The 57,671-nt window shown below is 41.7% G+C and carries 55 protein-coding genes, 1 pseudogene and 1 riboswitch (2 of these 57 only partly in view); of the genes and pseudogenes, 50 read left to right on the top strand and 6 right to left on the bottom strand.

Annotation, left to right across the window (positions count from 1 at the left end; genetic code table 11):
* The 20 genes from N596_RS04980 to greA all read left to right on the top strand — a co-directional run.
* On the top strand, positions 1-291 hold the 3' end of the coding sequence (locus tag N596_RS04980) for a flotillin family protein (protein WP_023027165.1). 1,188 nt of this gene lie to the left of the window's left edge; only the last 291 of its 1,479 coding nucleotides appear in the window; the start codon falls outside the window, past its left edge; it ends in the stop codon at positions 289-291.
* Positions 292-459: 168 nt separating this feature from the next.
* Positions 460-1,884, top strand: coding sequence for an NADP-dependent phosphogluconate dehydrogenase (gene gnd, locus N596_RS04975; RefSeq protein ID WP_006151777.1), 1,425 nt, complete (start codon positions 460-462; stop codon positions 1,882-1,884).
* A 9-nt stretch (positions 1,885-1,893) separates the two neighbouring features.
* Complete coding sequence (locus N596_RS04970; protein WP_023027164.1) at positions 1,894-2,583, top strand: response regulator transcription factor; 690 nt, start codon at positions 1,894-1,896, stop codon at positions 2,581-2,583.
* A 68-nt stretch (positions 2,584-2,651) separates the two neighbouring features.
* Entirely contained in the window at positions 2,652-3,218 is a 567-nt protein-coding gene (locus N596_RS04965; protein WP_023023319.1) for a helix-turn-helix domain-containing protein, read from the top strand.
* Positions 3,149-4,036, top strand: coding sequence for an IS3 family transposase (locus N596_RS04960; RefSeq protein WP_081697786.1), 888 nt, complete (start codon positions 3,149-3,151; stop codon positions 4,034-4,036). The genes N596_RS04965 and N596_RS04960 overlap by 70 nt, the downstream gene beginning before the upstream one ends.
* 292 nt (positions 4,037-4,328) lie before the next feature.
* Complete coding sequence (locus tag N596_RS04955) at positions 4,329-6,518, top strand: PTS transporter subunit IIBC (RefSeq protein WP_042361432.1); 2,190 nt, start codon at positions 4,329-4,331, stop codon at positions 6,516-6,518.
* A 63-nt stretch (positions 6,519-6,581) separates the two neighbouring features.
* On the top strand, positions 6,582-7,397 hold the full coding sequence (locus N596_RS04950) for an endonuclease/exonuclease/phosphatase family protein (protein ID WP_023024137.1): 816 nt from the start codon (positions 6,582-6,584) through the stop codon (positions 7,395-7,397).
* Positions 7,398-7,510: 113 nt separating this feature from the next.
* Positions 7,511-7,984: a transcriptional regulator NrdR gene (gene nrdR, locus N596_RS04945; RefSeq protein WP_006595763.1), complete on the top strand. Its 474-nt coding sequence runs from the start codon at positions 7,511-7,513 to the stop codon at positions 7,982-7,984.
* Positions 7,985-9,157: a replication initiation and membrane attachment family protein gene (locus N596_RS04940; RefSeq protein ID WP_023024135.1), complete on the top strand. Its 1,173-nt coding sequence runs from the start codon at positions 7,985-7,987 to the stop codon at positions 9,155-9,157.
* Positions 9,158-10,057 (top strand): primosomal protein DnaI, encoded by a 900-nt coding sequence (gene dnaI, locus N596_RS04935; RefSeq protein ID WP_023024133.1) that lies wholly within the window; start codon positions 9,158-9,160, stop codon positions 10,055-10,057.
* Entirely contained in the window at positions 10,054-10,770 is a 717-nt protein-coding gene (locus N596_RS04930; protein ID WP_023024131.1) for an NADPH-dependent oxidoreductase, read from the top strand. Before dnaI ends, N596_RS04930 begins: the two co-directional genes overlap by 4 nt.
* Positions 10,771-10,786: 16 nt before the next feature.
* A complete protein-coding gene (der, locus tag N596_RS04925) occupies positions 10,787-12,097 on the top strand; it encodes a ribosome biogenesis GTPase Der (RefSeq protein ID WP_023027162.1) in 1,311 nt (436 codons plus the stop codon).
* A gap of 6 nt (positions 12,098-12,103) precedes the next feature.
* Positions 12,104-12,550 (top strand): hypothetical protein, encoded by a 447-nt coding sequence (locus N596_RS04920; protein ID WP_023024129.1) that lies wholly within the window; start codon positions 12,104-12,106, stop codon positions 12,548-12,550.
* A 310-nt stretch (positions 12,551-12,860) separates the two neighbouring features.
* A complete protein-coding gene (locus N596_RS04915; RefSeq protein ID WP_023027161.1) occupies positions 12,861-15,956 on the top strand; it encodes a pilus expression-regulating Snf2 family helicase in 3,096 nt (1,031 codons plus the stop codon).
* Positions 15,957-16,013: 57 nt separating this feature from the next.
* On the top strand, positions 16,014-16,682 hold the full coding sequence (gene zapJ, locus N596_RS04910) for a divisome accessory protein ZapJ (RefSeq protein WP_023027160.1): 669 nt from the start codon (positions 16,014-16,016) through the stop codon (positions 16,680-16,682).
* A gap of 14 nt (positions 16,683-16,696) precedes the next feature.
* Positions 16,697-18,031 (top strand): UDP-N-acetylmuramate--L-alanine ligase, encoded by a 1,335-nt coding sequence (gene murC, locus N596_RS04905; RefSeq protein ID WP_006595771.1) that lies wholly within the window; start codon positions 16,697-16,699, stop codon positions 18,029-18,031.
* Positions 18,032-18,040: 9 nt separating this feature from the next.
* Positions 18,041-18,469 (top strand): GNAT family N-acetyltransferase, encoded by a 429-nt coding sequence (locus tag N596_RS04900; protein ID WP_023027159.1) that lies wholly within the window; start codon positions 18,041-18,043, stop codon positions 18,467-18,469.
* Positions 18,470-18,481: 12 nt separating this feature from the next.
* Complete coding sequence (locus N596_RS04895) at positions 18,482-18,982, top strand: GNAT family N-acetyltransferase (protein ID WP_023024124.1); 501 nt, start codon at positions 18,482-18,484, stop codon at positions 18,980-18,982.
* 62 nt (positions 18,983-19,044) lie between these two features.
* Positions 19,045-20,646 carry an endolytic transglycosylase MltG gene (gene mltG, locus N596_RS04890; protein ID WP_174705369.1) on the top strand — a complete coding sequence of 534 codons (1,602 nt, stop codon included), beginning with the start codon at positions 19,045-19,047 and terminating at the stop codon, positions 20,644-20,646.
* Between the two features lie 68 nt (positions 20,647-20,714).
* Entirely contained in the window at positions 20,715-21,197 is a 483-nt protein-coding gene (greA, locus tag N596_RS04885) for a transcription elongation factor GreA (RefSeq protein ID WP_023027158.1), read from the top strand.
* A 232-nt stretch (positions 21,198-21,429) separates the two neighbouring features.
* Here the strand turns inward: greA and yidC are convergent, their stop codons facing one another.
* Positions 21,430-22,368 carry a membrane protein insertase YidC gene (gene yidC, locus N596_RS04880; RefSeq protein WP_023027157.1) on the bottom strand — a complete coding sequence of 313 codons (939 nt, stop codon included), beginning with the start codon at positions 22,366-22,368 and terminating at the stop codon, positions 21,430-21,432.
* Positions 22,369-22,446: 78 nt separating this feature from the next.
* Positions 22,447-22,725, bottom strand: coding sequence for an acylphosphatase (locus N596_RS04875; RefSeq protein WP_023024118.1), 279 nt, complete (start codon positions 22,723-22,725; stop codon positions 22,447-22,449).
* Positions 22,726-22,798: 73 nt separating this feature from the next.
* On the opposite strand from N596_RS04875, the gene N596_RS04870 reads away from it, so the two are divergent.
* The 14 genes from N596_RS04870 (at position 22,799) to yidD (ending at position 32,191) form a co-directional block, all read left to right on the top strand.
* Entirely contained in the window at positions 22,799-23,539 is a 741-nt protein-coding gene (locus N596_RS04870) for a TrmH family RNA methyltransferase (RefSeq protein ID WP_023024117.1), read from the top strand.
* A 61-nt stretch (positions 23,540-23,600) separates the two neighbouring features.
* The gene (locus N596_RS04865) at positions 23,601-24,065 is read left to right on the top strand and encodes an HDIG domain-containing metalloprotein (protein WP_042361431.1); all 465 of its coding nucleotides are present in this window, start codon (positions 23,601-23,603) and stop codon (positions 24,063-24,065) included.
* 29 nt (positions 24,066-24,094) lie between these two features.
* A complete protein-coding gene (locus tag N596_RS04860; protein ID WP_023027155.1) occupies positions 24,095-24,781 on the top strand; it encodes a Bax inhibitor-1/YccA family protein in 687 nt (228 codons plus the stop codon).
* Positions 24,782-24,863: 82 nt separating this feature from the next.
* Entirely contained in the window at positions 24,864-26,114 is a 1,251-nt protein-coding gene (locus N596_RS04855) for a diaminopimelate decarboxylase (RefSeq protein ID WP_042361198.1), read from the top strand.
* A 56-nt stretch (positions 26,115-26,170) separates the two neighbouring features.
* On the top strand, positions 26,171-26,413 hold the full coding sequence (locus N596_RS04850) for a YneF family protein (RefSeq protein WP_006595782.1): 243 nt from the start codon (positions 26,171-26,173) through the stop codon (positions 26,411-26,413).
* 79 nt (positions 26,414-26,492) lie between these two features.
* Positions 26,493-27,287 (top strand): glutamate racemase, encoded by a 795-nt coding sequence (gene racE / locus N596_RS04845; protein ID WP_023027153.1) that lies wholly within the window; start codon positions 26,493-26,495, stop codon positions 27,285-27,287.
* Entirely contained in the window at positions 27,284-28,252 is a 969-nt protein-coding gene (locus N596_RS04840) for a nucleoside-triphosphate diphosphatase (protein ID WP_023027152.1), read from the top strand. Before racE ends, N596_RS04840 begins: the two co-directional genes overlap by 4 nt.
* Complete coding sequence (locus N596_RS04835; protein ID WP_023024104.1) at positions 28,237-28,758, top strand: metallophosphoesterase; 522 nt, start codon at positions 28,237-28,239, stop codon at positions 28,756-28,758. Before N596_RS04840 ends, N596_RS04835 begins: the two co-directional genes overlap by 16 nt.
* Positions 28,755-29,216 carry a cyclic-di-AMP-binding protein CbpB gene (gene cbpB, locus N596_RS04830; RefSeq protein WP_023024102.1) on the top strand — a complete coding sequence of 154 codons (462 nt, stop codon included), beginning with the start codon at positions 28,755-28,757 and terminating at the stop codon, positions 29,214-29,216. The genes N596_RS04835 and cbpB overlap by 4 nt, the downstream gene beginning before the upstream one ends.
* Positions 29,213-29,944 (top strand): site-specific tyrosine recombinase XerD, encoded by a 732-nt coding sequence (xerD, locus tag N596_RS04825; RefSeq protein ID WP_023024100.1) that lies wholly within the window; start codon positions 29,213-29,215, stop codon positions 29,942-29,944. The genes cbpB and xerD overlap by 4 nt, the downstream gene beginning before the upstream one ends.
* A complete protein-coding gene (locus N596_RS04820) occupies positions 29,944-30,654 on the top strand; it encodes a segregation/condensation protein A (RefSeq protein ID WP_023027151.1) in 711 nt (236 codons plus the stop codon). Before xerD ends, N596_RS04820 begins: the two co-directional genes overlap by 1 nt.
* Positions 30,647-31,216 (top strand): SMC-Scp complex subunit ScpB, encoded by a 570-nt coding sequence (gene scpB / locus N596_RS04815; protein ID WP_023027150.1) that lies wholly within the window; start codon positions 30,647-30,649, stop codon positions 31,214-31,216. The genes N596_RS04820 and scpB overlap by 8 nt, the downstream gene beginning before the upstream one ends.
* The gene (locus N596_RS04810) at positions 31,206-31,934 is read left to right on the top strand and encodes a pseudouridine synthase (protein ID WP_023024093.1); all 729 of its coding nucleotides are present in this window, start codon (positions 31,206-31,208) and stop codon (positions 31,932-31,934) included. The genes scpB and N596_RS04810 overlap by 11 nt, the downstream gene beginning before the upstream one ends.
* On the top strand, positions 31,934-32,191 hold the full coding sequence (gene yidD, locus N596_RS04805) for a membrane protein insertion efficiency factor YidD (RefSeq protein ID WP_023024092.1): 258 nt from the start codon (positions 31,934-31,936) through the stop codon (positions 32,189-32,191). Before N596_RS04810 ends, yidD begins: the two co-directional genes overlap by 1 nt.
* Before the next feature lie 230 nt (positions 32,192-32,421).
* Here yidD and N596_RS04800 read toward each other — a convergent pair whose 3' ends face one another.
* Both N596_RS04800 and trkA read right to left on the bottom strand, forming a co-directional pair.
* Positions 32,422-33,882 carry a TrkH family potassium uptake protein gene (locus N596_RS04800; protein WP_023027149.1) on the bottom strand — a complete coding sequence of 487 codons (1,461 nt, stop codon included), beginning with the start codon at positions 33,880-33,882 and terminating at the stop codon, positions 32,422-32,424.
* Positions 33,883-33,885: 3 nt separating this feature from the next.
* On the bottom strand, positions 33,886-35,241 hold the full coding sequence (trkA, locus tag N596_RS04795; protein ID WP_023027148.1) for a Trk system potassium transporter TrkA: 1,356 nt from the start codon (positions 35,239-35,241) through the stop codon (positions 33,886-33,888).
* A gap of 300 nt (positions 35,242-35,541) precedes the next feature.
* Here trkA and N596_RS04790 point away from each other — a divergent pair, with 300 nt between their 5' ends.
* The 8 genes and pseudogenes from N596_RS04790 (at position 35,542) to N596_RS04755 (ending at position 41,967) form a co-directional block, all read left to right on the top strand.
* On the top strand, positions 35,542-36,084 hold the full coding sequence (locus N596_RS04790; RefSeq protein WP_023027147.1) for a tRNA (cytidine(34)-2'-O)-methyltransferase: 543 nt from the start codon (positions 35,542-35,544) through the stop codon (positions 36,082-36,084).
* Positions 36,085-36,165: 81 nt separating this feature from the next.
* Positions 36,166-36,400: riboswitch (FMN riboswitch) on the top strand.
* Positions 36,401-36,616: 216 nt separating this feature from the next.
* Positions 36,617-37,174: an ECF transporter S component gene (locus N596_RS04785; RefSeq protein WP_042361430.1), complete on the top strand. Its 558-nt coding sequence runs from the start codon at positions 36,617-36,619 to the stop codon at positions 37,172-37,174.
* Positions 37,164-37,814 carry a phosphatase PAP2 family protein gene (locus N596_RS04780; protein ID WP_023027146.1) on the top strand — a complete coding sequence of 217 codons (651 nt, stop codon included), beginning with the start codon at positions 37,164-37,166 and terminating at the stop codon, positions 37,812-37,814. Before N596_RS04785 ends, N596_RS04780 begins: the two co-directional genes overlap by 11 nt.
* Positions 37,815-37,817: 3 nt before the next feature.
* A complete protein-coding gene (locus tag N596_RS04775) occupies positions 37,818-38,129 on the top strand; it encodes an MGMT family protein (protein WP_023027145.1) in 312 nt (103 codons plus the stop codon).
* Between the two features lie 23 nt (positions 38,130-38,152).
* The gene (gene mnmL, locus N596_RS04770; RefSeq protein ID WP_156023428.1) at positions 38,153-39,094 is read left to right on the top strand and encodes a tRNA modification radical SAM protein MnmL/YtqA; all 942 of its coding nucleotides are present in this window, start codon (positions 38,153-38,155) and stop codon (positions 39,092-39,094) included.
* 1 nt (position 39,095) lies between these two features.
* Complete coding sequence (gene mnmM, locus N596_RS04765; protein WP_023024075.1) at positions 39,096-39,653, top strand: tRNA 5-(aminomethyl)-2-thiouridylate-methyltransferase MnmM; 558 nt, start codon at positions 39,096-39,098, stop codon at positions 39,651-39,653.
* Positions 39,646-39,909: a hypothetical protein gene (locus N596_RS04760; protein ID WP_023024073.1), complete on the top strand. Its 264-nt coding sequence runs from the start codon at positions 39,646-39,648 to the stop codon at positions 39,907-39,909. The genes mnmM and N596_RS04760 overlap by 8 nt, the downstream gene beginning before the upstream one ends.
* A 3-nt stretch (positions 39,910-39,912) precedes the next feature.
* Positions 39,913-41,967: pseudogene (locus N596_RS04755) on the top strand (cation:proton antiporter).
* Between the two features lie 90 nt (positions 41,968-42,057).
* Here the strand turns inward: N596_RS04755 and N596_RS04750 are convergent.
* Entirely contained in the window at positions 42,058-42,861 is an 804-nt protein-coding gene (locus tag N596_RS04750) for an ABC transporter ATP-binding protein (RefSeq protein ID WP_023027143.1), read from the bottom strand.
* Between the two features lie 56 nt (positions 42,862-42,917).
* Here N596_RS04750 and N596_RS04745 point away from each other — a divergent pair, with 56 nt between their 5' ends.
* From N596_RS04745 to N596_RS04710, 8 genes are all read left to right on the top strand, one after another.
* Positions 42,918-44,045 carry an AI-2E family transporter gene (locus tag N596_RS04745; RefSeq protein WP_023027142.1) on the top strand — a complete coding sequence of 376 codons (1,128 nt, stop codon included), beginning with the start codon at positions 42,918-42,920 and terminating at the stop codon, positions 44,043-44,045.
* 307 nt (positions 44,046-44,352) lie between these two features.
* Positions 44,353-45,834: an AcpB/EbpR/MafR family transcriptional regulator gene (locus tag N596_RS04740; protein ID WP_023027141.1), complete on the top strand. Its 1,482-nt coding sequence runs from the start codon at positions 44,353-44,355 to the stop codon at positions 45,832-45,834.
* Between the two features lie 104 nt (positions 45,835-45,938).
* On the top strand, positions 45,939-47,288 hold the full coding sequence (locus N596_RS04735; RefSeq protein ID WP_023027140.1) for a hemolysin family protein: 1,350 nt from the start codon (positions 45,939-45,941) through the stop codon (positions 47,286-47,288).
* 111 nt (positions 47,289-47,399) lie between these two features.
* A complete protein-coding gene (locus N596_RS04730; RefSeq protein WP_023027139.1) occupies positions 47,400-48,623 on the top strand; it encodes a hypothetical protein in 1,224 nt (407 codons plus the stop codon).
* A 271-nt stretch (positions 48,624-48,894) separates the two neighbouring features.
* Positions 48,895-49,935 (top strand): hypothetical protein, encoded by a 1,041-nt coding sequence (locus N596_RS04725; RefSeq protein WP_023027138.1) that lies wholly within the window; start codon positions 48,895-48,897, stop codon positions 49,933-49,935.
* A 426-nt stretch (positions 49,936-50,361) separates the two neighbouring features.
* A complete protein-coding gene (locus N596_RS04720) occupies positions 50,362-51,336 on the top strand; it encodes an ABC transporter substrate-binding protein (protein WP_023027137.1) in 975 nt (324 codons plus the stop codon).
* Positions 51,337-51,346: 10 nt separating this feature from the next.
* Positions 51,347-52,240, top strand: a complete 894-nt coding sequence (locus tag N596_RS04715) for an ABC transporter permease (RefSeq protein WP_023024061.1) — start codon at positions 51,347-51,349, stop codon at positions 52,238-52,240.
* Between the two features lie 13 nt (positions 52,241-52,253).
* Positions 52,254-53,057: an ABC transporter ATP-binding protein gene (locus N596_RS04710; RefSeq protein WP_023027135.1), complete on the top strand. Its 804-nt coding sequence runs from the start codon at positions 52,254-52,256 to the stop codon at positions 53,055-53,057.
* A gap of 210 nt (positions 53,058-53,267) precedes the next feature.
* Here N596_RS04710 and N596_RS09475 read toward each other — a convergent pair whose 3' ends face one another.
* Positions 53,268-57,671, bottom strand: partial view of a glycosyl hydrolase family 95 catalytic domain-containing protein gene (locus tag N596_RS09475; protein ID WP_081698224.1) — the 3' portion only. It continues 483 nt past the right edge of the window; the window shows 4,404 of its 4,887 coding nt (coding positions 484-4,887); its start codon lies beyond the right edge, outside the window; its stop codon occupies positions 53,268-53,270.

Raw genomic sequence — 57,671 nt, 5'->3', positions numbered from 1 at the left:
ATGCAAGAAGCAGCCATTACTGAAATGGTCGTTGATAAGTTGCCTGAAATTGCGCGTGCTGTCGCTGAGCCATTGACCAAGGTGGATAAGATCACCATGTATGGTGAAGGAAACGCCTCTAAGATGGTGGGTGATATCATGCAAAGTATCGATCAAGTCTCTCAAGGAGCTGGATTTGATATCCGTCAATTACTAGCAGGAGCTCTTGGGGTCAATATGACGGTCAACAAACTCAAAGAAGGAGAACAACCGGTCATTGAAGCGGATGAATTAGCTTCAAAAGAAGATTAATGCCATTCATAAGTAAGTGTCTGAGAACTGTTTCTCGGGCACTTTTGTTTTTAAGATCAAATGACTTGTATGATCTTCTCTCTCTTGGAGAAGTGGGAAGCTATTTTCTACTTTCATTTGATGTCAAAAAATGGTAGAATATAGGCAAACTATAAAGAGGAGTGTCACATGACTAAAGCAAACTTTGGTGTTGTTGGTATGGCCGTAATGGGTCGTAACCTTGCCCTTAATATTGAATCTCGTGGATACACAGTTGCTATCTATAACCGTAGTAAAGAAAAAACAGAAGATGTTGTTGCTTGCCATCCTGAAAAGAACTTTGTGCCAAGCTATGATATCGAAAGCTTTGTAAACTCAATCGAAAAACCACGTCGTATCATGCTCATGGTTCAAGCTGGACCTGGTACAGATGCAACCATCCAAGCCCTTCTTCCACACTTGGATAAAGGCGATATCTTGATTGACGGAGGAAACACTTTCTACAAAGATACTATCCGTCGTAATGAAGAGTTGGCCAACTCTGGTATCAACTTTATCGGTACTGGTGTCTCTGGTGGTGAAAAAGGTGCCCTTGAAGGTCCTTCTATCATGCCTGGTGGACAAAAAGAAGCGTATGAATTGGTAGCAGACGTTCTTGAAGAAATCTCTGCCAAAGCACCAGAAGATGGCAAACCATGTGTGACTTACATCGGTCCTGATGGAGCTGGTCACTATGTGAAAATGGTCCACAACGGTATCGAGTATGGGGACATGCAATTGATCGCAGAAAGCTATGACTTGATGCAACACTTGCTTGGACTTTCAGCTCAAGATATGGCTGAAATCTTCACTGAGTGGAACAAGGGCGAATTGGACAGCTACTTGATCGAAATCACGGCTGATATCCTTGGACGTAAAGATGATGAAGGTCAAGATGGACCAATCGTAGACTATATTTTGGATGCTGCAGGAAACAAGGGAACTGGTAAATGGACTAGCCAATCAGCGCTTGACCTTGGTGTGCCTTTGTCACTTATTACGGAGTCAGTATTTGCACGTTACATCTCTACTTACAAAGAAGAACGTGTACACGCTAGCAAGGTGCTTCCAAAACCAGCAGCCTTCAAATTTGAAGGAGATAAGGCTGAGTTGATTGAAAAGATCCGTCAAGCCCTTTACTTCTCAAAAATCATTTCATACGCACAAGGTTTTGCACAATTGCGTGTCGCTTCTAAAGAAAATAACTGGAACTTGCCATTTGCAGACATCGCTTCTATCTGGCGCGATGGATGTATCATCCGTTCTCGTTTCTTGCAAAAGATCACGGATGCATACAACCGTGATGCAGACCTTGCTAACCTTCTTTTGGATGAGTACTTCTTGGATGTCACTGCTAAGTACCAACAATCTGTTCGTGATATCGTAGCTCTTGCTGTTCAAGCAGGTGTACCAGTACCTACTTTCTCAGCAGCCATCACTTACTTCGATAGCTACCGTTCAGCGGATCTTCCAGCTAACTTGATTCAAGCGCAACGTGACTACTTTGGTGCCCACACATACCAACGTAAAGACAAAGAAGGTACTTTCCACTATTCTTGGTACGACGAAAAATAATTGTAGGTTATGACAAAGCGGATATTACTAGTAGAAAATGAAAAGAATTTAGCGCGCTTTATTGATTTAGAACTTCAGAAAGCTGGCTATGTAGTTGATTTGGTAGAACAAGGGGAAATGGCCTTGAAACTCCTGCAGGCTACAGAATATGATTTAATTCTTCTCAATTACGAACTAGAAGATATGAGTGGGGAAGAGTTTGCCCAGCGTCTGAGCAAGATTCGTCCTGCAGCAGTCTTGATTGTCTTGGATAGTCGTGAGAAAATTTCAGAGCATATGGAGAGTATCCAACGATTTGCAGTATCTTATGTCATCAAACCATTCGTGATCAGTGATTTGGTTGAGAAAATCATCGCTATTTTTAGAGGCCGTGATTTTATTGACCAACATTGTAATCAGATGAAAGTTCCCACTTCCTATCGGAATTTGCGAATTGATGTCGAGAATCATATGGTGTATCGGGGAGAAGAAGTAATTGATCTGACACGTCGTGAATATGATTTATTAGCAACTTTGATGGGAAGCAAACATGTCCTTAGTCGGGAGCAACTCTTAGAGCGGGTGTGGAAATATGAGAGTACAGCAGAAACCAATATCGTTGATGTCTATATTCGCTATCTTCGTGGGAAAATAGATCTTCCAGGACAAAAGAGCTATATCAAAACTGTCCGAGGTGTCGGCTACCAAATGCAAGAATAACAACAATCCCTTTGATGAGAAATGATATGTACCCTCTTTACTGGACACCCAGTAAGGAGGGTATTTTCATGCGTTACAGTCATGAGTATAAGTTAGAGTGTATTGAGCTATATAGAAAAGGAATATGGCCTGAAACACCAGAAGGAATAAAAACATCAAACTTTCATCTAATGGTTCGATACTGGGCTCGTATCGAAGAAGAAAATGGACCAGATGCATTAAAGCACTTAGGTAATAACAAAGTGTGGACCCCTGAAGCGAAATATGAATTAGTTGCTAAAGTATTAGCAGGACAATCCAACAAGTCAGTTGCTGTTTCTGCAGGTATAAATAATGGAATGCTATATACCTGGGTTCGCAAATACAAAGAATTAGGTTACAATGGTCTTGTGAATAAAAAGAAAGGTCGCAAGAGTAAGAACCCTGTTATGAAAAAGAAAACGATTAAGCCCAAACCTTTAACTGAATCAGAACGTGAAGAGTTAATCAGACTAAGAGAAGAAATTGCGGCAATGAAAGCGGAGATTGAAGTAGTAAAAAAAAGGATCGCCTTGAGGCAAGAAAGATGGGCTGCGCAACTCAAGGCGAAAAAGCAGCAATCATCAAAGCGCTCAGAGAAGAAGGATACCAATTAAAGCACCTACTAAAAGGTTTAAATATGCCTAAATCAACTTACTACTACGAAATCAGTAAAGTTGATACTGTAGACTTTAGAAATATTAAGCTCACTGAAGAAATCAAGAAAATATTTAGCCAGCATAAAGGTAGATATGGTGTGAGAAGAGTGTATAGAGAGCTCTTAAGACGTGGAAATTCTGTCAATCATAAAAGAGTACAACGTATCATGCATTCACTTGGATTGCAAGGCAAAAGACCTAAAGAAAAGTATCACTCATTCAAGGGTGAAGTAGGTAAAGTAGCACCAAACATAATAGATAGAGACTTTACAGCAACAGCACCACTTCAGAAGTGGACAACTGATGTATCTCAGTTTAACTTTTCATGGGGAAAGTGTTACCTTTCTCCGATAATTGATATGTACACAAATGAAGTTATTTCATATGACTTGTCGATGAGTCCAAACCTAAATCAAATCAAGAGAATGCTAGAGATGGCGTTTAAAAAGTTCAAATCACTTACAGGATTAATATTTCATTCAGATCAAGGATGGCAATATCAACACAACTACTATCGTCAGGAACTAAAAAACAGGGGAATTATCCAATCAATGTCTAGACGTGGCAATTGTATAGATAATTGCATTATGGAAACATTCTTTGGACGTCTAAAGAATGAAATGTACTACAGCTACGAGAAAGAATATGAATCATTTGAGAGCTTTTCAAAAGCACTAGATGAATACATAAGTTATTACAACAATGAAAGAATACAAGGAAAAACAAAATGGATGCCACCTGTAATGTACAGGATAGCATCCATGTGTTCCACTTAGTTCATAACATGTGTCCAGGATTCTGGGTACATATCAAAATCTCAAAGGGATTTTTTTGTTTGTCAAAAAGGAAGAAAGAAAAATTTTTTAAAAAAATTTTTTTAAAATCTTGTGAAAGAAGCAAACGTTTGCCTGGATTACAGTATTTCCAAGGCCTTTGTATATAATGTTTGTGAATTAAAAATTTACATGTAAGGGCTTTACAAAAGAAAAAAAGTGGTATAATAGTAAGTGAAATATGCAAACGTTTTCTCGTATTGCGGGCATTTCAATTTTATAAGGAGGTCGAATGATGAATAAACAATCATTCAAAAGTCTATTAAGCTTTGAATTTTGGCAAAAATTCGGTAAAGCGTTGATGGTGGTCGTTGCAGTTATGCCGGCGGCAGGTCTGATGATCAGTCTTGGTAAAACCATTGCAATGATTAATCCAGAACTTGGTTTCTTGGTAACTACCGGTGGTGTTCTTGAACAGATCGGTTGGGGGGTTATCGGAAACCTCCACATCCTCTTTGCTCTCGCTATCGGTGGTAGCTGGGCGAAAGAACGTGCGGGTGGGGCCTTTGCAGCAGGTCTATCCTTTATCCTGATTAACCGGATCACTGGTGTGATGTTCGGTGTAACAGGAGATATGCTGAAAGATCCAGAAGCGAAGGTGAAAACACTTCTTGGTGGATCTATCAAGGTTGCTGATTACTTCACGAGTGTGTTAGAATCACCTGCCTTGAATATGGGAGTTTTCGTTGGGATTATTGCCGGTTTTGTAGGGGCAACAGCCTTTAACAAATACTACAACTACCGCAAGTTACCAGATGCCCTATCATTCTTTAACGGGAAACGCTTTGTTCCATTTGTCGTTATCCTTCGTTCTGCAATTGTGGCTCTTATCTTGTCATTCTTATGGCCAGTAGTCCAAACAGGAATTAACAACTTTGGTATTTGGATTGCTAACTCAAAAGAGACTGCTCCAATCTTAGCACCATTTGCTTTCGGTACCTTGGAACGTCTCTTGCTTCCATTTGGTCTTCACCACATGTTGACTATCCCAATCAACTATACTCAATTGGGTGGTACTTATGAAGTGTTAACTGGTGCAGCAAAAGGCACTCAAGTATTTGGTCAAGATCCACTTTGGTTGGCTTGGATTACAGACTTAGGAAATACAAAAGTTTCTGACCCTGCTACTTACCAACACTTGTTGGATACTGTCACACCTGCTCGTTTCAAAGTGGGACAAATGATCGGTTCATTCGGTATCTTGATGGGGGTTGCCCTTGCCATTTACCGTAATGTAGACCCTGATAAGAAACACAAATACAAAGGGATGATGATTGCGACTGCTCTTGCAACCTTCCTCACAGGGGTTACAGAACCAATCGAGTACATGTTTATGTTCGTAGCAATGCCTCTTTACCTCGTTTATGCAGTGGTACAAGGTGCAGCCTTCGCGATGGCAGATATCGTCAATCTCCGTGTCCATTCATTTGGAGCTATTGAGTTCTTGACTCGTACACCAATGACCATTAAAGCTGGCCTTGGTATGGACATCTTTAACTTCATTTGGGTAACGATTCTCTTTGCTGTGATCATGTACTTCATTGCAAACTTCATGATCCAGAAATTTAACTACGCAACTCCTGGACGTAATGGAAACTACGAACAAGCTGAAGGAGATGTAGATGCATCTGAAACTTCAGGTTCAGGTAAAGTGGCCGCTGCTTCTCAAGCAGTTAACGTGATCAACCTTCTTGGTGGTCGTGCCAATATCGTCGATGTAGATGCATGTATGACTCGTCTTCGTGTCACTGTTAAAGATGCTGAAAAAGTTGGTACAGAAGAACAATGGAAGGCTGAAGGAGCTATGGGACTTGTCATGAAAGGACAAGGGGTCCAAGCGATTTACGGTCCAAAAGCGGACGTCTTGAAATCAGATATCCAAGATTTGTTAGACTCAGGTGAAGTGATTCCTGAAACTCTTCCAAGTCAAAAGACAGCGGCTCAACAAGCAGAAGTTGCCTTTAAAGGGGTGACGGAAGAAGTTCACTCAGTTGCTGAAGGACAAGTCATTGAATTAGAAAAAGTTCAAGATCCAGTCTTCTCACAAAAAATGATGGGTGACGGATTTGCAGTTGAACCAGCAAATGGTCAGATTGTTTCACCAGTAGCTGGTAAGGTGACAAGCGTCTTCCCTACCAAACATGCGCTTGGTTTGGTAACAGAATCTGGTCTTGAAGTCCTCGTTCATATCGGTCTTGATACTGTAAGTTTGGAAGGTAAACCTTTCACAGTGAAGGTAGAAGAAGGCCAAACAGTGGCAGCGGGAGACCTATTGGTAGAAGCAGATTTGGATGCTATTCGTGAAGCTGGACGTGCAACTTCAACAGTTGTAGTCTTCACAAATGGTGCAGCTATTCAATCTGTCACTCTTACACAAACTGGTCAACTTCCAGCAGATGCTGTGGTTGCTAAGGTTGAATTATAATCTATGAGAGTTATTCCTTGTATCTATTGGATACAGGGAATTCTCTATTAGGAGAGTAGGATCATGAAATTTTTAACTTTAAACACTCATAGTTGGATGGAAGAAAATCCCCAACAAAAATTTGAGGACTTATTAAAAGACATTCTTGCAAAGCAATACGATGTGATTTGTTTCCAAGAAATAAATCAGACCATCGAAAGTCCAGTTGTTCCTGTTAATGACTTGTACCATCCAACTCCTTCTGCGGAGCCGATCCATCAGGATCACTATGTTCGTTGTTTAGTTGAAAAATTAGAAGAAGAAGGATTGAGCTACCACTGGACCTGGGCTTATAACCATATCGGCTATGACCGTTATCATGAAGGTGTGGCGATTCTATCGCGTACCCCAATCCAGGCAAGCGAACTCTTGGTTTCAGATGTGAATGATCCAACAGATTATCATACACGACGGATTGCCATTGCAGAAACCCAAGTTGATGGGAAAGACATTGCTGTTGCCAGTGTTCACCTCTCTTGGTGGGACAAAGGCTTCCAGCAAGAGTGGGCGCGTTTAGAAGAACGCTTTAGCCAATTGCAAAAGCCTTTGATTTTAGCTGGGGACTTTAATAATCCAGCTGGGCAAGAAGGTTATGAAGCCATTTTAGCGAGCCCGCTAGCTCTTCAAGATAGCTTTATTGAAGCTCGCCAGACCAAGGGGACTTACACTGTAGGTCCTGGAATTGATGGATGGGATGATAATCAAGTACCCTTGCGGATTGATTATATTTTCACCTCAAAAGAATGGGTTATCGAACGGCTAGAAGTTGTGTTTGATGGTTCTAGTCAGCCTCTCGTTAGCGACCATTATGGTTTGTCAGCTGACTTGTATTTACCATAATATTCAAATCCCTATCCCTCCAGGAGGCTAGGGATTTTCTTTATTTCCCTTGCTTTCACTTTAGCCCTAAATATGATAGAATAAAGTATTAAGAAACGATAAGGAGGGTGTCCATGCGGTGTCCAAAATGTGGCGGAAATAAGTCTAGTGTTGTAGATAGTCGCCAGGCAGAAGACGGGAAAACGATTCGTAGAAGAAGAGAATGTGATGAATGTCATCATCGCTTCACCACTTATGAACGAGTAGAAGAGCGGACTCTTGTTGTGGTGAAAAAAGATGGCACCCGGGAACAGTTTTCTAGAGATAAAATATTTAATGGGATTATTCGATCTGCTCAGAAACGTCCCGTGTCGAGTGACGAAATTGAGGAAATTGTGGGGCGAATCGAACAAAAGATTCGTAGTCAGAGTGAAAATGAGATCCAGAGTGACTATATCGGATCACTTGTCATGGACGAGTTAGCAGAATTGGACGAAATTACCTATGTTCGATTTGCGAGTGTCTATCGTAGTTTCAAGGATGTTGGTGAATTGGAAAGTCTCTTAAAGCAGATTACCAAAGGAACGAAGAAGAAAAAGGAAAAATAGATGAAGCCCAATACTTCATTTTCTTTCTTGAAGAATAATTATTTAGCGCCTACAGGAGCCTCTTTCACGCATCTGTATGGACCAATATTAGGTGTTCAAGCAAGTCAATTATATACTTTTCTGCTGAGTCTCTATGATCAGGGGAAAGAAAAACGGCTGATTGCTGTTGTTTTAAATCATTTGGATCTAGGGTTCGCTCATTTTCTCGAAAGTCTAGACCGTTTGATTGCCATGAATTTACTAGAGGTTTTTGAGACAGATGAAGGACTTCAGTTCCGATTTTTGGCTCCGCTAGAAGCAGATCAATTTTTCGCGAATGTCGCTTATCAGAAGTTGCTGGAGAAAAAAATAGGAGAAGCAGCAGTTCGTGACTTGCTTCCTGAAAAACCAGAGGGAGAGAAACGGAAGGTGAACTTTGCCTCTGTTTTTGGGATTGATGGTGTTTCGACCCCTCAGAGGAAAGTATCTTCCTTCAGTTTAGAGCACTTTAAACAATTAATGGTGCGGGATGGCCTTCGTTTTGAGAACGAACAAGAGGACCTCTTAGTTCTTTATGCCATCACCGAAGAGAAGAATTGGACTTGGTACGAGACCTATCTGTTGGCCAAAGAGACAGCGGTTAATTTGGTCATTTCGACCAAACGGATGAGACAAAAACTGACCCAAGAGCCACAAGAAAAAGGTAAGGATGAGTTCACTCCGCAGGAAAGAGCTATTATCCGGGAAGCTAAAAATAAGACTAGTCGTCAATTTTTAGCAGGAATTAAAAAAGCGCGTAAGGCTGTTGTGACCCAATCAGAACGCCAAGTAATTTCTGACTTGGCCCGTTTAGGCCTGTTAGATGAAGTTATTAATGTGATCTTGTTGTTGACCTTTAACAAGGTTGCTTCCGCCAATCTCAATGAAAAGTATGCCTTAAAAGTTGGAAATGACTTTGCTTATGAGGGGATAAAGACGGCTGAGGAGGCAGTTCTGAAGATCCGCCAGCGCCAAGACTCCCATTTACAAAAAGCAAAAGAGAAAGTAGCTAAGAGTGGGTCAGCGACAGGAAAGACCAATGTTCCGAAGTGGAGTCAGCCTAACTATACCAATCAGACTAGCCAAGAAGAACAGGCTAATCTGGAACAACAAAAACGAGCCTTGCTCGAGAAATTAAATCAAGGAGGGGAGTAAATGGAGAGCGTAGGGAAAACCATGTCCCAGATGAATCGATCACAGCAGTTCAATTATGAAGAATTGGTAGCTCAAATTCTCGCCGAACCTGAGATTGCAACCTTTATTCAAAAGGAAGGTTTATCGGATGTAGAAATCCGTCGTAGCATTTCCAAATTTAACCAATACATCAGTGAGCGCAATCGCTTTGTCCTTGGGGATGCAGATTATATTGCAAGAGGGTATAAGCCTGTTTTAGTCATGAATGAAGGTTATGCGGATGTTTCCTATGAGGAGACACCTGAATTAATCGAGGCACAAAAACAAGCCGCTATCAATAGACGCTTGCAGCTGATCAACTTACCAAGCACCTTGAAGGAAGCTTCCTTAGCCAAAGTCGACTTGGATGATCGTGGGCGTTTTGGAGCCTTTGAAGAGTTGGCCAATTTTGTTGCTTCCTATCCTCAAGCTCGTAAAGGGATTTTTCTATATGGAGATTTTGGAGTTGGGAAAAGCTATATGATGGCAGCCCTTGCTCACGACTTGTCTGAAAAACGGCAGGCTTCTTCAACGATTCTGCATTTTCCAAGCTTTGTCATCGATGTCAAAAATGCGATTAACACAGGACAAGTTAAAGAGATGCTAGATCAAGTCAAGAAGGCTGAAATCTTGATTCTTGATGACATTGGGGCAGAGCAAATGTCGCCTTGGGTGCGGGATGAAGTCTTGCAAGTGATTTTGCAACACCGGATGCAGGAGATTCTTCCAACCTTCTTTACCTCCAATTTCAATTTTGAAGACTTGGAACGTCATTTTGCTACGTCTCGGAATGGAGATGAGACTTGGCAAGCCAAACGTGTCATGGAGCGAATTAAGTTCCTGGCTAAAGAAGTGCGCCTAGAAGGAGAAAATCGCCGATGAATACTGTTATTGATTTGATGAAATCTCATTCCTCTGTCCGTCGCTTTAAAGAGGAGGATATCAAGGAGGAAGATCTTCGAGCGATCCTAACAGCTGGGCAAATGGCTTCCTCTTGGAAAAATTTTCAGTCCTATTCCATCATCTTAGTGAGAAGCCAAGAAAAGAAAGAGGCACTGTATCAATTTGTCCCTCAGGAGGCCATCCGTCAATCCTCTGTCTTCCTATTGTTTGTAGGAGATCTCAACCGAGCTGAAAAAGGGGTTCGGATGCATACGGATCAATTCCATCCAGAAGGACCGGATAATTTGTTGATTACTTCTGTAGATGCTGCCTTGGCAGGTCAAAATACTTTGTTGGCTGCAGAGAGTTTAGGCTATGGAGGGGTCATTATCGGCTTGGTGCGTTATCAAGCTTCTGAAGTGGCTAAATTATTTAATTTACCAGACTATACCTATCCTGTCTTTGGGATGGCTTTAGGGGTGCCAAATCAGAATCATCCTGTTAAACCACGCCTTCCTTTGGAAGCTGTTGTATTTGAGGAAAGCTATCAAGTGCAGACTCCTGAGGTGATTGAAGCCTTTGACCAAGTACAGACTGCCTATGCTGGAGCACGGGCAACAGATACTTGGAGTCAACGCTTGGCTGCCCAATTTGGACAGGAGGAACCAGCTGCTACGGCAGAGTTATTAAAGAAACACCAACTAGAAAAATAAGAGAAAAGAGGATACCATGGCTTTACCTACTGTTGCCATTGTAGGACGTCCTAATGTCGGGAAATCCACGCTCTTTAACCGGATTGCCGGTGAGCGGATCTCCATTGTCGAGGATGTCGAAGGAGTTACTCGGGACCGTATTTATGCAACGGCGGAGTGGCTAAACCACCAATTTAGTATTATCGATACTGGCGGGATTGATGACGTGGACGCACCTTTCATGGAGCAAATCAAGCACCAAGCTGAGATTGCCATGGATGAAGCCGACGTCATTGTCTTTGTAGTATCTGGAAAAGAAGGGATTACCGATGCGGATGAATATGTCGCTCGGATGCTCTACAAGACTCACAAACCAGTCATTTTAGCAGTCAATAAAGTGGATAATCCAGAGATGCGAAATGACATCTATGATTTCTACGCTCTAGGCCTGGGAGAACCCTTGCCAGTGTCATCTGTACACGGGATTGGTACAGGGGATGTCTTGGATGCCATCGTTGAAAATCTTCCAACGGATCGCGAAGCAGAAAATCCAGACGTCATTAAGTTTAGTTTGATTGGTCGTCCAAATGTTGGAAAATCAAGCTTGATCAATGCCATCCTTGGAGAAGACCGCGTCATTGCTAGTCCTGTGGCTGGGACTACGCGAGATGCGATTGACACCCATTTCACGGATGCTGAAGGCCAAGAATATACCATGATTGATACTGCAGGAATGCGGAAATCTGGTAAGGTCTATGAAAATACAGAGAAGTATTCTGTGATGCGAGCTATGCGGGCTATCGATCGTTCGGATGTAGTCTTGATGGTCTTGAATGCGGAAGAAGGTATCCGAGAGTACGATAAGCGGATTGCCGGATTTGCCCATGAAGCAGGAAAAGGGATGATTATCGTGGTCAATAAGTGGGATACCCTTGAAAAGGATAACCACACCATGAAGCAATGGGAAGATGATATTCGCGATCAATTCCAATATCTTTCTTATGCTCCCATTATCTTTGTCTCTGCATTGACCAAACAACGCTTGCACAAGCTACCAGACATGATCAAGCAAATTAGTGATAGCCAAAATACTCGCATTCCTTCAGCTGTCTTGAACGATGTCATTATGGATGCTATTGCCATTAATCCGACACCGACAGATAAAGGAAAACGCCTGAAAATCTTCTATGCGACTCAGGTTGCTACCAAGCCACCAACTTTTGTGGTCTTTGTCAATGAAGAAGAACTCATGCATTTCTCTTATCTTCGTTTCTTGGAAAATCAAATTCGGAAAGCCTTTGTCTTTGAAGGGACCCCGATTCACTTGATCGCTCGGAAACGGAAGTAGGGCTTTATGAAAATTTTGAAACAAGGACTCCTTCTTGTTATCACATTTTTTGTATTTCTGGGACTGACAGCTTGTAGCCTTGAAAGAGAAGAAACCTATGAGAAAAAATTTAAAGACAGTATTGTTCGAGTGACTATTCGACATAGATCCAATCAAATGATCTCTGAAGAGTTTTGGGCTGATAATTTTAATGTACATATTGAAGATGACTCTGAATTCGAATATATAAAAAAAGAGATTGTTGATTCCAAAAAAGGAATTTCGGGCTATACAACAGATGTGAGTCGTACGAAAGAGGATGGGCTGATGATTCATACCAAAATCGTCTACCAAGACCTAGATGTTGAAGCCTTCAATAAAGCCAATGATGAGAAAAAAACGATTGGAGAACTGGTCGACTATTCAGATCATATCAAGAACCTCAAAAAAGAAGGTTTTAAGAGAATAAAATAAAGAGAGTGGGACAGAAATCGGTAATTCGTAAGAATTCGATTTCGTCGTCCCACCTCCGCACAGTTGAGTAGGGCTGTAAAAGCTGATGAAATCAGCGTAGTAGAGCCCACTCAACCACTGCGTCTTGCTCGACAATCCAAAGACAATTGAGAGGCTAGGACTTTTGTCCCAGCCTCTTTTTGAATAAAAAAAGAAAAGTGGGCTTAGATGATGGTAAAATGAGGCATTGAATTCTTTACAATTCTTTGTCTTCTTTTTCTATTTTAGAGGGGATATGTTATAATAAAGAGATAAACATAAGGTGGTAAATATGGCAAAATTAATTCCTGGGAAAATCCGTTCAGAAGGAATCCTTCTCTATGAAAACGGCAAAGTAACCCTACAGGAAATGAAAAATCAGTACCTCTATTTCAGAATTGACAATGACTCCCTCCGATATAGCCTGGATGATCAAGCAATTTTTTGTAGTTGTGATTTTTTCCAGAAGAAAAAATTCTGTGTGCATTTAGCTGCGGGTGAAGCCTTTTTAAAAAATGATGAAAAAGGGAAGGAACTCTTGCTTGGTTTGGAGCAATATGCAACAGAAAGCCAAGAAACAAAGGAAAAAGTATCCTTTGGAAGTTTGTTTTTAGATCAGGTCCTACCAAAAATTGAAAGTAAAGAGATCCGTTTTGGTCTCTCAGCAACCGGTCATGTGGACGACTATTCTGGTCAGTTTTTGTGGACCCTTCGTATCTATCGCAGACCGGATGAGAGAACGTATGTAGTGCGGGATGTTGTGGCTTTTTTGCAAGCTATCAGAAAGCAGTCCCATTTTGCGATTGGGAAAAGTTATTACGAGCCGATTTCCTATGCGGCCTTTGACCCTGAAAGTCGCGCCTTGATACGATTCTTAGAAGGGTTATTATCGGGGGACACGGTACATGATGCTCTATTCTTTCCAAATGGAGGCCGTCACCTTTACTTTCCAATGAGCTTCTTTGAAGAGGCTGTGCAATTATTGATGGATTTACCGTCCTTTACCCTTGAAGTCGGGATGGATACCTATCAGGAAGTTTTCTTTCAAGAACTCCAGGAAGATTCAGGCTTGTTTTCTTTCCAAGTCGTGGAAATGAAGGAGTTTATCGAACTACAGGTCCAAGTGGCTTCCTATAAAATGGTGGAAGGTCGCTTTCTTTTGGTAAATGGCCATTTTTACCAAATCTCCCCACTGCAAAAGATTTTGATTGAGGCTGTTCAGAGTTTACCCCTATCTAGTGATCAGAAGAGACATGTTCAATTTGATTTGTCAGATCAGACCAAATTGACCTATAGCTTAGAGCAATTCAGGAAAATTGGTGAGGTGAAAGCACCAAGTAACTTTTATATCCATGATTTTCAACCTCACTTTACTTTTGATTTATCTGAACAGGGAGAAGTGTTGTTAGAAGTAGCATTTGTCTACGAAGATTGTATCGTTTGCTCTGACCAAGAACTTAAGAATCTGCCTTATTCCAGTAATTTTGATAAGGAACGTTTGGTTTTTGAAACCATTTTGGCAGCTGGTTTTACCAATCACTTTCAAACCAAACGGTCTCCTCTTCTTCCTAAACAAATCTATCCTTTCTTTCAGCAGACCCTTCCATTATTTGAACAACTAGGAGAGGTGGACGCTTCGGAGAAATTGTTGGATTTGTATCAGGTGGAGAAGCCCAAGATTGACATTCAAACCAGTGGACGACTGCTTGAAATCGGTTTTGAATTTGACTCCATTGATCCTTCTGAAGTTGACCAAGTCATGAGTGCCTTAATCGAGAAGAATGACTATTACATCAGTCAAACAGGGAAGGTCCTTATCTTTGATGAAGAAACCAAGCGTATCAGTCAGACCTTATTGAATCTTCGCGCAAAGAAGACAAAAACAGGTCAGTTGCAGACCAATCGCATTGCAGCTTTCCAGCTCTCCCAGTTATTTGAGACAGCTGACAATGTCCGATTTTCTGAAGAGTTTCGTCATTTGGCTCATGATTTGATTCATCCAGAGCAATTTCCATTAGGTAAGCTGCAAGTAACAGCTAAACTACGAGATTATCAGGAACTAGGAGTCCGCTGGCTATCCATGCTCAATCACTACGGCTTTGGGGGAATTTTGGCAGATGATATGGGACTTGGAAAGACACTCCAGACTATTGCCTTTCTCTCGAGTGTTGTGACAGCAGATTCTAAGATTTTGATCTTAGCTCCATCTAGTTTAATCTATAATTGGAAAGAGGAGTTCGAAAAGTTCGCCCCACAAATGAAAGTAGAGGTCATTTATGGCCTTAAAGCAAGTCGCGACGAGATTATTGCAAGCAATCCTCAGGTAGCGATTACCAGTTATGCTTCCTTCCGTCAGGACGTAGAGCAATACGAAAAAAATCAGTACCAATACTTAATCTTGGATGAAGCGCAGGTCATGAAAAATTCCCAAACCAAAATTGCTCAATACTTACGGAAATTCGATGTTCCTCATACTTTTGCTTTGTCGGGAACACCAATAGAAAACCATGTGGAGGAACTCTGGTCGATTTTCCAAATTGTTCTTCCTGGTTTATTTCCCGGTAAAAAAGAATTTAAACAATTGAGTCCAGAGACCATTTCTCACTACGTCAAGCCTTTTATCATGAGACGGAAAAAAAGTGAAGTCTTGCAGGAACTTCCGGATCTGATAGAGATGACCTATAAGAATGAATTGGCTGACGATCAAAAAACAATCTATTTGGCTCAGTTGAAGCAAATGCAAGACCGCATTCTAAGCTCTTCTGAAGAGGAACTCAATCGCAGTAAGATGGAAATCTTATCTGGCCTGATGCGTCTTCGTCAAATTTGTGATACGCCATCCCTCTTTTTAGAGGATTATACTGGGGAAAGCGGGAAGTTGGATAGCCTTCGAGAACTGCTAGAGCAGATCAAAGACGGCAACCAACGTGTCTTGATCTTCTCACAATTTAGGGGTATGTTGGATATCATTGAAAAAGAGTTGGATGCTCTGAAGATGACTTCTTTTAAAATCACGGGATCTACGCCAGCTAATGAACGCCAAGACATGACCAATGCCTTTAATTCCGGTCAAGGAGATGCCTTTCTCATTTCCTTGAAAGCAGGTGGAGTTGGTTTGAATTTGACAGGTGCGGACACGGTTATTCTAGTTGACCTATGGTGGAACCCTGCGGTAGAAGATCAAGCCATTGGCCGTGCCCATCGAATGGGACAAGATAAGAATGTTGAGGTCTACCGGATGATCACTCGAGGGACCATTGAAGAAAAAATACAAGAGCTCCAGACCAGCAAACGTCATTTAGTTTCTACCATATTAGATGGTACCGAAACGCGCTCTAGTCTTTCTATTGAAGAAATTCGGGAAATTTTGGGTATTTCGGTGGAATAACTTGAAAAATAAAATGAATAGTTTATAATTAATGAAGTGTCGAAAGGAAGAAGAAGGATGACGGATAAGCATTTCCCACAAGTAGCAGATGATGAAATCATGCTAACTCAAATGCCCCATATGAATTTATATGATGACGGGGACTTCATTAGTAATATTCTTGGAGAGTATACAGATAAAAATTATTTAGAATGGGAGCCGATTGCTACTGGAAAGACTGCAGAGCAGCCCTATCAGAAATCCCTTCAAAAGTCTCTTCAAAAACCATTTGAAGTGCCCAAGTCAAGAAGGCAGCCAATGGCTCCGGATTTCAAGGAACCTGTTGATAAAAAGAGCCCGGCAAATCGCTACGCAGAAGAGGCGCGTGAAGCAGCGCGAGCTGATTTGAAAAAGAAGCGAACGGCTCCTTATTTAACAGCAGATATTGCCTCTAAACCCAATCGGAAAAAATTCACCCCTTCTTTCATACCAAAAGTGAAGCCAACAGCTCCTTTTCAAAAAGAAAATCCAGGTGAATTAATCAAATATGGCGAGCGACTGAAACAAGAGCAATTGATTCTTTTAGAGGAGGCAGAGGAACTTCCGGTTCAAGAGTCTCACCAAGAAGAAAAGCCAAAGAAGAATAATTATGATTTCTTGAAAAAGAGTCAAATCTATAACAAGGATCATCAAAACATCCAAACGAGACCCATTAAACAAGAACTCGATGTGACCAATCTGGACTAGCAGGAGGAGAAACTATGTCAAAAACATTTCATTTTATCGGAATAAAAGGAGCAGGTATGAGCGCCTTGGCTCTGATGCTCCATCAGATGGGACACACTGTACAAGGATCTGATGTGGAGAAATACTACTTTACACAAAGAGGTTTAGAGCAGGCAGGGATTACCATTTTACCATTCAGTGAAGAAAATCTTACCGGTGATCAAATCTTGATCGCAGGGAATGCGTTTAAACCTGAAAATAATGTAGAGATTGCTTATGCAGATGCTCAAGGCTACACCTATCAACGCTACCATGAATTCTTGGGTGAATTTATGCGTGATTTTGTCAGCATGGGAGTAGCAGGAGCTCACGGGAAAACTTCTACTACAGGGATTTTGTCCCATGTCTTGTCTAATATCACAGATACCAGCTATTTGATTGGTGATGGAACTGGCCGTGGTTCCAAAGGTGCTAAGTACTTTGTCTTTGAATCAGACGAGTACGAACGTCACTTTATGCCTTACCACCCAGAGTATTCGATTATCACCAATATTGATTTTGACCATCCTGACTACTTTACTGGCCTAGAAGATGTCTTTAATGCCTTCAATGATTATGCCAAACAAATCTCCAAAGCCTTGTTCATCTATGGGGAAGATCCTGAGCTTCGTCGGATTACAGCTAATGCCCCAATCTATTACTATGGCTTTGAAGAAGAGGGCAATGATTTTGTAGCCAGTGATCTCTTGCGTTCTACTACTGGATCAACCTTTACTGTTCACTTCCGTGGAGAAGATTTGGGACAGTTCCAAATCCCATCCTTCGGACGTCACAATATCATGAATGCTACAGCGGTCGTTGGTTTGCTTTATATCGCTGGATTCGATCTTGATTTAGTTCGGGAACACTTAAAAACATTTGGCGGGGTCAAACGTCGCTTTACAGAAAAGATTGTCAACGATACCGTCATCATTGATGACTTTGCCCACCATCCAACTGAAATCATTGCTACTTTGGATGCGGCACGTCAAAAGTATCCAAGTAAGGAAATCGTAGCGGTCTTCCAACCTCATACCTTTACTCGGACGATTGCTCTCTTGGATGAATTTGCGGATGCCTTGAACCAGGCCGATGCAGTTTACTTGGCACAGATTTATGGATCAGCCCGTGAAGTGGATCATGGGGATGTAAAAGTGGAAGATCTAGAAGCGAAAATCATCAAGAAATCAGGTGTGATTACAGCTGAAAACGTTTCTCCACTCTTGGATCATGACAATGCTGTCTATGTCTTCATGGGAGCAGGAGATATCCAGACCTATGAATATTCATTTGAACGTTTACTTGGGAACTTGACCAATAACGTTCAATAAGGAGATACCATGCAACCAAACCTTAGGATTCGGTTTGCTAAAGAAATTGATTGGGATGAGATCGAACAGATCACGTCCCAAAATTTTTCTTTTCAAAGTGCTAAACGACAAGAACTGAACGGATTCAGGACCCTGGTCTTGGAATTTGAAGAGCAAGTGATTGGGAGTTGCCTGATTCAAACAGAGGATCAGCTCGAAAATCCCTCTTTAAAATTATTGTGGTTGGAAATTCTTCCAAACTTTAGAAAACAAGGTTTTGGTACCTTGTTACTGGCCTCACTCAAGTCTCTTGTAGCTCAAGAATCCTTGTTAGGAATTCATGTGCTCTGCCAGGAAGAACTGATTCCGTATTTTGAAATGAATGATTTCCAACTAGAGATAGGGGATAACGAAGAAGGAGTTGAGGGCTATCAACTAAGTTGGTGCCTGTCCCTATAGAAAGGAAGAAAAATGAACATTCGTCGTGCAACTATTGATGATTTAGAAGCCATTCTTGCCATAGAACTGGAAAATTTTAGTCCAGAAGAAGCAATAGATGAGACAGTGCTTGCCAAACATATCGAATCGTTTCATAATAGCTTTTTAGTGGCTGAAAAGGATGGCCAGCTCCTAGGCTATCTAGAAGGACCAGTTACTCAAAAGAGATATGTGGATGACCGTTCTTTTACAGTGGATGTAAGGGATGAGTCGCATCTAGCAGGAGGTTTTATTACCATTACAAGTCTTTCGATAGCTCAGTCTGCACAAGGCTTAGGGGTTGGGAAAGCCCTGCTTGAGACCATGAAGAGGGTTGCTTTAGAAGAAGGACGGGAAGGGATCAGCCTGACCTGTCATGATTACTTGATTGAGTATTATGAAAGGAACGGCTTTGTAAACGAAGGTCGCTCGGCCTCTAACTATGCTGGGGAAGTCTGGTACGATTTAGTATGGGAGGTCCCATCAAGTAAGTAATCAATAGGATTTGAGGCCCTCAAGCCTCGTTCCTATTGATTTTCTATCCCTTTTAAGATATAATATTAAGGATTATGACAAGGGGGGTCAAGTATTTGACTGATAACCAACAAGAGAATGAAAAATTATTAAGCTTTAAAGAGCGGATTCTCCGTGATCTTGAAGAAGCAAATAAGCAGATTGTACAGGTTGAAAAAGAATATGATTTACCTGTTCAAGAAATCTCTAGTCCAGAAAACAAAGAAGAAGAGACGGAAGGATCACTTCCTGAACTTGTGTCAGAAGAGTCCGAAGTTCAGGACAAAGTAGAAATTCCAGAGGAAGCAGAAGTACCAGAAGTTACGGAAATTCCCGACCTTAAAGGTAGAGAAGATGAAACTCAAGAAGAAACACCTCTACCAGTTCAAGAGCCAACTCGAGAACCAGAAGTCTCAAGTCAGCCCGTAAAAGTTTCGAAAAAAGAAACCCCGGTATCTAGTGTTTCGCGCAAGGATCGTGACCAACGTGTTCAGAAAAAGAAAAAACAGAATACTATTGCTAAACGAATCGTCTTGACGGTTCTAGGAATTCTTTTTGTCTTAATGGTTGCAACTGGAATTTTCGCAGTGACCTATGTTCGATCTAACTTAAATGCAATGGATGTCAAGTCTACAGAGTTTGTAACCGTTGAAATTCCTGCTGGATCTAGCAATCGTGAAATTGGGACTATCTTGGAGAAAAAAGGCTTGATTAAGAATGGTCAGTTCTTCAACTATTACACCAAGTTTAAGAATTATGGAAACTTCCAATCCGGTTATTTCAATCTACAAAAGAGTATGGATCTAGAGACCATTATTCAAAAATTGCAAGAGCAAGGGACCAAAACTCCGGAACCACCGGTCTTAGGAAAAATTACGATTCCTGAGGGCTACACAATTGATCAAATCGCGCAAGTGGTTTCTGTGGATGCTAGTTCTAAATCTGGTGCCAAGACTCCATATACGCAAGAAGAATTCTTAAAAGTAATCCAAGATGATGCTTTTATTGAAAAGATGGTAGCCAAATATCCTAAGTTACTAGCAACCTTACCGTCCAAAGAAAGTGGGGTACGCTATCGCTTAGAGGGCTATCTCTTCCCAGCTACTTACGGCTATGGAAAAGATAGTAAAATGGAAGATCTTGTGGACCAAATGTTAGCTGCAATGGACCAAAATCTTTCAGCCTACTATGACACTATGGAAGCTAAAAACATTGATGTCAATGAGGCATTGACTCTGGCTTCTTTGATTGAAAAAGAAGGCGCTACAGATAAAGACCGCAAGGATATTGCCAGTGTCTTTTATAACCGTTTGAATCAAGATATGCCTCTTCAAAGTAATATTGCCATCTTGTACGCACAAGGTCAATTAGGCAAGAAGACGACTCTGAAAGAAGACGCAACGATTGACACCAATATTGATTCACCTTATAATATCTACAAGAATACTGGTTTGATGCCTGGTCCAGTAGATAGTCCAGGGCTCTCTGCAATTGAAGCAGCCGTCAACCCAAGCAAGACAGACTACCTCTACTTTGTCGCAAATGTAGAGACAGGGGAAGTCTATTTTGCGAAAACTTTTGAGGAACACACTAAAAACGTGGAAGAACACGTGAATAGCAAATTAACAGAAAGCAGCTCAAACTAAGGAGGATGTGGCATGCCACACCTTTTTAGTTCGAAAAAAATAATAGAAAAGAGAAAAGAGAAATAAATATGGCAGAAAAAACCTATCCAATGACCCTTGCTGAAAAGCAAAAGTTAGAACTTGAATTAGAAGAATTGAAATTAGTTCGTCGTCCAGAAGTTGTAGAGCGGATTAAAATTGCTCGTTCATACGGAGACCTTTCAGAAAACAGTGAATACGAAGCAGCTAAAGACGAACAGGCTTTTGTTGAAGGGCAAATCTCCAGCCTAGAAACAAAGATTCGCTATGCTGAAATTGTAGATAGTGATGCTGTCGCTGTTGATGAAGTAGCGATCGGAAAAACTGTCACTGTGCAAGAAATTGGTGAAGACGAAGAAGAAGTTTACATTATTGTTGGTTCAGCGGGAGCGGATGCTTTTGCTGGTAAGATATCAAATGAAAGTCCAATTGGTCATGCCTTAATTGGTAATAAAACAGGGGATACTGTGACGATTGAAACTCCAGCAGGAAGCTACCAAGTGAAAATCTTGAACGTTGAAAAAACAGAATAAAAAGAGAGTGGGACAGAAATCGGTAATTCGTTAGAATTCGATTTCGTCGTTCCACCTCCGCACAGTTGAGTAGGGCTGTAAAAGCTGATGAAAGCAGCGTAGTAGAGCCCACTCAATCACTGCGTCTTGCTCGACAATCTAAAGACAATTGAGAGGCTAGGACTTTTGTCCCAGCCTCTTTTTTTATAGTAATGGAAAAGGCCGAGATATTATCTCAGCCTATTTGTATGTATTAGTTACGCTTGCGTTGTTTTCCAGCATTTCGTTTTTTGTTTCCGTTAGTTGGAAGGGAACGATGAGCGTTGGCTGGATTGGTAGGTGTGATATCCTTTTTAACGCGACGTCCATTGGATGCTGGAGCTTTTGGAGGATTGTTTTTATATTCCTCTGCAACTTGTTTCCGCAATCTTGGACGGATGAGGTAGTTGATGACAAATTGTTGAATAATTTGTACAAAACCACCGACTACCCAGTAGAGGGTTACACCAGCTGGTGCCATCAAAGAGAAGACTGCAATCATAATTGGACTCATGAGAGCCGTTTTCTTCATAGTTTCTCTTTGGGTTTCATCTTCGATACCATGGAGAGAGAGCATGCTTTGAATGTAGTAAAGAACAGCAACAACTAAGGTTAAAGCCAGACTTTTTGAACCGAGATCAATGCCAAGGAAACTGCTCTTGTTGACTCCTGGAGTATATTGAGCTGCAAAATAAAGAGCTGAGAAGAATGGCATTTGAATCAACAAGGGCAAGCATCCAATACCGCCGAATGGGCTGACGCCGTTTTCTTTTTGGGCATTCATCAATTCAGAGTTGGCAAGAAGTTTTTCTTCTTGAGTCTCTGCATTTTTGATGCGTTCTTGAATCGGTGCAAAGATCGGTTTGAGGTAGTTCATCTTTTCTGATTGGTAGGTTGCCTTCCAAGATTGATAAATACCTAGAGGGAAGATGATGATTCGAACGATTACGGTTACTAGGATAATCCCTAAACCAAAGCCAAGTCCAAGATCCGTCGCAAAGAAATTGATGGCTTCTCCCATTGGTTTTCCAATGAGATTCCAGACGAAACCGGTCGGTTGTTTGGTCGTCTTGTCAATGCTGACACATCCCGTTAAGAGGAGGAGGGCAGACAAGCTGAGGGCTGCAAGTAGATAACGTTTATATTTTTTCACGAGTTTTTATCCTTTAATTTTAAATAATACCTTTCTATTCTACTGTTTTTTTATCAAATTAACAATAGTTCTCTGGACTTAATTTGAAATTTTAAAATCTTTGTAGGGTTCGAAGTTTGCCAGATGGACGTCCAGATAAGAAACTTTGGAAAAAGGAGTAGGACCTTTTCGTATTTCTTGGATAAATTTGGCCATGAGGGCATTGTCTTCACAGGCGGCAAGGATAGTGACTGTGCCGTCATCATTGTTCCAGACCCGACCTGTAATGCCTCCGATTTCTAATGCTAAGCTATAAACTCCCCAGCGAAAGCCAACACCTTGGACCCGACCTTGGGCTGTCATTTCAACTTTTTGCATGCTTGTTCTCCTTGTGATTGAATTCCTACTCAGGACGGAGAAGCTCCTCCTGTGAATGTGGTATAATAGTCTTATGAATATTATAACCTCTAAGTCCAATAATGGGATTAAAAAAGTTAAAAAACTTCATCAAAAAAAATACAGAACAGACTCCTACCTCATCGAAGGATGGCATCTTTATGAAGAAGCTGTCAATCATCAGGCACCGATTGAACAAGTCTTTGTTTTGGAAGAGTTTGTAGATAAGATCAAGATAGATGCGAAGGTGTCCATCGTATCTCCTGAGGTTTTAGCAGAAATTTCTGATTCAAAAAGTCCTCAAGGAATTGTGGCTGAAGTCAAGATAAATCCGATCCACCATCTTCAGCTGACCCAAGGAAGGTATTTGTTGTTAGAGGATGTCCAAGATCCAGGCAATGTTGGAACCATGATTCGGACTGCTGATGCAGCAGGCTTTGACGGAGTGTTTTTAACCGATCAATCTGCGGATTTGTATAATATGAAAACCTTGCGCTCCATGCAGGGAAGTCATTTTCATCTTCCTGTTATCCGTTTAAACAGAGAGCAACTCTTGACAGGTATTAAAGAGAGCCAGCTCCCCATCTATGCGACCACCTTATCCAAGGACTCCGTTGACTATAAGAAAGTGGAAAAAGTCCCTGCTTTTGTGCTGGTCATGGGGAATGAAGGACAAGGTATTAGTGACCAGATGGCTGAGAAGGCAGATCAGCTGATTCATATCTCGATGCCGGGTCAAGCAGAAAGTCTGAATGTCGCAGTTGCAGCAGGGATTTTAATGTTTTCTATGATTTAAGAAGAGTGAGCTAGTTAGATTTAAGGAGGTAAGACTTGTGTATCAGAAAGATAAAGAATATATGGCTGAAGTGGGGCATTTGATTCAACACCCAAAACTTCAAAAATTAAAGGAAATTCCGCATCATATTCACTCCAATCGTTTGGAGCATTCTATTCATGTTAGCTACACTAGTTACCGCATTTCTAAGAAGATGGGCTGGGATACCAAAAGTACAGCGAGAGGAGCTCTTCTGCACGATCTTTTTTACTATGATTGGCGCCAAGTCAAATTCAATAAGAGCCATGCTTGGGTCCATCCACGAATAGCTGTACGAAATGCAAAAAAGATAACAAGCCTCAATAAAAAAGAAGAGGATATCATCCTCAAACACATGTGGGGATTGACGCTTGCTCCACCACGTTACAAAGAATCTTTCCTCGTGACCATGGTCGATAAGTACTGGGCTATCAAAAAAGCCTCAGAACCAATGAGAAAAAAGTGGTCAAAGAGGAGACTTTTCCATCGAAAAATGTTAAAATCATAATAATTTAAGTTTGAAAGGAATGATTGATTATGAATCAACAAACCGTTATCCACGAACAAAGTGGCCTTAATAGCTTTTATAGCAAAATTTATTCTCTAGTCGGAGTTGGAGTTGGAATCTCAGCTGTTGTATCAGCTTTGATGATGACCCTTTTCCAAGAAACCTTCATGTATATTCTAATTCAGGCTCCATGGGTCTACTATATTGCCATTGCCGTTGAATTGATTTTAGTCCTTGTCGCTTCTAGACAATCGGTGAAAAACAATCCCATGGCCTTGCCTCTCTTTTTAACCTATTCCGCTTTGAATGGTTTTACCTTGAGTTTTATCATTGCTCGCTATGCTCAAGCGACAGTTTATAAAGCTTTTGTAGTCAGTGCCTTGATGTTCTTCATCATGTCAGCGATTAGTCGTGTGACCAAAAAAGACTTGTCTGGAATGGGACGAGCCTTTATGGGAGCCTTGATTGGTATCATCATTGCTTCAATTGCGAATATTTTCTTACAAAGCTCTGGTATGGATTATGTCCTTAGCATCATTTGTGTGATTATTTTTGCAGGTTTGACTGCTTGGGATAACCAAAAGATTCGTTATGTCTATGAACAATCCAATGGTCAACCAACCAATGGTTGGGTAGTTGCCTTGGCTTTGGAACTTTATCTTGATTTTATCAACTTGTTCATCAATATCTTACGTATTTTTAGACGCAATGATTAATAGAAAGAGCCGGGGAACCGGCTTTTTTTGTTGGAAAACTTGTGATATACTAAAGAAAATTGATAGAAATGAGAATCTTCAAATGAAACGTCCATTTATTAGCAGGGAGAAATTAAAACAAATTACTGAAACCTATCCAACTCCCTTTCACCTATATGATGAAGCTGGGATCCGGCAGACAGCTCGTGCCCTCCATCAAGCTTTTTCTTGGAATCCAGGCTTTAAAGAGTATTTCGCTATCAAAGCAACCCCTAATCCAGTCATCCTAAAAATCCTCAAAGAAGAAGGATGTGGCGTGGATTGTGCTAGCTATGTGGAATTGTTGATGGCTCAAAAATTAGGATTTACGGGCCAAGAGATTATGTTTTCTTCGAATAATACGCCGGCTGAAGAGATGGTCTTTGCCCGTCAACTAGGAGCGACTATCAACTTGGATGCCTACGAAGATGTAGCTTTTTTACAGTCAGTTGCGACTCTACCTGAGGTTATCTCTTGCCGCTATAATCCAGGAGGGGTGTTTGAACTGGGGACGGATATCATGGATCACCCTGAGGAGGCTAAGTTCGGCATGACCAAGGAGCAATTGATCCGAGCCTTCCGTGAGTTAAAAGACTTGGGGGTTAAGCGATTTGGGATTCATGCCCTCTTGGCTTCAAATACCGTCTCTAATGATTACTATCCAGAATTGGCTAAGCAATTATTCCAGTTGGCTGTAGAAGTTGTTGAAAAGACAGGGGTGACCTTGGACTTTGTCAACCTTTCTGGAGGGGTTGGAGTGAACTACAAACCAGAAGACCAGCCGAATGACATCGCTGTGATTGGGGAGGGTGTTCGTCGTGCTTACGAGGCTGTTTTAATCCCTGCTGGCTTATATCAAGTGAAAATCTATGCGGAATTAGGCCGCTTCATGTTGGCACCACATGGCTTGTTAGTCACCCATGTCACCCATAAGAAGCAGACTTATCGGACCTATCTAGGAGTAGATGCTTCGGCTGTCAACCTCCTCCGTCCTGCTATGTACGGGGCCTACCACCATATCACCAATCTCGATCGTCCAGAAGGTGAGACAGAAGTAGTCGACATTGTTGGTAGTTTGTGTGAAAACAATGACAAATTTGCCAAGAATCGGGAATTTCCTATCTCTGAGATTGGGGATCTCTTGGTCATCCATGATACAGGAGCGCATGGTTATTCCATGGGCTATCAGTACAATGCCAAGCTTCGCTCTGCCGAGATTTTATTAGAAGAATCGGGCCAAGCTCGTCTCATCCGACGGGCCGAAAAACCAGAGGATTACTTTGCAACATTGTATGGCTTTGACTTTGAAAAATAGTGCCTTTTTGGTATAATAGAAAATGTGTAAATATTGAATTTAGGAGAAAAACACTTATGTCTACATTTTTGACAATTTTATTGATTATCCTTGCTTTCTTTGGTGGGATGTTGGCAGGTATGTACCTACTTCGCAAGCAGTTTGAAAAAGAATTTGCATCAAACCCACGTTTGAATGTTGAAGCGGTTCGTACCTTATTGGGAGCTAGCGGTCAACGTCCAAGTGAAGCGAAGGTACAACAAGTTTACCGTCAAATTTTGAACCAACAAAAAGCATCTTTGAATACGAAGAAGAAATAAAAGCAAGACTGATTACACAATAAAATAAGTAGGGGGACTTTAAGATTTTTCTTAGTCCCTTGTTTTGAAAGGAAGGCAGATGGACAATCGACCAATTGGTTTTTTGGATTCGGGTGTCGGAGGGTTAACCGTTGTACGCGAATTGATGCGACAACTACCCCATGAAGAGGTCGTCTATATTGGTGATTCCGCCAGAGCACCCTACGGCCCGAGACCAGCAGATCAAATTCGTGATTATACTTGGGAGATGGTTCGTTTTCTCCTAACGAAAAATGTGAAGATGATTGTTTTGGCCTGTAATACAGCGACAGCTGTTGTATGGGAAGAGGTAAAAGAAGCCTTGGATATCCCTGTTTTAGGAGTGATTTTACCAGGTGCTTCCGCAGCGATCAAGGCGACGAGAAGCAAACGAATTGGCGTAATTGGGACACCGATGACAGTCGCCTCAGATATTTATCGTAAGAAGATTCAAAGCCTGTCACCAGAAATGGCAGTAGAGAGTTTAGCTTGTCCGAAATTTGTCCCTTTGGTTGAATCCAATGAGTTGCAGTCCAGTGTTACAAAAAAAGTCGTCTATGAAACCTTGAAACCCCTTGCCGGGAAGGTAGATACGCTGGTTTTGGGCTGCACCCATTACCCTCTTCTTCGTCCTATTATCCAAAATGTCATGGGGCCAGAGGTTCAATTAATTGATAGCGGGGCAGAGTGTGTCCGGGATATCTCGGTCTTACTCAACTACTTTGAGATTAATCGCAGTCGCCAATTGGAGGATTGCCACCATCAATTTTATACAACGGCCAATGCAGCCAGTTTTGCAGCGATTGCCAAGACTTGGTTGCAGCAAGTCGTTCATGTGGAGCATGTAGAATTATGAACCAAAAGATATATGAATACAAAGATGCCTTAAATTGGTTTCTAGCTGAATGGGGAGAGCGGAGTGACTATAACGAATATAGTGAAGTCACTTCAGAAGCTTCTGAGCTTGTTGACTTAGTAGAATCACTAGTTGGAGACACAGACTTGGGCTTCCCGCTGAATGTTACAGTTGTCCGTTACGCCTCTAGTTTGCAGTTTTTAACCTTCCTCTTTCAAATCGTGGAGGAAACACTAGGCCGGAAAATTGAAATCGTGCAACGCCAAGGAGCCCTTCTCATTGTAGAAGGAGAACAATTGCTCTCGGTTTATCTGCCCCAAAATGGTCTTCCACTTGCAGATTTTTTGGGGCAGGAAGGCCTCAAGGATCGCTTGTTAATCGCTACTCGGAATGAAGGAAAAACCAAAGAGTTTCGTCAGATTTTTGAGCAAATGGGCTTTGAAGTGGAGAATCTCAATGATTATCCTGATCTTCCAGAAGTAGTTGAAACAGGAATGACTTTTGAAGAAAATGCTCGCCTAAAAGCTGAGACGATTTCACAGCTAACAGGGAAAATGGTCTTGGCGGATGATTCAGGCCTTATGGTTGACATCCTTGGGGGCTTACCAGGTGTCTGGTCTGCTCGCTTTGCAGGTGTGGGAGCGACTGATTTAGAGAACAATGCCAAGCTCTTACATGAGTTGGCGATGGTGTTTGAATTGAAGGATCGGTCAGCTAAATTTCACACAACCTTAGTCGTTGCCAGTCCTGGTAAGGAAAGCCTGGTTGTTGAGGCGGATTGGCCAGGATATATCAATTTTGAACCAAAAGGTGAAAACGGGTTTGGCTATGATCCCCTCTTTCTAGTTGGAGAAACAGGTAAGACATCTGCCCAACTAACTCTAGAGGAAAAGAATCAACAATCGCATCGAGCTTTAGCCGTGAAGAAATTAGTGGAGGTATTCCCAGCATGGCAGAACAAGTAATCATCGTCATGAGCGATTCTCATGGTGATCGTCAGATTGTAGAAGAGATCAAAAACCACTATAAAGGAAAGGTCGATGCCATTTTTCACAACGGGGATTCTGAGTTAGAAAGTACCGATCCTGTATGGGAAGGCATTCATGTTGTCAAAGGGAACATGGACTTTTATGGGGAGTACCCTGAACGTTTGGTGACGCAATTGGGTCCTACTCGGATCATTCAAACCCATGGCCATCTTTTCCAAATTAATTTTAGTTTTCAAAAGTTAGATTTTTGGGCCCAGGAAGAAGATGCAGATATCTGCCTCTATGGCCATCTGCATATTCCGGATGCTTGGAAGGAAGGGCGTACCCTTTTTCTGAACCCTGGGTCAGTCAGTTTACCGAGGGGGCCTATTCAAGAGTGCCTCTATGCTAAAGTGGAAATTGATGCAGATTCCTATCGAGTTGAGTTTTTAAATCGGAAACATGAGGTTTATGAACCTCTTACAAAGGAGTTTGATCGATGATCGCTAAGGAATTTGAGGAATTTATTCTTCGAGAAGAAAAAAATTTTTTGACTCCAGCGCGCAATTTAGCTGTTTTGATTGATACGCACAATGTGGATCATGCTATCTTGGTGCTCAGTCAAATTAGCTACACTCGTGTTCCTGTTGTGACCGATCAGATGAAGTACGTAGGGACGATTTCTTTAACAGACATTCTTTCTTACCAAATGAAACATGATTATTCTGATGAAGTCTTTTCATCCATGGACATCGTTCATATGACAAAAACGGATGGAGAGCGCTTAGGGAAAGATTATACTGTGACAGAAGTCTTGCATAAGTTGGTAGAGGAATCCTTTCTACCGGTTGTTTCAGAGGATGGAGTCTTTGAAGGAATCATTACTCGAAAATCCATTTTAAAAGCCATCAACTCCCTCATGCACAATTTCTCAAATGAATACGAGATGAGGAAAATATGAAAGAATACATAGCTAGTTTTATCAAAGAAAAAGACTTAAGTGAAAATTCGCAGGCGGCCTATTCTTATGATTTGGATCAGTTCGTGGATACGATTCATAACCATGTCTCAGATACCAATCTTCGAATATATCAAGCTTCGATTAAGGATTTTAAACCAGCTGTTCAAAAACGGAAGCTTTCTGCCGTCAATCAATTTCTATTTTATCTTTATCAACATCAGGTTATTGAGGATTACCATCGCTTGGTCCTTCCAAAAGTTTCTGTGTCCAAGAGCCACGATCAAGAGTTATTGGATTTATCCCTTTTGTGGGAAGGATCGGACCAATCCCAAGGACGCTTGATTGCCCTCTTGATTGTCGAGATGGGCTTGTTACCTAGTGAAATTCTTCAGTTGAAAATCGTTGATATTGAACTCGATTTTCAGGTTTTACGTGTAGGGAAAGAAGGACAGAAACGGGTCTTGCGCATTCCGGATGCTCTTTTAGGAGAGTTGACAGATTTGATGACTGGGACGTATTTATTTGATAACAAGGGCAAGCCCTATTCGCGTCAGTGGGGCTTCCGTCAATTAGAGTCCTTCCTAATGGAAAAAGGTTTTGAAAATCTTTCAGCGCAATCCTTACGGGAACAATATATTTTAAAACAAAGAGAGCAGGGGATGGATCTGTTTAGCATCGCCCGAGAGCTAGGTTTAAAAACCCTAGTAACCCTAGAAAAGTATAAGTAATGGATATTAAAATAAAGGATTTTGAAGGTCCCCTGGATCTTCTCTTACACCTCGTTTCAAAATATCAGATGGATATTTATGAGGTCCCTCTGATTGAGGTGATCGAGCAGTACTTGGCTTATCTGACGACCCTTCAAGCCATGCGCTTAGAGGTCGCTGGTGAATACATGCTGATGGCCAGTCAGTTGACCTTGATTAAGAGTCGGCGTCTCCTTCCCAAAATTGCGGAGCAAGCAACGGATGAAGAAGATTTAGAGCAGGACCTCCTGTCTCAAATCGAAGAGTACCGGAAGTTTAAATTATTGGGTGAAAAGATGGCTCTTCAACACGAGGAGAGAGCCCAGTACTTTTCAAAACCAAAAACGGAATTAGTCTATGATGATGCAGAATTGGTCCATGATAAGACCACGATTGATCTTTTCTTAGCCTTTTCAAAATTGTTGACGAAAAAGAAAGAAGAATTTCGACAAAATCATACGACCATTGTCCGAGATGAGTATAAAATTGAAGACCTGATGAATGAGGTTCGTCGCTTGTGTCAGCCTGGTAAGAGAATCTTGCTACAAGATATTTTTGAAGAAGCCAAGGATGTTAACGAACTGATTACTGTCTTTTTGGCAACTTTGGAGTTGATTAAAGTACAAGAAGTTGAGGCTCTTCAAGAAGAACCATTTGGAGATATTATTTTAGTAGGATTAAAGAATGAGTAAAATTGCAGAGATGGAGGCCCTCTTGTTTGTTGCAGGAGAAGATGGTTTAACAGTGAGGCAGATTGCAGACCTCCTATCCCTTCCTCCTACAGGAGTGATTCAAAGTTTAGAAAAACTGGCCCAAAAGTATGAGCAGGATCAGGATTCTTGTATGGCTTTGTTGGAGACAGCGTCAACTTATAAATTAGTGACCAAGTCCCAATATGCAGAGCTGTTACGCGAGTATTCAAAGTCGCCAATGAACCAAAGTCTCTCTCGTGCCGCCTTAGAAACTCTATCTATCATTGCTTATAAACAACCGATAACTCGGATTGAAGTCGATGATATTCGTGGAGTGAACTCTAGTGGGGCCATTTCAAAATTACTTTCTTTTGAGTTGATTCGAGAAGATGGGAAGAAGGAAGTCATTGGGAGACCCAATCTCTATGTGACGACAGATTACTTTTTGGATTACATGGGGATTAACCATTTAGACGAGCTACCAATTGTTGAAGAGACTGAGTTAATCGGTCAAGAAAGCCAATTATTTACAGAAAGAACTGAGGAAATTGATGAGAATTAACAAATATATTGCTCATGCTGGTGTCGCAAGTCGCCGCAAAGCAGAGGAATTGATTAAGCAAGGCCTTGTCACTGTAAATGGTCAAGTAGTGCGCGAATTGGCGACGACGATCAAGTCGGGGGACAAGGTAGAAGTAGAAGGACAACCAATCTACAACGAAGAGAAGGTTTACTACCTCTTAAATAAACCAAGAGGGGTCATTTCCAGTGTATCCGACGATAAAGGGAGACCAACTGTTATTGATTTGCTACCTCAAGTCAAGGAACGGATTTATCCTGTCGGTCGTTTGGACTGGGATACTTCTGGTGTCCTGATTTTGACCAATGACGGTGATTTTACGGATGAAATGATTCATCCGCGTAATGAGATTGATAAGGTTTATGTTGCGCGTGTGAAGGGCTTGGCGAATAAAGAAAACTTGCGTCCCTTGACACGTGGTGTGACCATTGATGGGAAAAAAACCAAGCCAGCAACCTACGAGATTCTAAAAGTTGACCCAGAAAAGAATCGCTCAGTTGTCCAATTGACCATCCATGAAGGGCGCAATCACCAAGTCAAGAAGATGTTTGAAGCTGTTGGCCTTTTGGTGGATAAATTGTCTCGAACCCAATTTGGAAATCTAGACGTTTCTGGACTTCGCCCTGGTGAATACCGCCGACTCAATAAGAAAGAAATCAGCCAATTGCATACTCTTGCGGTGACAAAGACGAAAAAATAATGAAGAAATGTGCAATTGGACTTGTTCGTCTCTATCAACGCCTTCTTTCGCCCCTCTTTCCGCCTTCCTGTCGCTATAATCCTACCTGTTCCAACTATATGATTCAGGCTATTGAACGGCATGGTTTAAAAGGGATTCTGATGGGGCTTGCTCGGATTCTCCGTTGCCATCCCTGGAGCAAGACGGGAGTGGATCCAGTTCCAGATCATTTCAGTCTGAGGAGCCACCTAGAAGAGGAAGAGAAAGGCAAAAATTAAGATCGAACATACTTTAATCAAAAGTCTCACTCAGAGCAAAGAAAAAGAGAGTGGGACAGAAATCGGTAATTGGTTAGAATTCGATTTCGTCGTCCCACCTCCGCACAGTTGAGTAGGGCTGTAAAAGCTGATGAAATCAGCGTAGTAGAGCCCACTCAACCACTGCGTCTTGCTCGACAATCCAAAGACAATAAAGAGGCTAGGACTTTTGTCCCAGCCTCTTTTATTTTTTAGCGGTCTGACCAAGTGCGTGGCATAAAGAGCAGTAACATAGGGTAGATTTCCAACCGTCCTGCAATCATGGCGATCGATAGTAGGAGCTTAGAGATTGGGCTAAAGATCGCGAAGGTATCCGTTGTTCCAATCATCGGTCCGATGTTGTTAAAGCAACTAAAGACAGCGCTGACGACCGTCATAAAATTATTGCTATCAAAGCTGACAATCGCAATGAGAGAGATCATAATCAAGGTATAGACTACGAAGTATTTTAAGATTTTGTGCTGGGTATCCTTATCCAAGGCTGTGCCATTCACATGCAGGGTCATCACCCGATTGGGAGAGAGGGTCGAACGAATTTGATTCTTCCCGATTCGAGCTAGAATTAAGAAACGAATGACTTTCAGCCCCCCGGCAGTTGACCCAGCCGATCCACCAACCACCATGAGCATGAGGAGGAGGAACTGAGAAAAGAGCGGCCAATCAACAGTATTGCCAAAACCAAATCCAGTCGTGGTAATGACGTTGGACACTTGGAAAAAGGACATTTCAAAACTATCTGCAAAATTGTGATAGAGATGCAAAATGTTGCAGGCAATCAGTAGGGAAGAAACACCGACAATCATCAAATAGGTACGAAGTTCTTCATCGCCGAAAAAGGCTTTGAACTTGCGAAGCATGATGTAGTAGTAAAGGTTGAAGTTAACCCCAAAGACCAAGACTCCGAAACTGACCAGATAGGTGATGAGAGTCGAATGGTAGTGGGCAATCCCGTCGTTAAAGACAGTGAATCCACCAGTTCCTGCTGTTCCCATGGCAATGATAAAACTATCATACAGGGGCATGCCAGCACAGAAGTAGATAATGACAAAGAGGAAGAAGAGGGCCAGATAGAGATAGTAAAGGATTTGAGCTGTATTCTTGAGTTTGGATACAATTTTACCAAATACCGGGCCAGGAACTTCTGCCTTCATCACTTCGAGGTGGCTGTTCTTATTGTTGTCCATAATTGCTAGGGCAAAAACCAACACCCCCATCCCTCCGATTAAGTGGGTAAAACTACGCCAGAAGAGAAGAGAAGGGCTGAGAACAGAGACGTCATTTAAAATAGTCGCCCCTGTGGTCGTAAAACCAGAGCTAATCTCGAAAAAGGCATCAATAATGTTTGGGATTTGTCCTGAGAAGACAAAGGGAAGGGCTCCGAAGAAGGACCAGAGGATCCAACACAAAGCCACAATGAGAACGCCTTCTTTGGCGTAGATGTGAAAATCTTTGGGCTTGAATAAGGTACCAATTCCTCCAAGAATGAGGAGGATGGCAATGGTAGCAAATAGGGAGATAAAGACAGTTGGACTATCTTTCACAACAAAATCATTCTTTAGATTGAGGAGTGCAACAACAATCGGAACACAGAGCAGCATGGCTTCAATCAGAAGGAGTTTTGCTAAAAGATAGCGAATCATACTTTTATTCATAGCTTACCCCTCTAACAAATCATAGATTTTCGTGATATTGCTGATTAAGGTGGTAACGATAATTCGGTCCCCAATCAAGAGGTGATCATCCCCAGTTGGGAAAATGGCTTTCCCGTTTCGGATAATGGCCGCGATCAGAACACCTTTTTTCAATTTCAGTTGAGCCAAAGGCTTGCCTGTCATCTTATTTTCTTCCCGAATCTGGAATTGAAGAGTTTCAATTTGGCCATTGGCGACGTGGTGCAAGGCTTCAAGATTTGAATAACGGGCATTGTAGCGTCCGCGGATGAAATGCATGATCGTATCAACTGCGATTCCTTTCGGTGTCACAATACTTGAAAAATCTTGGCGATCAATGATTTCAAGTAAGCTGGTCCGGTTGACCTTGGTAATATTCTTTTGTACACCAATACTATTCAGGAACATGGAAGAGATAATGTTTTCTTCGTCGACGCCCGTTAAGGTTGCCACGGCATCAAAGTTACCTGCGCGTTCCTCCATTAGGATATCTTTTGATGTCCCGTCGCCTTGGATGACATAGAGGTCAGGGAATTCTTGACTAAACCATTCTGCCCGTTTTTGATCGATTTCAATCACTTTTAAGTCGATTTTTCGTTTATTATTACTAAGAATATTCAGAAGATAGTAGGAAATCTTACCAGCACCAATGAGGAGGAGACTTTTAACAACCTGAGGACGAATGCTATTGTGGAAATTCACAATTTCCACTCGATTTCCCGTCATAAAAATCTTATCAAAGGCTTGTAAAGTGAAGTCCCCATCTGGAATCGTTAACTGACCTTGTCGTTCGATGGCACAGATAATAATGTTTCCATATTTCTTTCTGAATTGAGAAAGGGTCATCTGGCAGAGTGGGCTTTCCTCTTTGATCTTAAATTCCATAAAAGCGACTCGTCCACCAGCAAAGTGCTCAACAGACAAGGCGTTTGGAAAGTCAATGCTGTTAGCAATGTAGCGAGCTGCTAGAAGCTCAGGATTGACGACTAGAGAGAAGCCAAGAATATTTTTTTCTTTGAAATAAGAATTTGAGTATTCTGGATTCCGGACGCGGACAACGGTCTCTTTGGCTCCCATTTTCTTAGCCAAAACGGCAGATACCATATTGACTTCGTCCTGCTCTGTCAGGGCGACAAAAATGTCGCAGTCAGCCACATCTGCTTGTTCTAGAATTTTAAAGTTGGCACCATTTCCAACAATACCAATGATATCGTAGCGTTTGGTAATATGATTAACAACGGCTTCATCTTGTTCAATCAAGATGACATCGTGATTTTCTGCGACGAGGGAACGACAGAGGGCTGTTCCGACTTTACCGCCTCCAACTACAATAATTTTCATGAATATTTCCTCCAAAGTATGATTCTATCTTACTCTATTTTCAAAAAAAAATCACCTCTTAATGGTGGAAATAGGGCGTAAAGAGCCAGATTCTCTTCAATACATGAAAGAGAATGTAAAAAAGTGAAATTTTTTTGTCGAAATAGTTGACAGGAGGTAGGAAAGTGGTATACTGATACAGTAACCTCATTGATTTACCTCAAACCTGTTGTGAGTTAAGTTAATGAAGTCGTAACCACGCTGTTTGCTGAGCTAGACTCCGGGCAGTGTGGCTATTTTTTTGTCGGAAAAGAGATTGTGATGAATATTGAAGAATTAGCTTATACAGAAACCAAATCAAAAAACCATGTAGTTCTCTATCAACCTCAAATTCCTCAAAATACAGGGAATATCGCTCGCACTTGTGCAGCCACCAATGCCCCTCTCCACATCATCCGTCCTATGGCCTTTCCCATTGATGATCGAAAGATGAAACGGGCTGGACTAGATTATTGGGATAAGTTGGATGTTCGCTTCTATGACAGCCTAGATGAATTTATGGAAGCTGCGGCTGGAGGAAAGGTTCACCTAGTCTCAAAATTTGCTGATCGAACCTATTCTGAAGTAGCCTACAATGATAATGCAGAACATTATTTCATCTTTGGTCGTGAGGACAAGGGTCTACCAGAGGATTTTATGCGGCTCCATGCTGAAAAGGCGATTCGGATTCCGATGAATGATGAGCATGTCAGAAGCTTGAATGTCTCCAATACCGTTTGCATGATTGTCTACGAAGCCCTCAGACAACAAGAATTTTCTGGATTAGAGCTGGTCCATCAGTATGAGGGAGACAAGTTGAAGTAGAGGCTCTTTGCAAAAGGGATCAAGTTGTAACTTTCGATATTACAAAACACTTGCAATAGCAGGTGTTTTTTGTTATGATAAAGGGGTCTTCAGGGCAGGGTGTAATTCCCGACCGGCGGTGACTTTAAAGTGGAAATGTTTTTTTCCTTTTATACTTTGTTGCCAAGCTTTGCCTAACTATAAGTTATGTCTACAGCTTGGCGCCTCGTCTAAAAGAAAAATATCTATTTCCTCTTCCTTAAAGAAGTCCGCGAGCGTAAGCTGATGTGGTGCGATTCCACAACCGACAGTATAGTCTGGATGGGAGAAGACGAGAGAGGAACAAACCTGTTCTTATTGACGATTGACTTGATGGAAATGTTCTTGATTTTATAAGAAATCAGTCTTCGAGCTTTTTTCTTATAGCATCCTGACTTCTTTTGTCAAGTACCGAGGAACTTTTTAAGTTTTCTTTAAAACGATTCGATTAGAATATGGGAAAGGGAATCTTTCCAACTTCTTCTAATTTTAGTAAAAATTGGAGGAACCTATGATGACAAATACTCGTAAACTGACCCTAGTGGCTGTTTTATCTGCACTTTCTTTTCTATTGATGTTTTATCAACTATCAATAGGGATTGATTTTTTAAAGGTTGACTTTAGTACGATTCCAATCTTACTCGCCTTAGTTTTGTTAGATTTGAAGAGCTCATTTGTGGTGATTTTGATTCGATCTGTTCTCAAGTTAGTTCTGAATGGTCGAGGAGCTGAGACCTTGGTGGGCTTACCGATTAATATCATTGGTGTTTTAGTCTTTGTCTTAGCATTTGCAGTCATTTGGAATAAGAAAAAAAACACAAGGCGATTTGTGATAGCTAGTCTAGTTGGGACAGTTGGTTTAACCATTTCCATGCTCCTAGTTAATTATTATTATGCCATCCCCCTCTATGCTAAATTTGTTGGTTTTGACATAGCGAAGATGGTCGGAGTTGAAAAGTATCTTCTCAGTATGGTTGTTCCCTTTAATCTAATAGAAGGACTGATTTGGGCTGTTACCTTCTGGATGGTTTACACCGTCGTACAGCCCCTACTTAAAATCTATGAAAAATAAACAATCTCATTTCTTAAAGGGCTCTTTTGCCCTTTTGTTATTTATGATTCTGGGCTATGTAGTCAAATTTTATCCAGAAAATTTAGTCGGAATTGATCAACCGATCCAATCGGCTATTCGCGGGGATTTACCAGCCTATCTGACGGCCTTCTTTACCCGTGTAACAGTGCTGATGAACACACCAGTTGTCACATTTTGGGTTGGCGTCATCGTCCTCTTCTTTGTCTGGAAGAAATGGTATACGGAGGCCCTCCTCCTCACAGGAAGTTTAGTTACAACTGGATTAGTGGTTGTGATTCTGAAGCATATTTATCTGCGTCCACGGCCAGCTCTTCAACACTTGGTCCAAGAAGGGGGCTATTCTTTTCCAAGTGGTCACTCTTTAGCTGCCACCCTCGTTTTCGGTAGTTTGATGATTGTGGTGGGGCAACGGATGACCTCTCAAGTCGGAAAAGTTCTCGTTCAGTTTGCCCTCTTCCTTTGTATGGTGACCATCGTCCTTTCGCGTGTCTATGTTGGGGTTCATTACCCGACTGACGTGACAGGAAGTATGCTTTTAGGATTCGGTCTTTTGCAAATGGTCTTCCCTTATTACGATCGTTTGCGTTTTGAATGGCGCTTTAAGAGTAAGCAGAAGTAAAGTATGAAAGATCTATTTGAAGAAAAGGTTTTAAAGGTCCTGGCTCATATTCCAATAGGATGTGTAGCGACCTATGGACAAATCGCCCAACTCATTGGCTATCCTCGCCATGCCCGGCAGGTCGGCAAGGTTTTGGCCACTTCTAAAAAGGCTGTGGCCTATCCCTGTCATCGGGTCGTAACATCTACTGGTCGCCTGGCTCCTGATTGGGAAGAGCAAGGCACGCTTCTCTGGGCAGAAGGAGTGGAATGCAAATCAAACGGTTGTGTCGATCTTAAGAAATACAAGTGGAAAGCAGAGGAGACTCAACTTTGAGTTCACTCTGCTTTTTTGCTATAATGAGGGGTATGAAATCCTATACGACTTTAAATGATTATTATCGAACCCTATTTGGAGAAAAGACCTTCAAAGTCCCGATTGATGCGGGATTTGACTGTCCCAATCGTGATGGAACTGTTGCTCGTGGTGGCTGTACCTTTTGTACGGTTTCTGGTTCTGGGGATGCCATTGTGGCACCAGATGCCCCCATTCGGGATCAGTTTTACAAAGAGATTGATTTTATGCACCGCAAATGGCCAGATGTGAAAAAGTATTTGGTGTATTTTCAAAATTTTACCAATACCCATGAATCTGTCGATGTCATTCGTGAACGCTATGAGCAAGCTATCAATGAACCGGGTGTTGTAGGGATTAACATCGGGACACGGCCAGACTGCTTGCCAGATGAAACGTTAGCCTACCTAGCAGAATTGACAAAGCGAATGCATGTGACCATTGAGCTAGGCTTGCAGACGACCTATGAAGCGACATCTGAATTGATTAACCGTGCTCATAGTTACGAGCTCTATGTAGAAACGGTCAAGCGGATTCGTCATCAGGTTCCCAAGGCTGAGATTGTTTCGCATTTGATCAACGGTCTTCCAGGGGAGACGCATGAGATGATGGTGGAGAATGTCCGCCGTTGTGTAACAGACAACGATATCCAGGGCATTAAATTGCACCTGCTCCACCTGATGACCAACACTCGGATGCAACGGGACTATCATGAAGGGCGGTTGCAATTGATGAGCCAGGAGGAATACGTGTCGGTCATCTGTGACCAACTGGAAATTATTCCCAAGGAAATTGTCATCCACCGGATTACAGGAGATGCTCCGCGAGAGATGCTGATAGGCCCAATGTGGAGTCTCAATAAGTGGGAAGTTCTGAATGCTATTGAAACAGAAATGCGTCGTCGAGGAAGTGTTCAAGGCTGTAAACTAGGAAAATTGGAGGAGTAGGATGTTGCGACCATTAGAAATGGCCCATGATTTTCTTAGGGAAGTCATTACGGATCAAGATACCGTCGTTGATGCGACTATGGGTAATGGGCATGATACGCTTTTCTTGGCGAAACTAGCCAAAGAAGTTTATGCATTTGATATTCAAGAGCAGGCCTTGGTCCATACGCAGAAGCGTTTGGAAGAAGCAGGCCTTGCCAATGCCCACCTTCTTTTGAAGGGGCATGAAGAGGTTGATTTCTATGTAAACCAGGTCAAGGCTGCTATCTTCAATTTAGGCTATCTTCCTTCAGCAGACAAGTCGATCATTACCCAGCCTAGAACAACCATTCAAGCCATCGATAAACTATGTCACCTCTTGGTCAAAGGGGGCCGGATAGCTATCATGATCTATTATGGTCATGAAGGTGGAGACCTAGAAAAAGATGCTGTCTTGGATTTTGTCTCTCACCTACCTCAACAAGAATTTACGGTCACTAGTTATCGGACCCTCAATCAAATTAATCATCCACCATTTTTGGTCATGATTGAAAAATTAGAAAGTTACCGCCATGGATAAAGAATTTTTAAAAAATAAAATTGAAGCCCTTCGTCACGATTTTGTGGAGTCAACGTCTCATGAACGTGCTGTCGGTTTTTTGGATGAAGCGCGGATGAGCAAAAAGATGATCAAAATCAAGAAGAAGTTAGTCTCTCTTGAAATGGAACGTAGCCAGAAGAAAATTGAGCACAAGGATCTGACAAAGATTGATCAAAAGATCCAAGAACAAAAACAACTCTTTGAGGACTGTTGTAACCAACGATCAGGAGGATAAGAGATGGAGATTCTTGTATACGCCATTGTCTTTTCCCTGGTTCTGATTGTTTCCAATGCGACCAATAAGTTGATTCCGACCTTGCCCTTGCCCTTGATCCAGATCTTCCTTGGGATTGGGCTTGGCTTTCTCTTACCCAATTCGGAGTATCACTTAGATACAGAACTCTTTTTGGCCTTGGTTATTGGTCCCCTCCTCTTTCGAGAGGCAGAAGAAGCGGATATTACTTCTATTCTCAAGCACTGGCGCATTATCGCCTTTTTAATCTTCCCAGTTATTTTTATTTCGACCCTTAGCTTGGGCTGGTTGGCTCATCTCTTGTGGTTAGGAATTCCACTAGCTGCCTGTATGGCAGTTGGGGCAGCGCTCGGTCCGACTGATTTGGTGGCTTTTGCCTCCCTTTCGGAACGCTTTACCTTTCCTAAACGGGTCTCCAACATTTTAAAAGGAGAAGGCTTGCTCAACGATGCTTCAGGTTTGGTGGCCTTTTGAGTAGCTCTGGCTGCTTGGACTACTGGTGCCTTCTCATTGGGACAGGCTAGTTGGGACTTGGTGATTTCCATTTTAGGAGGTTTTGCGGTAGGGATTGTGACAGCGGCTGTCAACCGTGGGCTTCAGAAACTGTTGTTGAGTGTTCGGGCAACAGATATTGCCAGTGAACTCATTTTAGAATTGAGTCTTCCCTTGTTAACCTTCTTTATTGCAGAAGAGATCCATGTATCAGGGATTATTGCGGTGGTCGTGGCTGGGATCCTAAAGGCTAGTCGGATTAAGAAAATTACCCTACTAGAAGCCAAAGTCGATACGGTGACGCATACGGTTTGGAATACAGTCAATTTTGTCCTTAACGGATACGTCTTTGTCCTTTTGGGGATAGAGCTTGAGATGATTTCTGAGCCAATTCTTAGGACTCCCTTTTACAACAATCTGCTCTTGATTGTGACTGTTCTCTTATTGACGGGATTCCTATTCTTGATTCGCTTCTTGATGGTGTATGGATTTTACTGGTACCGTGGTTTCCGATTGAAAAAATCCATTGATAAGTATCTGAAAGATGCTCTCTTGTTGACCTTTTCGGGGGTCAAAGGAGCGGTGTCTATCGCGACCATTCTGTTAATACCGACGCATCTAGAAGCAGAATATCCAGTTCTCTTGTTTTTAGTAGCAGGGGTGACCTTGTGTAGTTTCCTGATTGGACTTCTCATCCTACCAAAACTATCCGAAGACAAAGAGGAATCCAATGATCATTTGATGCACATTGCTATCTTAAACGATGTCGTCATGCTATTGGAGAAGGAGTTGACGGTGACCAAGCAGAAGGGGCCTCTGTATGCGGCTATTGATAATTATCATGGCCGGATAGAAAATATGATTCTCAATCAGGAGGATAAGGCCACTCAAAGAGACTGGGAGCAATTGAAACTCCTTATTCTCAGTATCGAGAACGATGGTTTGGAACAAGCCTATGAAGAAGGAAAGATTCGAGATAGAAGCTACCATGTCTATCAACGTTATCTCCGATCCATGGAGCAAAATATCAATCGCAATCTGTCATCGCGCCTGACCTATTATTTCTTGGTGCTCTTCCGCATAATCCGACTCCTTTTCCACGAAGTGTTGACCTTTGGATCCGGTATTCAGGCATGGAAAAACGGAGAAAATTACAAGCTCGAAGCTATCGATTATGACCAGATTGCCGCCTTGTATTTGGCGAATACGGAAATTATTATCGAGAGTTTGGAAAACCTAAAAGGAGTCTATCGCAGTAGTTTGGTATCTTTCCTTCAAGAATCACGCCTGCGTGAAACGTCATTGATTACCAGTGGAGCCTTTGTAGAGCGGGTTATCAATCGGATCAAGCCCAATAATATTGATGAGATGCTAAGAGGCTATTACCTGGAGAGAAAACTCATTTTCAAATATGAGGAGCAACATTTGATTTCGGCCAAGTATGCACGTCGCATGCGGCAAAATGTCAACGAATTGGAAAACTATTCCTTGAGGGAAAGTGCCAATACTCTACCATATGATATGATCAATTACGCTCGAAATCGATAAAAAATGACAGTTCTATCTAAGATAGAAGAAGAAAAGAGATTGGTGACGTTTGTCCCAATCTCTTTCTTTTGTGTATTAGTAGGCTAATGATTACTGGTCTGGCTGAATGTAATAGCGATCTTCCCCGATAGGAATCAGCTGGACCTTCCCCCCATAAAAGGCTGATAGAGTATCTTGGGTGAGAATTTCCTCCTTAGGCCCTTGGGCAAAACTTTGTCCCTCCTTGAGAAGAAGGACATGGCTAAAAGATTTGGTGATTTCCTCCGCATGGTGGGTAACAAAGAGAATGGTCGGTGCCTTTTCCATCTGTTTGATCTGGTGAATCAACTGAAAGATGGCTTCCCGAGCAAATAAGTCGAGCCCACTTGAGGCTTCGTCGAAGATGAGAAGGTCGGGTTCTTCCATGAGACTACGGGCGATAAGAATCGTCTGTTTTTCCCCTTGAGAGAGAGTCCTGTATTTTCGCCCAATCAAAGAAATAGCACCGATGCGACGCAACATGGACCGTGCTTCTTGGAGTTCTTTCTCTCCGTAAGTTGTATAGAGGATGCTACTCTTGTATTTACCAGTGAGGACGATTTCTTCTGGGGATAGAGATTCAGGGATGCGCTCAGAAATAAAGGAGCTAACCACTCCAATTCGCTTGCGGAGTTCAGGAATGTCGCCTTGTCCAAATTGTGTTCCAAGGACAGAAACCTCTCCTTCCGTTTTCCAATATTCCGCCATTAAGAGACGAAGGAGGGTCGATTTTCCAGCACCATTCAGTCCAAGGATGGCCCAGGTTTCCCCCTTATTGACGGTCCAATTCAAACGGGAAAGGAGATTTTTTCCTTCTTTTCTGAGAGTGACGTCTTTCAGTTCAATTAAGCTTTCTTTCATCTTTTTAACCTTCATAAAAATATTTTCTATTTTACCATAAATATGATAAAATAGCAGATAGGAGGAAAGGGATGTTTCATAAAAGTAAATTATTTTTCTGGACCTGTGAAGTCCTATTATTAACGATTATATTCTATATTTGGGGAAGTATGGGAAGCCTGATCTCTCCCTTTGTATCCGTTCTGAATACCATTATTCTTCCATTTTTGATTGCTGGTTTCTTGTACTACATCACCAATCCAATCGTAGAATTTTTGGAAAAGAAATTTCATCTAAATCGAATTTTGGGTATTCTATTAACCTTGGTAACCCTTTTTGGATTGATTATTTATGGGATTGTTTATATCCTGCCTATTTTGATCAACCAGTTGACAAGCTTGATTAATTCAACCCAAGGCTTGTATTGGGAAGTGCAAAGTTTTGTGACGAAGTTATCGAAGAATCCAGCCTTTCAGAGTATCAATATCCAATCAACCATTCAGCAGTTAAACCTATCTTATGTGGATATTCTACAAAATATCCTAAACAGTGTGACCAATAGTTTGGGTAGTGTGGTGTCAACGATTGTCAATACACTCTTCATTCTGGTTATGACGCCGATCTTCCTGGTTTACTTCTTGATTGATGGGAAGAAGTTACTTCCGATGTTAGAGCGGACGATCCTGAAAAATGACCGGCGGAATATTACCTCTCTCTTAGTGAGTCTCAACCAAACAGTTTCTCGCTATATTAGTGGGATTTCTATCGATGCTTTAATCATCGGGACTTTAGCCTTTATTGGCTACAGTTTTATCGGTTTGAAGTATGCCTTGGTCTTTGCCATTTTCTCAGCCTTGGCTATCTTCATTCCTTACATTGGACCGACGATTGGCTTGACTCCTATGGTGGTTACCTATGCCTTTACAGATTTCAATATGATGATCAAAGCAGTCATCTTCATGTTGATTGTTCAACAAATCGATGGAAATATCCTTTATCCACGGATTGTGGGAGGGGTGATGAAGGTGCATCCCATTACTATCATGGTTCTCTTGCTCTTATCCAGTAACATCTATGGTGTCATTGGAATGATCGTGGCGATTCCGGTTTATTCGATTGGTAAAGAAATCGTTAAATTCTTGGTGGCCTTGTATGAAAACCATAAAAAGACACAAGAGCAGCGCAAGCAAGAAGAGTTTGGAATCATTAATAAATCCTAACAGAATAAATAAGAGGCTGGGACAAAAGTCCTAGCCTCTTAAGTGTCTTTGGAATGTCGAGCAAGACGCAGTGGTTGAGTGGGCTCTACTACGCTGATTTCATCAGCTTTTACAATCCTACTCAACTGTGCGGAGGTGGGACGACGAAATCGAATTCTAACGAATGACCGATTTCTGTCCCACTCTCTTTTGAATATAGACTAAGAAAGGGTAAGCTAAGTACTTGAATCGTTAACTTTTACCTTTCCTTTAAGAAAATATGTTATAATGAATTAGTAATGATAGAAAATCAAGGAGTTTCTATAAGATGATAGAATTGCTTGCCAAAAAGCAGCGACGCCAAATGCGTTTGCTAGAAACATTAATTCGAGAGAAGCGCTGGTTTCATTTGAAGGAACTCGCAGAAATGTTAGATTGTACAGAACGGTCATTGAAGGAGGATCTTTCAAATTTACGAACGGTCTTTAAAGAGTTCTTGATTGAGTCTTCGACAAATGGCATTAAGATCAGCTATGATGATTCGGTTGGGATTGAGGTGGTCTACCATCACTTCTTTAAAGAATCTACAGCTTTCTCCCTCTTGGAATACTTGTTCTTCCATAAGGACGTTTCCAGTGACTTAATTTGTAGACGATATGATCTCAGTCAACAATCATTTTATCGCTTGATTCGAAACATTAACCAGATTATTCAGGAAAAGTACAATATTCGAATCACCTTGAATCCTCTAAATGTCGTGGGAGACGAAGTCGATATTCGCTTTTTCTATTCCCAATATTTTGCAGAGCGGTATTATTATTTAGAGTGGCCATTTCCAGATATCAGAGAACAAGTCATCATTGATTTCATCACCTTCTTCTATAAACTGACGGAAATCCCACTGACTTATTCGATCTTTCATTCTTATAAAATTATGCTGACGGTCTATCTTTACCGGATCAAGCAAGGGTATCGGATTGAAGGGGCCAATAATTTTGAACAATACGCCTATCTCTATCAAGAGCTCCCAAAAATCAATGAGATGCTTCGTTATTTTGGTTTGCAGCTGGGTGTAGAATTTAACGAAGAAATCATAGAACAGCTCTTTATTATCTTCCTACAGAAACGCTTCTATTTTACCCCACAGGATCTGATTGACTCCACTGAGGAAGATGCTGTTACAAAAAAATCCTATATTTTAGCCTCTCAATTTCTTGATCACCTGAGTGAATCTTATGGTTTAGAACTTGAGAATTATGAAGAGATGATTATGCATATTCACAACACCGCCTATTTGGAGCGGCGTGAAATCTTTGGTGAATTTCTTCTCTATGATACCAAGAGCTATACCAATGAGGATTATCGAACCCTCTTCCCTAAATTTTATCAGGATGTTGAAACAGGTTTGTATCACTATCTCAAAGAGATGGGCTTTCATGAAAATCCTGAAAACCTCAAGCATCAGATTTATACCGTATTTTCACATTGGGAAAATCTATTGCCTCAACTATTAAGGAGACGGACAGCTGTCAAGGTCTTAATCATTAGCCGATACGATGACCACCATGCCAAGTCCATGATTGATTTCTTAAAATTCTATTGTACGGATAACTTTGAGTTTTCACAGGTCATCAAGCATGACTTTAATCTTCATGAACTAGAGCATACCGAATATGATGTTATTGTTGCCAACTTTATGATTCCGAATATCAAAGGGAAAAAATTTATTTGTACAAGTAGTTTGACCCTTTTGGAACTTGTAGAAAAACTGAATGTACTCTTTTATGATTTCACACGTTATGGAGTATAACTGAGCCTTCCCTCCTCTTTTAGGAGGGAAATTTTTGCGACTATGCACCATTTCAAAAAATATGATATAATGGGCATTATTACTATACATTGAGGAGAATATCCATGGAAGACCCTGGCAGTCAGGATTTAATACTGCAATTTGTTTTACTATTTGTATTGACCTTATTAAATGCATTTTTCTCTGCAACGGAGATGTCGATGGTATCGCTGAACCGTTCTCGCGTAGAGCAAAAGGCTGAGGAAGGCGATAAAAAATATATTCGTCTCTTAAAGGTATTGGAAAATCCCAACCACTTTTTATCTACGATTCAGGTTGGTATTACCTTGATTACCATCTTGTCTGGGGCAAGCTTAGCTGATGATCTTGGGAAAGTAATCGCTTCTTGGATGGGAAATACGGAGACAGCACGTGCGATAGCTAGCTTCCTCTCACTGGCTTTTCTGACCTATATTTCGATTGTATTTGGTGAGTTATATCCGAAGCGTATTGCCATGAATCTGAAAGATAGCTTGGCTATTCGAACGGCTCCAATTGTGATTTTACTAGGAAAAATCGTTAGCCCCTTTGTCTGGCTCTTATCGGCATCAACCAATCTGGTCAGTCGTCTGACTCCTATGCAATTCGATGATGCAGACGAAGAGATGTCACGAGATGAGATTGCCTATATGCTGGCTAAGAGTGAAACAAGTCTGGATGCTGACGAGATTGAAATGTTGCAAGGAGTCTTTTCACTAGATGAGCTGATGGCGCGTGAGCTAATGGTTCCTCGTACGGATGCCTTTATGGTGGATATCCAAGATGATACCAGAGAAATCATCGAAAGCATCTTAAAACAGAATTTTTCTCGTATTCCTGTCTATGATGATGACAAGGACAATGTCATTGGTCTGATCCATACCAAACGTTTGCTTAATGAAGGTTTTGTGAATGGATTTGATAATATTGCTCTTCGCAAGATCCTTCAGGAACCGCTCTTTGTACCGGAAACAATCTTTGTAGATGATCTCTTGAAGGAGCTCCGGAATACACAAAATCAGATGGCCATTTTGCTGGATGAGTATGGAGGAATGGCTGGTCTGGTAACCTTGGAAGACCTTCTTGAGGAAATTGTCGGGGAAATCGATGATGAAACCGATAAGGCTGAGAATGATGTTTTTGAAATTGAGCCTAACCTCTATATTGTGCAGGGGATTGTGACTCTAAATGATTTCAATGAGTATTTTGATGTGAAGTTGGAAAGTGATGATGTGGATACCATTGCAGGCTACTACCTGACTGGTGTCGGACGGATTCCAGGTCACAAGGAACGCTTGAGTTTTGAAGTAGACAGTATGAAGAAGCATCTGATCCTTACAAACGATAAGGTAAAAAATGGTCGTGTCACCAAGGTGAAGGTTGAGGTCAGTGACCTAGTCGATGAAGATGAGCAAGCGACAAAAGGTCAAGAATAAGAACATCAAATCAGGGAGTTTCCCTGATTTTTTTATGCTCATTTTAGACGGATTTGCATCTCTCATGAAATTCCTTTATAATAAAATAAATAAAGGTAGAAGGAGATCACAATGAAACAAGAAGAATGGTTAGCAGAGTTTGAGAGGGTTCATGGTCGACCGGCCAATCAGGAGGAAATCCAACAGGCTTTTGGTACGTTTGGAAGTCCAGAAACACAAACGACACCGAATACGCCCGTAAACCCAATCCAATCTCCATTTGAAGGTGCAGCACCTGTTTCCAATCAAGGACAATTTGGAGGCCCTTTACCGTTTCCAGAACAAGCTAAATTTGGAGGAGCAGCGCCAGCCCCAGAACAAACCCAGTTCGGAGATGCAGCGCCAACTCCAGAGCAAACGCCATTTGGAGGAGCAGCGCCAACTTCAGAGCAAACACAGTTTGGAGGTGTGACGCCACCACCAGAACAAGCACAGTTCGGAGGTCCAGCTCCGGCCCAAGCCCCATTTGGAGGTGCAAGCCCAGCTCCAAATCAATTCCAAGGTGGAGCAAGTCAGTATCAACATCAAGAACAAGCTTTTGGGCAAGGTGGAACTCAGCCACAAGCTCCTGTTCAGGAGGCGGCTCAAACAGGAGCGCCCTTCGCATCTTATAACAACACTCAGATGCAGGGAGGCTACCCAAACAATGGGCAACTGAATTACCAGGCTAATTCTCCATATATGGGCCAAGCTCCAATACCAGGTAAGAAGTCTAAAAAAGGGCTGATTATTGGTTTATGTAGTCTTGTTGCTGTTGCAGTTTTATCTGTGCTTGCATTTTTCTTTTTTACTAAAAATCCAAATAGTATTCAAGGAAAATGGTCGGCTACTCCTGAAATGAAAAAGACAATGAAGTCTGCTTTTGCAGGCACTTTCTCTACTACATCAGATATTTCTAGTGAATTTGTAAAAGATATGGATATGATCGTAGAGGTAAAGGGGAAAAAAGTAACCATCAGTGTGATTGGTAAGATTGATTTCAAGGGAGCTGCAAAGGAACTCTATGATGATGGGGACAATGATTTTTACTCTGTTGAGGATGCCTTAGACTATATCCAAGAAAACAGTGAGAATTCCTATTTAGAGGATATGGGACTTGAAATCGATGTGAAAAAAGGCACTCTTAAAATGGTAGCCTTTGAAGGTGAGGTGGATGAAAAAGATCACCGATTCATTCAGGATGAAGATGCGAGTCATTTCCTTAAATACGATCTCAAGTATAAAATTGAAAATGGAACGCTGAAAGTTTCCGTGGATGGAAATGATTATGGAATTGAATACTCCTTTAAAAAATAAGATATTCGCTTATTTAGGCTCTTTGTCAACTGTAGTGGGTTGATGAAAAGTTATACCCTGGAGAGGACCAAATTGGTTCTCTCCTTTTTGATGTTCTTGTTTTCTACAACAAAATAGGCTCCATAATTCCTATGGTGATATTATCCACTACAGAAATTATAGAGCCATAAAATCAAGGTTTTTCCTGATTTTTATACTCATTTTAGTAGGGTTTGCTTCTCCTATGAATTTCCTTTATAATAAAATAAGTAAAGGTTAGAAGGTGATAGTCATGAAACCAGAAGAATGGTTAGCAGAGTTCGAGAGAGTCCATGGTCGACCGGCCAATCAGGAGGAAATCGAACAGGTTTTTGGTCAGTTTGAAAGTCCAGAAACACAAGCGACACAGGATACGCTGGTAAATCCAATTCAATCTCCATTTGAAGGTGCGACGCCATCACCAGAACAAGCACAGTTCGGAGGTCCAACTCCGACCCAAGCCCCATTTGGAGGTGCAAGTTCAGCTCCAAATCAATTCCAAGGTGCAACAAGTCCGTTTCAACAACAAGGACAAGCTTTTGGTCAAGGTGGAATCCAGCCACAAGCTCCTGTTCAGGAGTCGGCTCAAGAGGGAGCGCCCTTCACATCCTATACCAATGCTCAGATGCAGGGTGGCTATCCAAACAATGGGCAACTGAATTACCAGACTAATTCCTCATATATGGGCCAAGGTCCAATGCCAGTGAAGAAGTCTAAAAAAGGGCTTATTATTGGATTATGTAGTCTAGTTGCCGTTGCAGTTTTGTCTGTGCTTGCCTTTTTGTTATTTGCTAAAAATCCAAATAGTATTCAAGGGAAATGGTCAGCTACTCCTGAAGTGAAGAAAGAAATGACATCTGGTTTTAAAGAAAGTTTCACCTCGACTTTAGATATCTCTGGTGAATTTTTTAAAGATGTCGAAATGATTGTGGAAGTAGAGGGTAACAATGTAAAAATTTCTACATCAGGAAAAGTTGATTTTAAAGGAGCAGCAAAAAAACTCCTTGAAGGCGATAAAAGTTATTTAAATTCTGTGGAAAATGCATTGGAGTACATTGAGGAACGAAGCAAATGGGGTTACTTGAAGGAAATAGGAGTTGAAATTGATGTTAAAAAAGGAACCATAGATATGGTGTTATTTGAAGGCGAGTTATCTGAAAAAACTCATGAATTTCTTGTAGATAGTGGTGGAAACTTTGTAATGCAATACAATCTCAAATATAAATTGGTAAACGGAATCTTAACGGTTTATCAGAATGAAGAGGATGATTTTAAATTCACCTTTAAAAAATAAGATATTCGCTCATTTAGTGCCCTCATCGGGCACTTTTTTGTTTGGTAATGAAGAAAATATAAGATAATTAAAAAAATTCTGAATTTAGGCTTGACAGCCTGAAAAAATTTCGGTAAGATAGTCAACATAAAAAAACGAAAGCAGAATTTTATGAAAAACACGAACTCCACATTGTTGAATCAAAACTTTTACTTTAGCTACTTTAGATAGTGTTTGTAGACATGAACTCATGGATGCAAACGAAACGAGCAATTTGTTTGTATCTATGTGGCTAAGATTTTTGATTGTGGTCCATATAGATGATATCTAAATGGACGGCAATGCTGGCATACTTTTAAGTTTGTGAGGAATGATACCAACCGTTTAGAATCATCTAAACGGTTTTTTGTATGCTGTTTGAATGTTTTAGAGAAGGAGACATGTTTCATGAAAGTTGTAAAGAAGTTAATTGCCCCGGTTCTGGTAGTTGGTCTATTGATGACCTCTCTCTTGAGCCTCCATCACTTGAAGACCTCTAAGCATCAAAAGATTAAGATTGGGATTTCTCAGTATATTACCCATAAGTCTCTTGATACAACTCGAAAAGGCTTTGTGGAAGAGTTAGCAAAACAAGGCTATGTAGATGGAGAAGAGATTGAAATTGATTATCAAAATGCTCAAGGGGAGCAGAGAAATTTGAAAAACATTTCAAATCAATTATCACAGGAAAGTGACCTTGTGTTTGCCATTGCGACTCCATCGGCACAAAGTATTGCCAATACGAGCAAAAGAACCCCTGTAGTCTTTTCTGCAGTGACGGACCCTCTGGCTGCTAAGTTGGTCAAGAACTTGGATCGTCCTAGTGGCAATGTGACAGGAACGAGCGACCAATCTTCAGATGCCATTGCTACGCAAGTCGATCTGATTCAAAAGGTTTTGCCAACAGCTAAGACGATTGGGATCCTCTATACGCAAAGTGAACCCAACTCAGTCGTTCAAAAAGAGGAAGCCAAGAAGGTTCTTGAGGCTAAAGGCTACCGTGTCGTAGAGAAAACCATCTTAGACAGTAATAATGTGAAAGCAGCAGCGGACAGTTTGATGTCAGAGGTCGATCTAGTCTTTATTCCAACAGACAACATTATTTCCTCTACGATGGAAACGATCAAACAAGTTTCTTTAAAACACAAAGTTCCAGTCATTGGAGGTTCAATTGAAATGGCTCAAGTAGGAGGGCTCTATACCTATGGGACAGACTACACCGAGTTGGGTCGTCAATCTGCCCGGATGGCGATTCGTATCCTGAAAGGGGAAAAGGTAGCCGATCTGGCAGTGGAAGCCCCTAAGAATTTAGAATTATATGTCAACAAAGAGATGGCTAAGAAATTAGGAATTGATCTCTCTGGTATAAACGAAAAGAAATAGGAGATGGATGATGGATTTAGTATTATCAAGTTTATCTGAAGGTTTATTGTGGTCGATTATGGCCATTGGTATATTCTTAACATTCCGCATTTTAGATATAGCGGATATGACAGCAGAAGGGGCTTTCCCGCTTGGAGCGGCAGTCGTTGCATCCCAAATTCAAGCAGGTCAAAACCCATGGTTAGCGACCCTCTTTTCTATTTTTGCAGGGATGTTAGCAGGTCTAGTTTCTGGCCTCCTTCATACTAAGATGAAGATCCCCGCACTCTTAACAGGGATTGTGACCCTGACGGGTCTCTATTCGATCAATATTAAGATCATGGGAGGTGTTCCTAATTTATCCATTGGAGATTCAAGTACCATCTTCAAGTCTGTGATGGGGCTGGGTTTGTCCAATGAGGCTGCTGTCTTTGCTGTTAGTCTTTCTTGTTTGTTATTGGTCTGTCTGATTTTGACCCTCTTAATGAAAACTCAGATTGGCTTGGTTCTTCGTTCAACGGGTGACAATATCCCAATGAGTGAGGCCAATGGGGTGAATGTGGACACCATGAAGATTTTCGGTTATATGATTTCTAATGGACTGGTTGCATTGTGTGGGGCTCTCTTCGCTCAGACAGATGGCTTCTCAGACGTGACTTCTGGTACAGGGACCATCGTCGTAGGACTTAGCGCCGTTATTCTAGCAGAAGTCTTGATCCATGATTTGACCATTGGAGGACGCTTACTTTCGATTGGAGTGGGGGCAATTGTTTACCGCCTCATTATCCTCAATATCTATGAAATTCCAAACTTAGATCAAAACTTAGTCCGTTTGTTTAATGCTATTCTCTTGGCCTTGGTCTTGTTTGCACCAGAAGCCCAGAAACGTCTCAAGATTCGTGGATTAAAATTAACCAGCAACTAAAAGGAGAAGATAAATGGCAACATTGTTAAAAATCGAAGATATACATAAGACATTTGAAGCAGGAACAGTCAATGAAAACCATGTTCTCAAAGGCTTGGACCTGACAGTAGAAGAAGGAGATTTCATTTCCGTCATCGGAGGAAATGGAGCAGGGAAATCGACATTGATGAACATTCTGGCAGGTGGCTTGCAAGTGGACCAAGGAGATATCCTGTTAGAAGGAAAATCTATTAAGCAGACCAGTGTTCGGAAGCGTGCTAAGGAGATCGCCCGTGTTTTCCAGGATCCTAAGATGGGGACGGCTTCCCGCTTGACCATTGAAGAAAATATGGCCATTGCTAAAAAACGGGGAGCAAGACGGGGACTCAGTTGGGGGGTTAAAGAAAAAGACCGCGAAGAATTTAAAACGGCTTTGAAGGAACTCAATATTGGTTTGGAAAATCGCCTCAAAGTGGACACGCAATATTTATCAGGGGGACAACGGCAAGCTTTGACCTTGGTCATGGCTGCCTTGGTCAAACCAAAACTCTTGCTACTGGATGAACATACCTCAGCGCTCGATCCCAAGACCAGTGAAATGGTCATGGAATTGACGCAAAAGATCGTGGAAAGTCATGATTTGACAACCTTGATGATTACGCATGATATGAACCATGCCATCGCATATGGCAATCGTTTGATCATGCTCTACCAAGGCAAAATTGTGGTCGACGTTAAAGGGGAAGAAAAGAAGAACCTGACGGTTGAAGACTTGATGCGCCTTTTTCATCAGAATAGTGGTGAAACCTTGGTGAGTGACGAATTGGTTTTGGGATAAAATAAAGATAGTGGGACAGAAATCGGTCATTCGTTAGAATTCGATTTCGTCGTCCTACCTCCGCACAGTCGAGTAGGGCTGTAAAAGCTGATGAAATCAGCGTAGTAGAGGCCACTCAACCACTGCGTCTTGCTCGACAATCCAAAAACAATTGAGAGGCTAGGACTTTTGTCCCAGCCTCTTTGTATTGATGTTGTTAGCCACATTTAGCTAATCCTGTTTCTTTTTCTCTAGGAAGCTAGCTGCGAGAACAAGGTTAAGACCCGCTAAGAAGAGTAGGTATGAACTACTGTGTTCTGTATTCGTTCTTGGAAGTTGTCCTTGCGAAGTCTGATCTTGTTTAGAGGTTGGAACACTCATCAAAGCATCACTGGTATTCGTTGGACTAGGATGCTCTAAAAGAGGAGTATATTGTCCCTTGCTTCCAGAAAAAGCAGAATCCACTTTTTCAGGAAGACTTGAAATGAATGGTCCAGTTTCTAATTTTGTCTTATAGACAATAGCATAGGTTCCTAATTCTTGGACCATGAATTCAATCATGCCCTCTCGAAGTGTAAATTCTAATGGTTGGAGACCTTGATCAGGAGTCAAGACATAAAGTTGCTTCACTTCTCTGGATAGTGGAAGTCGAACCAATACACTTCCCTTCACTGGAACTGGATTTCCCTCTTTATCCCTCAGTTGAAGGTTGAAAGCATCGTAGGTCTTGCCGAAGAGACCTTGGTCAAGGACCTTTTGGATCTCTAAATGACTTTCTGTTCCAATCTCATTTTCTCCACTAATGACCTCTACCTTGCTGGCTTGGTCTTTCAGTACCCGAAGGACATATTCTGGTAGAGAAAGGATAGGTGCTTCTTGTCCAGCTGTGCCGATTGGATCAGTGTACTCAGGAAGGGTCACTACAGGTGCTTCTTCCTCTCCCAAACTTGTCACAAGAGAAGGTAAGAGAGAGACGACTGGACTAGTGATGGTTTTCCCTCGGATGGCATAGGCTGAGATGATCTGATCTTGTTTTTGATGAGCAGTTTCTGGGATTGGGAGTTCAATTTGCTGGTTTTTAATCGGCAACACTCGATTTCCATCTGATAGGGTGACGTGTTGGTCATCGGTTTTCTTGAGGAAAACAGGATCTTTTGTACCTGGGAATTGTACAGCAATAGCATCCCATTCTCCAGACGGAAGTGTGAGGGTAATGGTTTGATCGCCTGCTTGTATTGGGGCTAGGCTTGGAGTATCTAGGGATACGGTTGCTGGCTTCAATATGTCAAATGAATCCAGAGAAATCATCTTTCTACCATCTGGAGAGTTAGGATCCACTGTCAAGGTGAGAATATGATCTCCATTGCTTAAGTTTGTATACTCGCCAATCAATACATTCTTTTCATAGTCAGCACTGGAGTAAAAGTCCAAACTTGGCATTTCTTTTCCATCTAGGGTTACTAAGGCTTTTCCATAGTCAGAAGATTTTAAGCCGTAGATACGGATACCTGTACCAGTGAAAGGAATGATTGCCTTGGCCTCAGAATACTGAGATGGATCCACATTTTGGAGAGTCGCGTATTTTTCTGTCGTTTGATATAAGCCTGATTCATTCCAGTCTTTGAACAAAGAACCATAGTGGATACGAGGATCTCTGTCATCCATCTTTTCAACAGTCGCGCCTTGACCAGGATAGATTTTAAAATAATCCAAGGAAATTTTTGAGCGTTCATTCCCACGGTTTAAGTGCTCCTTCTTCACGGTCAGAGTTAGGAGGTGATCTCCATCAGGAAGTCCTGTAAAACGACCGATTAGAGCGCTTTTTTCCGTTTCTCCAGATGTGTAGAAATCCAGATTTCCCACTTTTTTTCCATCGATTTGGACTTCTGCTAGGCCCAATTCAGACGATTTGAGACCATAGATTTCAATTCCTCGTCCATTGAAAGAGATGCTAGCAGTTGCATCTTTGTCAGAGTAGCTATCAAGGGATAGGTCGGCGTATTTTTCAGTTCCTGCATACAAGTCAGCATCTTCCCAGTTATTGAAGGCAGGACCGTATTGAACACGAGGATCTCTATCGTCCATCAATTCGACAACTGGTTGGATTGATGCGGCTTCTGATGTTTGCCTTGAGCGCTCCCCAATCATAGCTTTAACGCTATAACTATAGCTATGAAGAGAATCAATGGAACGGTCAATGAAATGAGTGACATTGGTTAGGAATTCTTTGACAGAAGGAGCGTCGCTGCTTTCATCTTTGCTTTCTCGACGAATGATATAGTGAGTCGCATCTTTAACTGGATTGAAATCGAGTTCTGCTGTTACAGCATCTTTTCTCACGGCAGATAGGCGGGTGACCCTCTCTGGTAACTTTTCAAAGGTAACCTGATCCCCTTTTTGAGTGGCAATCTGAATCCGATTGCCTTTCAGAAGAGTTGGTTTGATTTCTTTCCCGTTAATCTTGACAATACTCGACTCGATGTCTGGATAATCGACGACTAAATCTCCACCTGCATGGGAAAGGAAAGCTAATGTCTCTAGATTCTTTTCTTTCCATTTCATGCTGACTTCAAAGTTGCCACGTGCCACGAGACCTGAAACTTGCCCGTCTTTCCAGGCATCTGGAAGGGCTGGTAATGGGGCAATGTAGCCAGTGTGGGATTGAAGGAGCATTTCTGCCATCCCGCTAGTGGCACCAAAGTTACCATCGATTTGGAAAGGCTCGTGGGTATCCCAGAGATTTTCTAGGGTTGAGGATTTGAGCTGTTCTGCCAATAAACGATGGGCACGATTTCCATCAAGCAGACGAGCCCAGAGGTTGATTTTATTGGCCTTAGACCAACCCGTTCCACCATCTCCACGGTGGTTTAAGGTTGCGCGTGCCGCCTCTAGGTATTCAGGCTGATCCTTGTCAAATAAAGTACCTGGGAAGAGACCAACCAGATGAGAAACGTGACGGTGGTGATTTTCAATGCCTTCATTCGTAAATTGAGGACTGTCTTCTTCGTACCATTCCTTGATGCGGCCATCTTGGTTGATATGAAGTGGTTTGAGCTTGTCAAATTTAGCCTTCACTTCGGTAACCAAGTCTTGGTCGACATTGAGATGATTGGCTGCTTCCATATAGTCGTGGAATAGTTGCCAAACCAGAGATTGGTCGAAGGTATTTCCAATCGTAATGGTTCCATGCTCTGGTGAATAGGATGGAGAAGATACCCAACGGTCACTAGATTTGTCGAAGTGCAAGAAGGAATTCCAGAACTTGGCTGTTTCCTTGAGCATTGGATAAATCTTTTCTTTGAGATAGGTTTCATCCTTGGTAAATTTGTAGTAGTCATAGACGTTCTGCATCATCCAAGCATTGGCAGCAGGAGACCAACCCCAGTAATAATTCCAACCTGGAGTTGTCCAGCCAAATGGTGTTGCCTGAGTATGAACCAGCCATCCGTTTTCTTGGCCTTCTTTAGACTCGATGCCGGCATATTCTTTAGCAGCGATACGACCATAGTAGCGCATGTCATCGATATAATTGACCATTGGCTTAGCCGTTTCTGCGAGATTACTCATATAGGCAGGCCAATAGTTCATTTGTAGATTGACATTGAGGTGGTAGTCAGCGTTCCAAGGTGGATTGTCTACAGCATTCCAGACACCTTGCAAGTTAGCAGGAAGGGCATCTGTCCGGTCACGAGAAGAGCTGATGAGGAGGTAACGGCCGTATTGGAAGAAGAGCTCTTCTAGTTCTTGTCCTTTTGTAGGATCATAGGTTTGGAGAGCTTCTTTTGTCGTTTGGCTAGACTTATTACCGCCAAGATTCAGTTGGACACGATTGAAGAGACGCTGGTAGTCCTCGATGTGGTCATGTTTCAGAGTTTCATAATCTTTTGCCTTGGCAGCTTCTACGATAGACTTAACAGTATTTTCTACATCAATATCCTTGCGGTAATTAGTTTTTGGATTTTGAGCATAATTAGTCTTGGCACTGAGTAAAAGGGTCGCATAGCTGGCTCCAGTGACAGTCAAATAGCCATCTTGGGCAGTGACTTGTCCGTCTGTCTTGATTCCAAGATAGGAGGCAAATTGAAGGCCATTGTCTTTGACAGTCCCCTTGAGCAAGATACCATTTGAATCGGTCATGACTGCCCCTTGTTTATAGTTCGAATATTCCCAAGAGTAGTCACCATTCGCAAGTAAATCCTCTGTCAAGCTATTCCAAAGGGTAAAATCGAGGGTCTTATCCCCTTTTTTACTCAAATGGGTCACAGTAACATCATCCGGATAGCTAGAGAAGGTTTCGCGTTTAAAGGTGGTTCCATCCTGGCTATAAGAAGTAGTTGTGATAGCTTCTGTAATATCTAAGTCACGGTGATAGTCGGTAACGTTCTCCAAACCTTTCTTTTGGTTGTTAAAGACCATAAAGATATCACCGAAAGATAAGTAGCGTCCGTATTGAGCGTTGTTTGGTCCTACTAGATTTTCTTCGGCTAACTGTTTCGCTTTTTGGCGGTCTCCAGCTTCAAGGGCCTTACGGATTTCTGCCAAAATCTTATAACGATCCTGATAGTTTCCTCCGTTGTAGTCGGTGCTATCTGGTTGTGGTCCTCCAGACCAAAGAGTTTTTTCGTTGTATTGGAT

The sequence above is a fragment of the Streptococcus ilei genome (genome assembly GCF_000479335.1).
Taxonomy (GTDB): Bacteria; Bacillota; Bacilli; order Lactobacillales; family Streptococcaceae; genus Streptococcus; species Streptococcus ilei.
Note: the sequence above shows the minus strand (reverse complement) of the source record. Positions and strands in the feature narration are given on the sequence as shown.

Bases quoted from the DNA above. Each gene is read 5' to 3' on its own strand.
- gnd (WP_006151777.1), top strand. From the start codon at position 460: ATGACTAAAGCAAACTTTGGTGTTGTTGGTATGGCCGTAATGGGTCGT.
- N596_RS04970 (WP_023027164.1), top strand. From the start codon at position 1,894: ATGACAAAGCGGATATTACTAGTAGAAAATGAAAAGAATTTAGCGCGC.
- N596_RS04965 (WP_023023319.1), top strand. From the start codon at position 2,652: ATGCGTTACAGTCATGAGTATAAGTTAGAGTGTATTGAGCTATATAGA.
- N596_RS04960 (WP_081697786.1), top strand. From the start codon at position 3,149: ATGGGCTGCGCAACTCAAGGCGAAAAAGCAGCAATCATCAAAGCGCTC.
- N596_RS04955 (WP_042361432.1), top strand. From the start codon at position 4,329: ATGAATAAACAATCATTCAAAAGTCTATTAAGCTTTGAATTTTGGCAA.
- N596_RS04950 (WP_023024137.1), top strand. From the start codon at position 6,582: ATGAAATTTTTAACTTTAAACACTCATAGTTGGATGGAAGAAAATCCC.
- nrdR (WP_006595763.1), top strand. From the start codon at position 7,511: ATGCGGTGTCCAAAATGTGGCGGAAATAAGTCTAGTGTTGTAGATAGT.
- N596_RS04940 (WP_023024135.1), top strand. From the start codon at position 7,985: ATGAAGCCCAATACTTCATTTTCTTTCTTGAAGAATAATTATTTAGCG.
- dnaI (WP_023024133.1), top strand. From the start codon at position 9,158: ATGGAGAGCGTAGGGAAAACCATGTCCCAGATGAATCGATCACAGCAG.
- N596_RS04930 (WP_023024131.1), top strand. From the start codon at position 10,054: ATGAATACTGTTATTGATTTGATGAAATCTCATTCCTCTGTCCGTCGC.
- der (WP_023027162.1), top strand. From the start codon at position 10,787: ATGGCTTTACCTACTGTTGCCATTGTAGGACGTCCTAATGTCGGGAAA.
- N596_RS04920 (WP_023024129.1), top strand. From the start codon at position 12,104: ATGAAAATTTTGAAACAAGGACTCCTTCTTGTTATCACATTTTTTGTA.
- N596_RS04915 (WP_023027161.1), top strand. From the start codon at position 12,861: ATGGCAAAATTAATTCCTGGGAAAATCCGTTCAGAAGGAATCCTTCTC.
- zapJ (WP_023027160.1), top strand. From the start codon at position 16,014: ATGACGGATAAGCATTTCCCACAAGTAGCAGATGATGAAATCATGCTA.
- murC (WP_006595771.1), top strand. From the start codon at position 16,697: ATGTCAAAAACATTTCATTTTATCGGAATAAAAGGAGCAGGTATGAGC.
- N596_RS04900 (WP_023027159.1), top strand. From the start codon at position 18,041: ATGCAACCAAACCTTAGGATTCGGTTTGCTAAAGAAATTGATTGGGAT.
- N596_RS04895 (WP_023024124.1), top strand. From the start codon at position 18,482: ATGAACATTCGTCGTGCAACTATTGATGATTTAGAAGCCATTCTTGCC.
- greA (WP_023027158.1), top strand. From the start codon at position 20,715: ATGGCAGAAAAAACCTATCCAATGACCCTTGCTGAAAAGCAAAAGTTA.
- N596_RS04875 (WP_023024118.1), bottom strand. From the start codon at position 22,725: ATGCAAAAAGTTGAAATGACAGCCCAAGGTCGGGTCCAAGGTGTTGGC.
- N596_RS04870 (WP_023024117.1), top strand. From the start codon at position 22,799: ATGAATATTATAACCTCTAAGTCCAATAATGGGATTAAAAAAGTTAAA.
- N596_RS04865 (WP_042361431.1), top strand. From the start codon at position 23,601: ATGGCTGAAGTGGGGCATTTGATTCAACACCCAAAACTTCAAAAATTA.
- N596_RS04860 (WP_023027155.1), top strand. From the start codon at position 24,095: ATGAATCAACAAACCGTTATCCACGAACAAAGTGGCCTTAATAGCTTT.
- N596_RS04855 (WP_042361198.1), top strand. From the start codon at position 24,864: ATGAAACGTCCATTTATTAGCAGGGAGAAATTAAAACAAATTACTGAA.
- N596_RS04850 (WP_006595782.1), top strand. From the start codon at position 26,171: ATGTCTACATTTTTGACAATTTTATTGATTATCCTTGCTTTCTTTGGT.
- racE (WP_023027153.1), top strand. From the start codon at position 26,493: ATGGACAATCGACCAATTGGTTTTTTGGATTCGGGTGTCGGAGGGTTA.
- N596_RS04840 (WP_023027152.1), top strand. From the start codon at position 27,284: ATGAACCAAAAGATATATGAATACAAAGATGCCTTAAATTGGTTTCTA.
- N596_RS04835 (WP_023024104.1), top strand. From the start codon at position 28,237: ATGGCAGAACAAGTAATCATCGTCATGAGCGATTCTCATGGTGATCGT.
- cbpB (WP_023024102.1), top strand. From the start codon at position 28,755: ATGATCGCTAAGGAATTTGAGGAATTTATTCTTCGAGAAGAAAAAAAT.
- xerD (WP_023024100.1), top strand. From the start codon at position 29,213: ATGAAAGAATACATAGCTAGTTTTATCAAAGAAAAAGACTTAAGTGAA.
- N596_RS04820 (WP_023027151.1), top strand. From the start codon at position 29,944: ATGGATATTAAAATAAAGGATTTTGAAGGTCCCCTGGATCTTCTCTTA.
- scpB (WP_023027150.1), top strand. From the start codon at position 30,647: ATGAGTAAAATTGCAGAGATGGAGGCCCTCTTGTTTGTTGCAGGAGAA.
- N596_RS04810 (WP_023024093.1), top strand. From the start codon at position 31,206: ATGAGAATTAACAAATATATTGCTCATGCTGGTGTCGCAAGTCGCCGC.
- yidD (WP_023024092.1), top strand. From the start codon at position 31,934: ATGAAGAAATGTGCAATTGGACTTGTTCGTCTCTATCAACGCCTTCTT.
- N596_RS04800 (WP_023027149.1), bottom strand. From the start codon at position 33,882: ATGAATAAAAGTATGATTCGCTATCTTTTAGCAAAACTCCTTCTGATT.
- trkA (WP_023027148.1), bottom strand. From the start codon at position 35,241: ATGAAAATTATTGTAGTTGGAGGCGGTAAAGTCGGAACAGCCCTCTGT.
- N596_RS04790 (WP_023027147.1), top strand. From the start codon at position 35,542: ATGAATATTGAAGAATTAGCTTATACAGAAACCAAATCAAAAAACCAT.
- N596_RS04785 (WP_042361430.1), top strand. From the start codon at position 36,617: ATGACAAATACTCGTAAACTGACCCTAGTGGCTGTTTTATCTGCACTT.
- N596_RS04780 (WP_023027146.1), top strand. From the start codon at position 37,164: ATGAAAAATAAACAATCTCATTTCTTAAAGGGCTCTTTTGCCCTTTTG.
- N596_RS04775 (WP_023027145.1), top strand. From the start codon at position 37,818: ATGAAAGATCTATTTGAAGAAAAGGTTTTAAAGGTCCTGGCTCATATT.
- mnmL (WP_156023428.1), top strand. From the start codon at position 38,153: ATGAGGGGTATGAAATCCTATACGACTTTAAATGATTATTATCGAACC.
- mnmM (WP_023024075.1), top strand. From the start codon at position 39,096: ATGTTGCGACCATTAGAAATGGCCCATGATTTTCTTAGGGAAGTCATT.
- N596_RS04760 (WP_023024073.1), top strand. From the start codon at position 39,646: ATGGATAAAGAATTTTTAAAAAATAAAATTGAAGCCCTTCGTCACGAT.
- N596_RS04750 (WP_023027143.1), bottom strand. From the start codon at position 42,861: ATGAAGGTTAAAAAGATGAAAGAAAGCTTAATTGAACTGAAAGACGTC.
- N596_RS04745 (WP_023027142.1), top strand. From the start codon at position 42,918: ATGTTTCATAAAAGTAAATTATTTTTCTGGACCTGTGAAGTCCTATTA.
- N596_RS04740 (WP_023027141.1), top strand. From the start codon at position 44,353: ATGATAGAATTGCTTGCCAAAAAGCAGCGACGCCAAATGCGTTTGCTA.
- N596_RS04735 (WP_023027140.1), top strand. From the start codon at position 45,939: ATGGAAGACCCTGGCAGTCAGGATTTAATACTGCAATTTGTTTTACTA.
- N596_RS04730 (WP_023027139.1), top strand. From the start codon at position 47,400: ATGAAACAAGAAGAATGGTTAGCAGAGTTTGAGAGGGTTCATGGTCGA.
- N596_RS04725 (WP_023027138.1), top strand. From the start codon at position 48,895: ATGAAACCAGAAGAATGGTTAGCAGAGTTCGAGAGAGTCCATGGTCGA.
- N596_RS04720 (WP_023027137.1), top strand. From the start codon at position 50,362: ATGAAAGTTGTAAAGAAGTTAATTGCCCCGGTTCTGGTAGTTGGTCTA.
- N596_RS04715 (WP_023024061.1), top strand. From the start codon at position 51,347: ATGGATTTAGTATTATCAAGTTTATCTGAAGGTTTATTGTGGTCGATT.
- N596_RS04710 (WP_023027135.1), top strand. From the start codon at position 52,254: ATGGCAACATTGTTAAAAATCGAAGATATACATAAGACATTTGAAGCA.